The 44722-nt window shown below is 42.4% G+C and carries 36 protein-coding genes, 1 pseudogene, 1 riboswitch and 1 other annotated feature (1 of these 39 cut by a window edge); of the genes and pseudogenes, 11 read left to right on the forward strand and 26 right to left on the reverse strand.

Going from position 1 to position 44722, the window contains the following annotated elements; genetic code table 11:
- Together hmpA and H539_RS0127095 are read left to right on the forward strand one after the other, a co-directional pair.
- Positions 1–565, forward strand: a pseudogene (hmpA, locus tag H539_RS29900) (NO-inducible flavohemoprotein) (it extends 703 nt beyond the left edge of the window).
- 304 nt (positions 566–869) lie between these two features.
- Complete coding sequence (locus H539_RS0127095) at positions 870–1364, forward strand: CarD family transcriptional regulator (RefSeq protein ID WP_051348833.1); 495 nt, start codon at positions 870–872, stop codon at positions 1362–1364.
- A gap of 296 nt (positions 1365–1660) precedes the next feature.
- On the opposite strand, the gene H539_RS0127100 is transcribed toward H539_RS0127095, so the two are convergent.
- The 4 genes from H539_RS0127100 to H539_RS0127115 all read right to left on the reverse strand — a co-directional run bounded on the left by H539_RS0127100 (position 1661) and on the right by H539_RS0127115 (position 5410).
- Entirely contained in the window at positions 1661–1861 is a 201-nt protein-coding gene (locus H539_RS0127100) for a cold-shock protein (RefSeq protein ID WP_026694123.1), read from the reverse strand.
- A 302-nt stretch (positions 1862–2163) separates the two neighbouring features.
- Complete coding sequence (locus H539_RS0127105) at positions 2164–3789, reverse strand: M4 family metallopeptidase (RefSeq protein ID WP_026696133.1); 1626 nt, start codon at positions 3787–3789, stop codon at positions 2164–2166.
- Between the two features lie 562 nt (positions 3790–4351).
- Positions 4352–4885, reverse strand: a complete 534-nt coding sequence (lepB, locus tag H539_RS0127110) for a signal peptidase I (RefSeq protein ID WP_026696134.1) — start codon at positions 4883–4885, stop codon at positions 4352–4354.
- 99 nt (positions 4886–4984) lie between these two features.
- Positions 4985–5410 (reverse strand): MarR family winged helix-turn-helix transcriptional regulator, encoded by a 426-nt coding sequence (locus H539_RS0127115; RefSeq protein WP_026696135.1) that lies wholly within the window; start codon positions 5408–5410, stop codon positions 4985–4987.
- A gap of 136 nt (positions 5411–5546) precedes the next feature.
- On the opposite strand from H539_RS0127115, the gene H539_RS0127120 reads away from it, so the two are divergent.
- On the forward strand, positions 5547–5960 hold the full coding sequence (locus H539_RS0127120) for a DoxX family protein (protein WP_026696136.1): 414 nt from the start codon (positions 5547–5549) through the stop codon (positions 5958–5960).
- Positions 5961–6001: 41 nt separating this feature from the next.
- Here the strand turns inward: H539_RS0127120 and H539_RS0127125 are convergent, their stop codons facing one another.
- Positions 6002–6811 (reverse strand): putative protein N(5)-glutamine methyltransferase, encoded by an 810-nt coding sequence (locus H539_RS0127125; RefSeq protein WP_180321074.1) that lies wholly within the window; start codon positions 6809–6811, stop codon positions 6002–6004.
- Between the two features lie 213 nt (positions 6812–7024).
- Between H539_RS0127125 and H539_RS0127130 the strand changes: the two genes are divergently transcribed.
- Positions 7025–7651, forward strand: coding sequence for an FMN-dependent NADH-azoreductase (locus H539_RS0127130; RefSeq protein ID WP_026696138.1), 627 nt, complete (start codon positions 7025–7027; stop codon positions 7649–7651).
- Between the two features lie 177 nt (positions 7652–7828).
- Here the strand turns inward: H539_RS0127130 and H539_RS0127135 are convergent, their stop codons facing one another.
- The 3 genes from H539_RS0127135 to ileS all read right to left on the reverse strand — a co-directional run bounded on the left by H539_RS0127135 (position 7829) and on the right by ileS (position 12439).
- Positions 7829–8596 (reverse strand): SDR family oxidoreductase, encoded by a 768-nt coding sequence (locus H539_RS0127135; RefSeq protein WP_026696139.1) that lies wholly within the window; start codon positions 8594–8596, stop codon positions 7829–7831.
- 212 nt (positions 8597–8808) lie between these two features.
- Entirely contained in the window at positions 8809–9357 is a 549-nt protein-coding gene (locus tag H539_RS0127140; protein WP_026696140.1) for a GNAT family N-acetyltransferase, read from the reverse strand.
- 16 nt (positions 9358–9373) lie between these two features.
- Positions 9374–12439, reverse strand: coding sequence for an isoleucine--tRNA ligase (gene ileS / locus H539_RS0127145; RefSeq protein ID WP_425414775.1), 3066 nt, complete (start codon positions 12437–12439; stop codon positions 9374–9376).
- Positions 12440–12514: 75 nt separating this feature from the next.
- Positions 12515–12755, reverse strand: a binding site (T-box leader).
- A gap of 499 nt (positions 12756–13254) precedes the next feature.
- Between ileS and H539_RS0127155 the strand changes: the two genes are divergently transcribed.
- From H539_RS0127155 to H539_RS0127170, 3 genes are all read left to right on the forward strand, one after another.
- Positions 13255–13818 carry a GNAT family N-acetyltransferase gene (locus H539_RS0127155; protein WP_026696143.1) on the forward strand — a complete coding sequence of 188 codons (564 nt, stop codon included), beginning with the start codon at positions 13255–13257 and terminating at the stop codon, positions 13816–13818.
- Positions 13819–13869: 51 nt separating this feature from the next.
- Entirely contained in the window at positions 13870–15054 is a 1185-nt protein-coding gene (locus H539_RS0127160) for a cytochrome P450 family protein (RefSeq protein ID WP_026696144.1), read from the forward strand.
- Between the two features lie 665 nt (positions 15055–15719).
- Positions 15720–16304: a hypothetical protein gene (locus tag H539_RS0127170; protein WP_026696146.1), complete on the forward strand. Its 585-nt coding sequence runs from the start codon at positions 15720–15722 to the stop codon at positions 16302–16304.
- 66 nt (positions 16305–16370) lie between these two features.
- Here H539_RS0127170 and H539_RS29905 read toward each other — a convergent pair whose 3' ends face one another.
- The 11 genes from H539_RS29905 to H539_RS0127235 form a co-directional block, all read right to left on the reverse strand.
- Positions 16371–19766 (reverse strand): PA14 domain-containing protein, encoded by a 3396-nt coding sequence (locus tag H539_RS29905; RefSeq protein WP_162144792.1) that lies wholly within the window; start codon positions 19764–19766, stop codon positions 16371–16373.
- A 184-nt stretch (positions 19767–19950) separates the two neighbouring features.
- Positions 19951–20991 (reverse strand): galactofuranose ABC transporter, permease protein YjfF, encoded by a 1041-nt coding sequence (gene yjfF, locus H539_RS29910; RefSeq protein WP_051348836.1) that lies wholly within the window; start codon positions 20989–20991, stop codon positions 19951–19953.
- Positions 20988–21995, reverse strand: coding sequence for an ABC transporter permease (locus tag H539_RS0127185; protein ID WP_245602275.1), 1008 nt, complete (start codon positions 21993–21995; stop codon positions 20988–20990). Before H539_RS0127185 ends, yjfF begins: the two co-directional genes overlap by 4 nt.
- On the reverse strand, positions 21976–23505 hold the full coding sequence (locus H539_RS0127190) for a sugar ABC transporter ATP-binding protein (RefSeq protein ID WP_026696148.1): 1530 nt from the start codon (positions 23503–23505) through the stop codon (positions 21976–21978). The genes H539_RS0127185 and H539_RS0127190 overlap by 20 nt, the downstream gene beginning before the upstream one ends.
- A 157-nt stretch (positions 23506–23662) precedes the next feature.
- Positions 23663–25549, reverse strand: a complete 1887-nt coding sequence (locus tag H539_RS32375; RefSeq protein ID WP_026696149.1) for a substrate-binding domain-containing protein — start codon at positions 25547–25549, stop codon at positions 23663–23665.
- Positions 25546–26736 carry a response regulator transcription factor gene (locus H539_RS0127205; RefSeq protein ID WP_026696150.1) on the reverse strand — a complete coding sequence of 397 codons (1191 nt, stop codon included), beginning with the start codon at positions 26734–26736 and terminating at the stop codon, positions 25546–25548. Before H539_RS0127205 ends, H539_RS32375 begins: the two co-directional genes overlap by 4 nt.
- A gap of 37 nt (positions 26737–26773) precedes the next feature.
- Positions 26774–28534: a cache domain-containing sensor histidine kinase gene (locus H539_RS0127210; protein ID WP_026696151.1), complete on the reverse strand. Its 1761-nt coding sequence runs from the start codon at positions 28532–28534 to the stop codon at positions 26774–26776.
- A 144-nt stretch (positions 28535–28678) separates the two neighbouring features.
- Entirely contained in the window at positions 28679–29686 is a 1008-nt protein-coding gene (locus tag H539_RS0127215; RefSeq protein WP_026696152.1) for an ABC transporter substrate-binding protein, read from the reverse strand.
- A gap of 141 nt (positions 29687–29827) precedes the next feature.
- Entirely contained in the window at positions 29828–30211 is a 384-nt protein-coding gene (locus H539_RS0127220) for a Gp49 family protein (RefSeq protein WP_026696153.1), read from the reverse strand.
- Positions 30212–30345: 134 nt separating this feature from the next.
- A riboswitch (cyclic di-AMP (ydaO/yuaA leader) is annotated at positions 30346–30484 on the reverse strand.
- Between the two features lie 261 nt (positions 30485–30745).
- The gene (locus tag H539_RS31890) at positions 30746–30916 is read right to left on the reverse strand and encodes a hypothetical protein (protein ID WP_155890305.1); all 171 of its coding nucleotides are present in this window, start codon (positions 30914–30916) and stop codon (positions 30746–30748) included.
- 391 nt (positions 30917–31307) lie between these two features.
- The gene (locus H539_RS0127235; protein WP_026696154.1) at positions 31308–31730 is read right to left on the reverse strand and encodes a GNAT family N-acetyltransferase; all 423 of its coding nucleotides are present in this window, start codon (positions 31728–31730) and stop codon (positions 31308–31310) included.
- A gap of 187 nt (positions 31731–31917) precedes the next feature.
- On the opposite strand from H539_RS0127235, the gene H539_RS0127240 reads away from it, so the two are divergent.
- Together H539_RS0127240 and H539_RS0127245 are read left to right on the forward strand one after the other, a co-directional pair.
- Positions 31918–32253, forward strand: coding sequence for a hypothetical protein (locus tag H539_RS0127240; RefSeq protein WP_026696155.1), 336 nt, complete (start codon positions 31918–31920; stop codon positions 32251–32253).
- 333 nt (positions 32254–32586) lie between these two features.
- Positions 32587–32901: a hypothetical protein gene (locus tag H539_RS0127245; RefSeq protein WP_026696156.1), complete on the forward strand. Its 315-nt coding sequence runs from the start codon at positions 32587–32589 to the stop codon at positions 32899–32901.
- Between the two features lie 58 nt (positions 32902–32959).
- Here H539_RS0127245 and H539_RS0127250 read toward each other — a convergent pair whose 3' ends face one another.
- The 5 genes from H539_RS0127250 to H539_RS0127270 form a co-directional block, all read right to left on the reverse strand.
- On the reverse strand, positions 32960–34057 hold the full coding sequence (locus H539_RS0127250; RefSeq protein WP_155890307.1) for an SLAC1 family transporter: 1098 nt from the start codon (positions 34055–34057) through the stop codon (positions 32960–32962).
- Positions 34058–34236: 179 nt separating this feature from the next.
- Positions 34237–35379: a mannitol-1-phosphate 5-dehydrogenase gene (locus H539_RS0127255; protein WP_026696158.1), complete on the reverse strand. Its 1143-nt coding sequence runs from the start codon at positions 35377–35379 to the stop codon at positions 34237–34239.
- A 5-nt stretch (positions 35380–35384) separates the two neighbouring features.
- Positions 35385–37463, reverse strand: coding sequence for a BglG family transcription antiterminator (locus H539_RS0127260; RefSeq protein ID WP_026696159.1), 2079 nt, complete (start codon positions 37461–37463; stop codon positions 35385–35387).
- An 82-nt stretch (positions 37464–37545) separates the two neighbouring features.
- Positions 37546–39528 (reverse strand): PTS mannitol transporter subunit IICBA, encoded by a 1983-nt coding sequence (locus H539_RS0127265; protein ID WP_026696160.1) that lies wholly within the window; start codon positions 39526–39528, stop codon positions 37546–37548.
- Between the two features lie 316 nt (positions 39529–39844).
- On the reverse strand, positions 39845–41191 hold the full coding sequence (locus H539_RS0127270; protein ID WP_035324332.1) for an amino acid permease: 1347 nt from the start codon (positions 41189–41191) through the stop codon (positions 39845–39847).
- Between the two features lie 201 nt (positions 41192–41392).
- On the opposite strand from H539_RS0127270, the gene H539_RS31900 reads away from it, so the two are divergent.
- The gene (locus H539_RS31900) at positions 41393–41542 is read left to right on the forward strand and encodes a hypothetical protein (protein WP_155890309.1); all 150 of its coding nucleotides are present in this window, start codon (positions 41393–41395) and stop codon (positions 41540–41542) included.
- Positions 41543–41814: 272 nt separating this feature from the next.
- Positions 41815–43026: an MFS transporter gene (locus tag H539_RS0127285; protein ID WP_026696162.1), complete on the forward strand. Its 1212-nt coding sequence runs from the start codon at positions 41815–41817 to the stop codon at positions 43024–43026.
- A 24-nt stretch (positions 43027–43050) separates the two neighbouring features.
- Here H539_RS0127285 and H539_RS0127290 read toward each other — a convergent pair whose 3' ends face one another.
- Both H539_RS0127290 and H539_RS0127295 read right to left on the reverse strand, forming a co-directional pair.
- Positions 43051–43896, reverse strand: coding sequence for an aminoglycoside adenylyltransferase domain-containing protein (locus tag H539_RS0127290; RefSeq protein WP_026696163.1), 846 nt, complete (start codon positions 43894–43896; stop codon positions 43051–43053).
- Positions 43897–44382, reverse strand: a complete 486-nt coding sequence (locus H539_RS0127295; protein WP_026696164.1) for an NUDIX domain-containing protein — start codon at positions 44380–44382, stop codon at positions 43897–43899. It abuts the gene before it with no gap.
- Positions 44383–44722: the final 340 nt, after the last annotated feature.

The following is a 44722-nucleotide window of genomic DNA, read 5'->3' on the forward strand; positions in this document are numbered from 1 at the left end:
GGATCAGTGTAAAGCGGGAGGATCCCATTGAAGAAGGATACCCGCCGGGAGTGGTGTCCACGGATCTGCATACCCTGTTCAGTGAGGGAGATAAACTGCCATATCTGCTCCAGCAGGAGATTTTTATTTAGATGTGGAAAGCACTTCCCCAGTTGTATTAATCAGCGGAGGAGTCGGGCTCACCCCCATGATGTGCATGCTGAACAGCATAGTGCATGATCAGCCTGAAAGGAACGTTTATTTTATACATGCTGCCATGAATGGGAAAGTTCATGCCTTTAAAGATTATGTAAAGGACCTTACCTCAAAACATAAACAGGCGGAATCTTATGTAGTCTATCAGAGTCCGGATGAGGAAGACCGGAAGGCAGGAAATTATGATAAAGAAGGATATTTGGATCTAGAATTCCTTCAAAAAGTACTTCCCTCCAAGGATGCCAGCTTTTATTTTTGCGGTCCCCCGCCATTTATGAAGGCAGTTAATGCAGCGCTTAAAAAATGGGGCGTTCCTGAAGAATATATTCATTATGAATTCTTTGGCGCCTTTGGCGATTTAGAAGGATAATCCATATAGGAGGAAGGTTTTTTTATAGCCTTCCTCTTTCTTGTGACATAGATAGCTGCTTTTCTAAAGAGTGAAGAAAATTTCACTGGGGATCCCCTCAAATCCTGCATATGAGACAGGTTATATCTTCGAATGACAGCCGGACATAGTTTCGCGGAGTTATTCCTGTGATTCTCCCACGCAGTAGGATCAAATAACCCCTGAAATCTTCCATAAAAAAGTGTGTTGACAATCCTTTTATTTGCATGATAAGATATATAGTTTTTCATATTCTTGAATATGTGATATACTTAACATATTCTAGCTGGAGGTGAAGGCTTTGTTTGAAATTGGCGATAAGATTATTTACCCAATGCACGGCGCCGGAATTATTGAAGGAATTGAAGAAAAGGAGATTCTTGGTGAAAAAAGAACCTATTTTGTGGTCCATATCATCGTGAACCAGCTTCAAGTACTTATTCCAGTAGACCATATTAAAAGCTCCTGTATTCGTTCGGTTGGTGATGAACATTCCATAGACGAAGCATTCGGGATTCTGCAGGAGCAAAAGCCGGTCATCCCCTTGTCCTGGAAAGAGCGTTACAAAATTAATATGGACAAAATTAAGACAGGGAAACTCATTGACGGCGTAGAAGTCATCCGGGACCTCAGACACATTCAAACAGAAAAATCCCTAAGCTCCAATGAAAAGAAACTGCTTGATAACGCCACCAAGCTATTCATCGGTGAATTGGTACTGGCAAAAGGGATAACTGAAACTCAGGCAGCTCAATTAATCAGTGATCTGATTCCTGTCTAACCCCCGCCAGCTGATCAATCATGCCATGAGGCTGTCCACTGGAGTATTAACCTCCTGCAGGTGCTCCTTCTCCGGCAGTCTCAAATCAGTATGAACCTGCCTCTTCCAGCTTTCTTTTCATATAATCATGTTGATACTAAATTTTATAAGTTGATATAAATACGGTACTGAGAAGATGTTCCGCACTACAGCTGCTCCACTAGAGGAATAGAGGTATGTACCCCCCTTCTATTACTGCCGGACAGCATAAAAAAGACAGGCTCAGTAATAGAGCCTGTCTTTTTGGAGATCAGCTATTAAGCTTTTTGAACGTTAGCTGCTTGAGGTCCGCGTGCACCTTGCTCAACGTCAAAAGTTACTTTTTGGCCTTCGTCTAATGATTTGAATCCTTCAGATTGGATAGCTGAGAAGTGTACGAATACGTCTTCTCCACCTTCGCGCTCGATGAATCCGAAACCTTTTTCTGCGTTAAACCATTTTACTGTACCTTGTTCCATTTTGTTTCCTCCTAGTGTGTTCCAAAACACAAATGTTACTATCCTTGCTCAAGTGATTCATCAAGACGAAAGTCAAAAAAATTCATTCTCTCTTCAAACCGAACAAAAATAATTCTATTTCATTATAGCCGACTTTTGTTGAGTTTGCAAATTTCTATCATATATTAAGGGGAGTTTCGACATTCTGCCTCACTATTACGTTATATTCAAACATCATACCTGCTCTCCATACATTAGATGTCTAATCCTGCGCTTTCCCAAGAAATAATTAGGTTAGGGAAATACTTCAACAACACAATAATTTAATTCACACCCACGGCATTGAATGCATTTGTTACCGCAGTTTTTTCTGCACTTGATGAACCATACAAGTCGGCTGCAGATTGAATCAAAGCAGCCCGTGCCTGAGAGAAATTGGAGGATGAAGTCAGATAGACGGTATTGGCACGATAGAAAATCGCACCCAGCTTGTCTACCCCAATTCCCTGGACAGTCACTCCATAATGGGTGCCGCCGGCTGCAATCAGATACGCAGCTTTGTTGATGATGCCGCTGTTTGTGTGCACGCCGCCATTATCCTGTGTACCTGTATATCTCTTAGAATAGTGGTCTGGATCTCCATATGCTGCAGGATTGGCCATTGAGCGGAGCGCATCACCAGAAATGGAAGGAGTATAAATATCTTCCCCGATTAGATAGTCAGCTTTAGAAGGCTGGTACTTGAATTCTACGACTGTTCCAAAAATATCGGAGATCGCCTCATTAAGAGCTCCTGATTCATTTTGATACGTAAGGTTGGATTCAGAAGAAGTGACAGCATGAGATAATTCATGGGCCACTACATCAAGTCCTCCGGAAAGAGGGATAAAGGTCGATCCGTCGCCATCTCCGTATACCATCTGAGAGCCATTCCAGAAGGCGTTATTATAACCTGAGCTGTAGTGCACCGTTGATCTAAGGGCAGCACCGTAGCCATCATAGGAATTGCGGCCGAATGTTGTTTTGTAATAATCATAGGTTTTCCCTGCATAATAGTGGGCATCAACCGCTGGAGCATCGTAGGAAGCATTAAATAGATTATCAGAGTCGGACCATAATGTACCCGGAAGCCTGCTTGAATTATTGGCATTATAAGTGAAAATGCCATTTCCTCGGGTATTATCCTGAAGGTAGTATTTTCCGCTTGATAAAGTTGTGTTTAAGGAAACGGAATTTTTTGTGACACCTGTTCCTGATCCTACAGCATTAGTGCCGGATACGGAATCGATGGTATTGAACTTATCGAGGATTTCACCTGTTTTAACAGAAATTAAATAATTATAGTTGCCCGGCTCTGGACTTAAGAAGTTCAAATTTACTTTATATGCGTACTCTGCTGAAGAGTCTGTTGTGTAGATGACTAAATCGGACTGTGGTGTAGTTTCATAGTCCGGCTTAAATCCTAAATCGGATTCTGCTATTTTAATGGCTTTCGCACTTTTGATTCCTTTAGCGGACTTGCCTGCCAGCTTTTCATCGAGATTAGCTGCGACTGTTCCGGAAATGACATTCAACACACCTTTCTCATCCACCACAGCGGATTGAGTGGAGTTCCATACGGGAATGCCTCCATAGGCCTGCTGTAATTTTACTACTGTGTTTCCTAATTGATCTTTGCTTTTTTTCTGGATGAGGAAGGAGTCTTTTGCACTCTTTTTCCCTATTTTATAGTTTTGCTTATGCTGGTCTATGTAGCCCAGTACAACATCTTCTGCCGGCTTAGAGGAGGCTTCTGTCAGGCTGCCCGACAGAAACTCAAGGGAATCCTTCTGCTGGTTAAATTTTTCCACGCTCATGACATTTTTTGCTGCCATTGCAGCTGGCTGAGGGATTGCGGAAGCAATAAGACCAAGAGATAAAACAGTACCTGCTAAAAACCTTTTTTTCATACTAGTACATCTCCTTCTCCAATTAATTGTTTTTTATAAACCGCGTTTTTTACAACATTCCCCAGGGAATCTACCCATCTACTAAACTACCAGCAAAAATATTCCCCTATAGTTTTTTCCTCCTAGCCACTAATATAAAGGAATATTCTGTTATTTTGAAGAGAAATCCTCTCGATTAAGGTTGGGAAAAATAAAGAAAAGGGATCAGTTTGATTAGAATAGAAAAATGTATCACAATAATAATTATACTGAGATATTTTTCGGAGGATAGGGATTTAGTAGGAAGCTGGAACAGACAGAGATATCTAGAAAAATCAGGAAAATGCTCATTTTATTCCAGTTCGTTCACAAAAAGAGCTTTGAGATATGGGTCATTAGTCTTGGATGAGCTGGGTCCGCATTAGTCAGTTATCCTCTTGTAAATAGTTGGGAAAATAAGAGCCCATTATGGAAATAGAGGATTTTAATATATGAAATAACAGTACTAAACAGGAGTGCTTCTTTGTTTTTGATGAAATAAAAGAAGCCTTCAGCACACAAGTCTGAAGGCTTCTTACTCTCTTTATTTTGGCACGCCGATCTCATTAAATGGATAAAACCGGTACTTTGCTTCACCAATGACCGAGCTTTGTTTAATGAATCCGATAATCCGGCTGTCTTTGCTGATGGGACGATTGTCACCTAATACAAAATAGGTTCCTTTTGGGACTTTTGAGGTACCGAACAGCTCTTCCAGAGAAAAATCCCCAGTATATTGAGATTGATTGCCTCTCTTTAAATACGGCTCCTTATAGGCATGACCGTTTACATATAATACGTCATTTTTCATGCTTACCGTATCACCAGGCAGGCCGATAACCCGCTTTATATAGTCCTCATCTGCATCTGGTGCATGAAACACAATCACATCAAAGCGCTGAATCTTGCTCAATTTAGAAACGACCATTTTATTTTGGTCCTGCAAAGTCGGCAGCATGGAGCTTCCGGAAACCTTTATAGGTGCAAATACATATTGCCGGCAGATAAACACTATAATTACGGCAGCTGCGATGGTTTTCAACCAGGAATAAAATTCTTTTTTGGCATTCCCTTTCATTTTGCCCCTCCTAACATATCTATCTCATTTTACACACCTGATGGAGATATTGTCCAGCAATCGCCTGCTTCCATGGACAGTTTTTATGAGTAATATGGATTATTGAACATTACTCCTCATTTTTTGCAGGATGCGGCTCAGTTCGGCCAGTTCGTCGGATGAGATTCCGTTAATGACCAGTTCATTGAATTCCTCTGTGATTGGTATCACCTTTTCCCCAAGCTCCTTGCCTTTATCTGTCAGGTACACTTCAAACGAACGCCGGTCGTATGGACTTACGGTTCTGCGGATGATTCCCTTTCCTTCTAAATTCACGACCATCCGGGCAATATTAGTTTTATCTTTGTCAAGCTTCATAGAAATTTCGTTTTGAGACAGCCCGTCCTTTTCCCATAAAAGCATCAGGATCAAATTTTGTTCAGGCGCCAGATTAAATGGCGCAAGCCTATTCTTTATATAATTTGTCAGCGACAAATCGGTTTGATGAATGGTAATGCTAATATAATCTTCCCAGGATAACTTCAACAGGTCTACCTCCAGAATCATGCTGTAAAAATTATAGTTTCAAGAAAATCGATTGTCAATCAGCCGTCAAGGAGAGACTAAGGATAAAGGAAGGGTTCAATACTCTCTTTAAGAAATCTATTCAGGAGGTGATGTTTTGGAAGATATAGGTTTATTGATCATACGGATTGTTGCCGGTCTATTTTACGCAGCTCATGGTTCGCAAAAGGCCTTTGGCTGGTTCGGAGGCGCCGGGCCTAAAGGAACAGGAGAATTCTTCGAAAGCGTAGGGATCAGACCGGGAAGCGCCATGGCCCTTCTGGCAGGGCTCGGTGAATTTATAGGCGGCCTGCTGTTTACTTTCGGCTTATTCATCCCTCTCGCTGCCCTGCTGATCATCATCCCCATGATAGTCGCCATTATTACTGTACATGGAAAAAACGGCTGGTTCGTAGATAGAGGCGGCATTGAATACAACTTAGTTTTGATAGCCATCGCAATAGGTATTACCTTTACCGGACCTGGAGTATGGTCGTTGGATGAGGCATATGGCATTCAGATTTTCGGATAACGAAAGCGATTTATTCTTTCAAGACTGTGGACAAGCTTTTATTAGATTTGGCTTTTCTGCAGTCTTTTTAATCTGCCAATAATCACTGTTGCATCTAAGTCCTTGTCTTTGGCAATCCTGGCAGTCAGACCTGATTCCTCAAAGATTTCAGCGGCCTTTGATGCCTGCCTGCCGCTTGTTTCTATCATCAGATCCCCCCCTGGAGCAAGCCATTCCGGAGCTTCTGCTGCCACCTTCCTTAAAATCATAAAGCCGTCCTCTCCCCCATCAAGTGCCGATTTTGGTTCATGCAGACGGGCTTCCTGCGGAAGAAGATCTATGAATCCCGTAGGAACATACGGAATATTGGCAGCTATCATTTTTACGCTCCCCTTGAGTGACCGGGGAAGGACACTATACAGATCTCCTTGATAAACATGGGCGCCAAGCCCTGATAGATTTCTCTTGGCACATCGCACCGCTGCTTCATCAATATCGACTGCATGCAAATGAATATCTGCGCCAGATGCGATTGCTGCACCAATTGCACCTGAACCGCAGCATAAATCCACCACTCTATCTCCATCTTGGACGATGGCCTTTGCCTTCTCAGCCAGAAACTCGGTACGCCTGCGCGGTACAAACACATTCCTTTCCACATTTATGCGCAGCCCGCAAAAGCAGGTATATCCCAGAACATATTCGATTGGTGCACCAAGGGCCCTGCTTTCGGTCATTTTTAATAATTCGTCCGAAGTCTTTGCCTCTGCAATAAGAAGCTCTGCCTCCTCTTCTGCAAAAACACAACCAGCGTGCAGCAGTTTGTCAATGACCATTCTTTCCAGCTTTTCATTTATTCGAAGTGTACGCATCTTCTTTATTTGACTCACCTCTCAAAAAATTTACGATATTCACTAATTCGCTTATAGCCGATGATTTCCTTCCGTTTACCCAAACTGAAATTAAACAGTTGACAGTTCCATAGGCCATCTTTATACTTGGAATGTATTTAGTATGTATAGCAACTAATTTCAGCTGCTATATCGTTATTCCTATTACAAACTTCACTTCTTGGGGGTATATAAATGTCTAAAGTATTATTTGTCAAAGCTAATTCACGGCCAATCGATCAGTCGGTTTCTGTCAAGCTTTATCACGCGTTCCTTGATCGCTATAAAGAAACACATCCTGAGGATTCAATCATGGAACTGGATCTTTTCAGCGAAAATCTTTCATACTATGACAATGACAAAATCAATGGCATGTTCAAAGCTGCGAAAGCTCTTGAACTGACAGCTGCAGAGGCAGAAGCTGTGGAAACAGTCCATAAATATCTAAACCAGTTCCTGGAGGCAGATAAAGTCGTTTTGGCATTTCCGCTCTGGAACTTAACGATTCCTGCAGTCCTTCACACGTACCTGGACTATCTGAACCAGGCAGGCAAGACCTTCCGCTATACACCAGAAGGAGCAGTAGGTATGCTGACTGATAAAAAAGCGGCACTCTTAAATGCACGAGGCGGCGTATATTCTGAAGGACCTGCTCAAGCTGTAGAAATGTCCCTGAATTATGTAACAGCGATCCTAAGCTTCTGGGGAATGTCGGACATTACGACAGTCGTCACTGAAGGCCATAACCAGTTCCCTGACCGTGCTGAAGAAATCATTGCAGAGGGAATCAGACTGGCAGAAGAAACTGCTGAGAAATTTTAATCTCGTAAAATACCAACAAGAAAAAGCAGTCCATAAGGGCTGCTTTTCTTGTTGGTTTGCTTCGTCATAAGATTCAATAAAATTTAGAATGACGCAATTAATTGGCAGAGTGACGCAATTATGATAACAGATTAAAAGGAACTCCGAATGATCAGGAGTTCCCTCTTAGTCTGTATCTTAATCCCAAAACCCTCCATCAGAATGAATGATCTGACCGGTGATCCAGTCTGCGTCGTCACTGGCAAGAAATGCTGCAAGGCGTGCGGCGTCTTCCGGTGTTCCTATTCTCCCCATAGGGAATTTTGGTTTAAGATACTCCTTCAGCTGGCCATCCATCCAGCCTGTATCAGTTGGTCCAGGATCCATGGCATTGACAGTAATCTGATGCGGTGCCAGTTCTGCAGCCAAGGAAACCGTAAACGCAGAGATGGCTCCTTTTGTAGTCACATAGGCCAGGTTCCCAGGCATCGGTCCTTTGTCCTGACCGGAAATCAGATTGATGATTCTCCCCCCTGTTTTTCCCACCAGCCGTTTGGCAAACTCTACAGACAACATGCAGGTGCCACGTACATTCACCGCATAGTGATCATCGAGAATCTCATTTGTCAGCTTCTGAAAGTTCACCTCGGCACAGTGTGTGGCATTATTAATGAGAATGGAAGGTACACCCAGCTGATTTCCGGCTTGCTCCAATAGTCTAAAAGGCGCAAGCGGATCAGACAAATCAAGCTCCACCCCCTCAGCTCTAACACCCAGTTCGGATAATTCCTGTTTAAATTCATCCGGCCATGTGCAGCTGGCATCCTGATAGCCTGACAGATAGTCATATGGGGTGAAATAGGTGAAAAATATATCATTTCCTTTTTTGGCCAGCTCACGGCATATGGCGGCCCCAATACCTCCAGCTCTGCTGGCCCCTGTAACGATGGCTATTTTGTTCCTCATAAATTTTTCTCCCTGACTGGAACGCTTGAATCTCTACGCTGCCTGCGGCTTCGACTGTCTTTTTTCGTCCCTTGTATTGTTTTGTAAGATGGTTCCTTTTTGCCTAACATTACAATAAAATCCACATTTTCTGTATCCCCTCTCATCCATCATATATTCATTGTGACCCGCTTTGTGGAAAAACAAGGAAATAATCATGAGCTGATGAACAATTATGAGCGATGCTGTTTAAATTGTTCCCGAAGTAATCCATAGACGGAAAGATCATAATACCGGCCATCCTTCAAAATATGCTTCCTCAGCCGGCCTTCATATTTCATGCCGATTTTCTTCATGACTTTTTGGGAAGCATAATTATCTGACATGGCCATTCCCCAGATTCTTTGCAGGCCCTGCTCCCGAAATCCGAATTCTGCCACCTGTAAGGCAGCTTCGGTTGCATAACCCCTTCCCCAGAATTCTTTTCCAATCCAGTATGCCAGTTCACCCCTATTATGGCCGGGTTCGATCCGTAGTGTCATAGCACCCGCCAGGATTTTCTCCTTCTTCAATTCTACTGCGAATGGAAAAGCTTTTCTGGTCTGGATCCATTTCTCATGAGAACGGATCCAGTTTACAGCGGCCTCCAGGGGATAAGGATGCGGCATTCCTAAAGTGGTCTCGTATATTTCTCTTTCTCCTGCCATCCGCTGCACCTGTACTGCATCTTCCAGTAGAAACGGCCGAAGGAGAAGCCTTTCAGTCTCCAGCACAACTCCCATTTCCCTCTCTCCTCCTTTATTTTATGCCGATCCTTAGCTCCTCATCTGCCAGCCGCAAGACTTCCATTTCATCCATTTCTGCGAATTTAAGATGATTAAGCAGGACGTTCTGTTCCAGCAGACTTCGATGCTCGGTGATTAAACCTCTAAAAGGTTCTGAACAGGAAATATATAAATCCACTCTTTTTTCTACGGGCAGATTCAGTTTTTTTCTATACTCCTGGATGAATCGGATAAAGTCCCGGACTCTGCCTTCTCTAAGCAATTCTTCACTTGGATTTGTATCCATGATGACGGAATAATTCCTGCTGGATGCTTCTGAAAAACCCTTCAGCGCAGCCGTTTTATGCAGGATTAAATCTTCCTCCCTAATGAGAACTTGCTGTCCTTCTACCAGCAGCGAAAGTTTGCCATCAGTCAAAAATTGCAGGACTGTCCGTTCATCCGCAGCTTCTAGCTGCTGTTTTACAGGATTGACCCATTTACCCAGCCGCGGTCCTGCGGACTTAAAATTCAGCTTCAACTTATAGGTGATAAAGCCGGTTGAGGAATCCGCCCATTCGACTTCCTTTATAATGAGCTCATCTTTTATGATGTCTTCAAAGGAAGATAGCCCTTTATCCCCGTCATGGCTGGAAACGACAATCAGCTTTGCAAGCGGCTGTTTGGTCTTTAATTGACGGGAGTGCCGGATGCTTCTGCCAAGCTCCACGATTTCCAGTACCGCCCTCATCTGTTTTTCAAGCTCTTCATCCACGAAGTCCGAATTTCCCACTGGATAGGCAGATAAATGAACACTTTCTCCTGTCAATTCCACATAAATTTCCTCAGACACAAATGGAACAAAAGGAGCAAGCAGACGGCTCGTATCCACCAATAATTGATACAGTGTGGAATAAGCTGCGATTTTATCCGGTTGCATTCCTTCACTCCAGAAACGGTCCCTGTTTCTCCTGATATACCAATTGCTGATTTCTTCTACCAGTTCACCGCCGATTCTGGCCGCGTTGGTTACCTGGTATCCATCCATTTCTTTCTTCATCCGTTGAGCCGAAGTCATGAGCCTGGATAAGATCCAGCGGTCCATCAGGGTATATTCACCCTCTGAATGTTGATCAGGATCAAAGGAATCGATCCGGCTGTACAGGGTATAAAAATGGAGCAGACTCGTCAGCGTGTCGACCAGTTTGGATTTGGCTTCCTGGACATTCCGGCTGGAAAAGCGCTTCTGATTCCAGGGGGCGCTGTCATGAGTCAGGGACCATCTTAGTGCATCCGCTCCGTACGTCTGGATTAATTCCACCGGGTCCAGTGCATTTCCTTTACTTTTTGACATCTTTTGACCGTTTTCATCCAGTACATGACCAGTGGCCATCACATTTTTGTAAGGAGCCTTACCTGTATACAGGACCGAAACAGCAAGCAGCGAATAAAACCAGCCTCTCGTCTGGTCGATTCCCTCCACCACCAGATCTGCAGGAAACTGTTTTCTAAAGAGGGCTGCATTTTCAAAAGGTGTATGATACTGGGCAAAAGGCATCGAGCCGCTGTCAAACCAAACATCGATCACCTCTGGAGTCCTCTTCATCGTTCCTTGGCAGGAAGGACAAGAAAATGTTACTTCATCCACATATGGCTTATGAAGCTCAAGTTCAGAAGATTCTCTGTCTGCCAGTTTAAATAATTCTTCCCTGCTTTTTGGCGATTCCTCATGACTGCAGGACGTACAGATCCAGATGTTTAAAGGCGTGCCCCAGAAACGATTCCGGCTGATATTCCAATCCACCAGGTTTTCAAGGAAATTCCCGAAACGGCCATCCCTCAGATGATCAGGGTGCCAGCTTACTTTCTGATTCTCAGACAACAGCTGTTCTTTCATTGCCGTGGTCCTGATAAACCAGCTGTCAGATGCATAATAAAGAAGCGGTGTATCGCATCTCCAGCAATGAGGATACGAGTGTTCATATTTTTCCTTATGGAAGAGGAGCCCTTTCTCGTGGAGAAGCTTCACGATATCGACGTCACAGCTCTTTACAGGCCTTCCTGCCAGGGGTGTTACCTCATCCATGTATCTTCCCTTCTCATCAACCACATGAACAAAGCTCAGGCCATTCTCCTGGACCAGCTTGTAGTCATCTTCCCCATAAGCAGGAGCGATGTGGACAATGCCGGTTCCGCTGTCATCTGTCACAAACCCGCCGGAAACGATCACATGGCCTTTTGGTACATCCACAAAGTGGAACGGAGGTTCATAGTGTAAGCCCTCGAGATCTTTTCCTTTGACCGTTTCCAATACAGTAAATGGCTCCTTCATGATGCTTTCAAGCCTGGAGGCAGCCGCAATATAGATCTCATCCCCGCATTCGACTTTCACATAATCCATGCTTCGGTTCACAGCAAGAGCGACATTTGCCGGCAAAGTCCAGGGAGTGGTCGTCCAGCCGAGTACATACTCGTTGGCACTGTTTTTTAATTTGAATTTAACGGTAGCCGACAGGTCCTTCACGTCCTTATATCCCTGTGCCACTTCGTGGGAACTTAATGAAGTCTGGCAGGATGGGCAGTAAGGCGATACTCTGTGCCCTTTATAAAGCAGCCCCTTATCATGCAGAGTGCCAAGGATATGCCAAACAGATTCGATATACGTTTGATCCATGGTCATGTAAGGCTGATCCATATCGACCCAGTAGCCCAAGTCTTTTGTGAATTCCCTCCATTCTTTTTCGTAGGCAAATACACTCTCCTTGCATTTTTCTATAAACTTTTCCACCCCATATTCCTCGATCTCCTGTTTGCCAGATATCCCAAGAGCTTTTTCTACGCCTAGCTCTACCGGGAGACCATGGGTATCCCAGCCCGCTTTCCGGATCACCTGATTTCCTTGCATTGTCTGATACCGGGCCATGATATCCTTCATGGTCCGTCCGAGTGCATGACCGACATGCGGCATGCCATTCGCGGTAGGCGGTCCTTCATAAAAAACAAAGGTGTCTGCATTTTCCCTTTGTGAAACAGATTTTTGGAAAATATTTTCTTTCTCCCAGTAGCCCAGGATGTTTGCTTCTTTTTCCTTCCGATTCATCTGTTCCTGGCGTTGTTCCATGTCTTACTCCTCCTTTTTATTTTTCTGTAAAAAAATAAAAACACCCGCCCCTATAAAAGGGACGAGTGTGTTAACCCGCGATACCACCCAAATTCCATTGCCCAAAGACAACGGCGCTCTGCCAACGTACCATCATACGCGTTCCTGTAACGGCGGACCCCCGACACGGCTTACTGGTTTTCAGCCATGCATCTCAGAGATGATGTTTCAGGTAAAACTTCTCTGCTGGCTCCCACCATACCCAGCTCGCTGTTAGAGTTCATTAAACCTTACTTGTTCTCTTCATGGATTTTATTGGAATATTTTGGACTATAATAACATGTTTCATGAAGCTTAGCAAGGGGGCAGGAACCCATGTTTTCTAACAAGTTTTGTCCATTGCCCTGCCGATTACAATTCAGCATGCCCGGAAATAATAAGACGTTAATAGATGCTGTGATTGTCCAAATGCCAGCCGCAAATCAAGAACTATTCATTGTATCTAAACAAATAGAAGGAACAATTCAGCAAAAAAAAGTCCCGCATGCATGCCACCCTAATTCAGTATCTCCAAGTAAGTCAATGCGACCATACAAGCGAAGATGCAAACATAGAAAAAAATAGTCCTGTTAAAAAAGAAGGCAAGTACTTTAACATGTTTTTCATTTATCTTCCACCCCGCTATGTGATTTCTTTCCGTTTAGACGTTCCAATAGGAAAGGAAGTTTCATCCGCCCTATTAATAAAATAATGCATATTCTGCGAAAAAATGAGAAAATGATTAGTAATTATTCCCATTAAATAGGAGGCAGAACATGTTCAAGGAACACATAAGAAACGATCTGTATCTTTCTCTTTTGCAAATGAGGCATGCGGAGGAATTATTCCAGCTGATCGACAGCAGCCGCAGCACCATTTCTGAGTGGCTGTCTTTTCCCGGCAATACAAATTCAGCTGAAGACTCCAGGACATTCATAGAAAAATCTCTAAAGCGGTTTTCCTCTAACAACGGCTTCTGGGCCGGAATCTGGTATCAGGGTAAATTGGCTGGTTCCATCGGTTTTTTGTATCTCGATCATAAAAATAAAAAAACAGAAATCGGATATTGGCTTGGAAACAAATTTGAAGGCAGAGGTTTGGTCACTTCTTCCTGCCAGCTATTAATCCGTCATGCGTTTGAGGAGCTCCGATTAAGGAAAGTAGAGTTGAATATGGCCGTAAAAAATACCAAAAGCAGGGCGGTCCCTGAGCGCCTCGGCTTCACTCAGGAGGGCATTATCAGGAGCTATGAATATATAAATGGCGATTTTCATGACCGGGTTTTTTATGGTCTATTAAAAGAAGAGTGGAAGGGTCTCCAACAGCCTTTGAATGTTTGACTATGTTATAATTTGATTGATAATTCCGACAAAAAAGAAAGGCGGGCTACCGTGTTCTTGAAAAATCCCCTGTTTACAAAGTCATTTACACAAAATCCTTATCCAGCATATACAGAATTGAGAGAAACTGAGCCGGTTTATCACCTTACCTTTCCAGACGGTTATTCAGGATGGATGATCACAAAATATGAAGATGCTGTTGAAGTTTTAAAGGATTCCAGGTTCATCAAGGATTTCTCGAAATTAACCGGAGGTCATATGGATCATGAAAGCATCTTCACCCATAATATGCTTTTCGCTGATCCGCCAGATCATAAGAGGCTTCGGGGCCTGGCCCAGAAAGCCTTTACACCGGCCATGATATCAAAAATGCGGGAACGGATACAGGAAATTACCGACGAACTATTGGAAGATTTAACGGGCAGGGAAACTGTGAATTTAATCGATGATTTTGCCTTCCCTCTGCCTATCATCGTCATTTGTGAGATGCTCGGCGTCCCTTCCGAAGACAGAGATAAGTTCCGCATATGGTCCAATGCGCTGATAGAAGGCTCTGCCGGGGAATATGCCGAGAATATAAGTGAACATATGAACAATTTTACTCAGTATCTTGGAAACTGGTTTGCCCGTACCCGTGAAAACCCAGGACATGACTTGATCAACCAGCTGGTGGCTGCTGAGGACCAGGGCGAGCAGATGACAGAAAAAGAACTATATGGAGTCGTTTCCCTTCTGATCATTGCGGGCCATGAAACAACCGTAAACTTAATAGGAAATACAGTCCTTTCTCTCCTGGAACACCCTGATCAGTTCACCCTTCTGAAGGATCAGCCGGAGCTAATTCAAAAAGCCATTGAGGAATCGCTCCGTTTCAATGGCCCTGTTGAATTCAGTACCTCCAGGTGGGCAGGAGAAGATTTAGAGTTTCGAGGCAAAATGATGACAAAAGGTGAATTGGTGATTGTCGCCTTAAATTCGGCCAACCATGATCCTGAAAAATTTGACGACCCGGACCTTTTTGACATCACACGCGAGAAAAGCCCCCATCTTGCTTTCGGGAAAGGCATACATCTCTGCCTTGGAGCACCGCTTGCCCGGCTAGAGGGTGAAATAGCCATCTCGAGTCTCATAAGAAAGTTCCCTGATATGCAGCTTGCCATAGACAAAGACCAGCTCGAATGGAGACCTGGCATGATTGTAAGGGGCGTTAAAGAAATTCCGCTGAAGGTGAAATGACTCAGGGAAAAGGGAGCTAACGGTTCCGTTTAGGGAGAGAAAAATGCAATGCAAAATAGTATACCTAATTCGCAGCTAAAATACCACTCTGGATTTTGCATAAATGGCACAAAAAATAGCATTGAATATTCAATGCTATTTTTATTTCTCTTTCCCGTATTTGCTTTGGTTTATCGCCTTTCTATATTTACCATCCTGATCTTTAACAGCTATGGCTTCATCTGTACTAATACCTTTAATGGAAAAGTATTCAGTCCCTTTATCGTACTTGTTAGAGAAGTTTCCAGAGTATGTTCCCTCCATATCTGAATACTTTGTTACTTTACCGATTTCCTTACCTGCTAATTCAACATATTCATCACTTACCTTATATATATAACCGTTCCATACGACAAAACTATAAGCCCAGTCTGCTGAAGTTGGAATGTTAAGTGGAGGGGGTGAACATATGACAGAAAAAGATAACCGTAAGAATGAGTAAATACATATGGAGTTAGGCGGCTATGGGACTACTTCCAATACGGAAATTTCCTTCAGCAAGAAGATAAACATCGATTGCTCCTAACACACTACCTAATCTTGCTTACTTTTCATTAAAAAGCCATACTAAGGAAAACAAGAGATTTTTTAAACCCTTGCCAAATCAAAAGATAGGAGGGAAAACAATGAAAAAAATTCTATTGCTGCTGATATCGATCACCCTTTCTGCCTGCAGCTCCAATAACCACGAAGAATCAAAAAAGAATCCTAATACGGCCGGACAGCACGATATTAAGGAGACTTCCACTGCGAAGAAGGAACCTTCCCCATCCCTGCCTCCAGACAAAAACAGCGTCCCGGCTGTCCAGGAAAAAACCGGGCAGATTGAGGAATTTAATGCCCATATCAAAAGTATGGAAGGCGGCGCGTTCATCAAAGAACATCGAATCGAAAATAATCATAACGCGGTTATCTTATTCGTAAAGGATTACGAAGAATTCAAGCAGAAAAATCCTTCGTCATCCATAACCGAAGAAAAATACGATTCCTTTTGGTCCAAGGAGTCCGCCGTTCAAAAGCTGCTCATCGATCAGTCTTCACGGATGATCAAAAGGTTCTCATTTCTGAATACGGTTTATATGGAGGCGCCTGTTAAAGGAGTGGTGTACAGTGTCCAGCTGTCCAGGGAGAGGGCAGAAAAAATCCCGGATGATCTATCCTTTGCTGAGAGGAACAAGCTTGCTGAGGAGCTGATTACGATTCAAAAATAGACAGGGAGCAGAAAAAACACATGGGAAGGAAAGCATATGCTTTCCTTCCCATTGATCATTTTAGTATTATTTTAGGAGGCTCTGCATGGTGAAGTAATCAAAAGATGCTTTTACATTTTTACCGCTTCCTACACTGGTCCCATATAAACCAGCCTTTTTGACATTAATGCTGGATGTGATGGGGTCTGCTGCCTTCTCCCAATTTCCATTCGACCAGAAATAGGTTGAATAGAGGTTTCCGGTTTTTTTGATTTTTAAATAGACCGTTTCATCTCCCGGGTGCTGAGCCATATTAAGAGATTTACTGTACCTTCCTCCCTCTTCCTTCGCTGTTTCGAGTTTTAAACCGTTATCATACACATGGCCAAAGCGGATATAGTTATCCTCGTCCTGCCAGATAAATAATCCCGCCTGCTCATAGTTATTCTGAACGGAAGCAGTCAGTTTTGTCGTGATTTCAAAATCCCCTGATGGTGCATCCTGCAGGAAAACATTCTTAATGGAATTCGATGCCTCATGAGAATCACCGGCCTGGGTGGTGATCATAAGATGTCCCGGATTCTCGGATAAGCTCCATTTTGCAGCGTCCTCCCGGAAAATGGACCATTTATTCGATAAGGTTCCTGAATCAAATGGATCCATAATCGCCTCTTTTTCAATCGGAGGGTTCATTTTTTCCTTGAAATCTTTTAACTGTTGAGTTAAAAGACGAATTGCTGCAAACACCTTCTCATCGTCCGTATTTTTCTTTTGGTAGACTTTTTTGGCTTCATTGATGGAGTCCTGCAGATCGTCCATCGCTTCCTTAGAATATTGTCCTGGTTCGTCTCCTGTTTGGGAGTTTTTCAGGAGTTCCTTTGCCTCATCTATTTTTCCTTTCAGGATATTTCTTGGTGAAGAGAGATCAATTAAGGATTGATTGGCTTTCCGGACTCTGTCTGCATCCAGCTTGGTGATTTTTCTATCATACGTGAGAAGCCCATTCAGTTCTCCTTCTACATCCGTTGTTTGCGTATATACAGCTGCACTAAGACCGTTTTTGTACATGAATCTTTTTAGAGATTCAATGTATTCTACGTACGTTTTGGTAACTTCCTCTTTATCCTTCATCATGACATAGTTCCAGCCGGTCGTCCCCCACTCATGTCCAGGGGTGGCTAAACCTAGACCCCCATACTCGCCAATGACTGCAATTCGGTTTTCCTCTACCTGCGGCGAGTTTGGAGCAGTGTACGTATGCCAGTCTAAAACATCCCCTGCCCCTGAATCAGTCCAGCCGCTCGCATTCGAGACCAGCCGGGTAGGATCCAGGCTCTTTACCCAATTTGTCATCCTTGCTGTATCGTATTGTCCCCATCCTTCATTAAAGACGGTCCATAAGAAGATCGATGGATGATTGTATTTTTCTTGAATCATTTCGTTGAACTCTAGTTCAAACTGCTTTTGATCTTCCGCACTTGCTCTTCCCCCTGCCCCGGAGCCATCCATACTTGGCTTATCCTGCCATACGAGCATCCCCATTTTGTCCGCCCAATAATACCAGCGTTCCGGTTCTACCTTAATATGCTTTCGGATCATGTTAAATCCAAGTTCCTTTGTCTTTTGGATATCAAATTTTAATGCATCATCAGTCGGGGCTGTTAACCCGCTTTCTGGCCAGTATCCCTGGTCCAATGGCCCAATCTGGAAGATGAATTTCCCATTTAACAGCGGGCGGAGCTGGCCGTTCACCTTTCCGACCGATACTTCCCTCATGCCGAAATAGGTTTTGACTGAATCCACAACGGTCTTATTTTCAATTACATTCAGCTGCAGGTCATATAGAAATGGATCGGTTGTGGTCCATAAATGCGGGCTTGGCACCGGAACGGAAATGGTCTGATCTGGGGTGCCGATCGTTCTGGTCAACCTCTTCCCATCGATATACACCACTGCTTCAATGATTTTGTTTTTAAGATTCGTTCCCTTCACTGTCACATTTACTTTATTTTTTTGAATGTCTGCTTCCGTTTTTATAGACTCTATACTTGATTTTGACACAGGCTCTAACCATACAGACTGCCAGATTCCTGATGTAGAAGTGTACCAGATCCCCTCTGGATTGGTTGTTTGTTTTCCTCTTGACTGGCCCCCTTTGGTTTCATCATATACCTCTACGATTAATTCATTATCTTTTTTAACGAGATAATCGGTAATATCAAAGCTGAAGGCATCGTACCCTCCTATGTGCTCTCCTGCCTTCTGCCCATTGACATAAACCACAGTTTTATAATCCACTGCATCAAAATTCAATTTGACCCGATCACCTTTCCAATTAGATGGAATGGTGAAATTCCTTTTATACCACATATGGGATTCTTTTCTCTCAATTCCTGACAGAGCGGATTCCACCGCAAAAGGGACGAGAATAGATTCATTAAGCTTTTTCCCTGAAGGAGCGGCTTCATTGTTCAATGCACGCTGAAATTCCCACTTTCCGTTAAGGCTCATCCATTTGTCCCTAACCAATTGCGGTCTTGGATATTCTGATAAGACATTATTTTCATTGACTTTGTCAGCCCAGGGTGAGGCTATATTATATTGTGAATGGTTTTCAGCCCTGGTAACAAATGAGGTAATTTCTTTTCCTTCTGATGTCGCCATGTTTCCTTTTCCATCGTATTTCACCAATACCTGATCTCCCGTACGCTCGTATATGGGTTCGTTCAACTCCATCAAGAGTACAGCTGGTTCATTCTTTTTTATAGAGAGCTGGCGAATAGGCCATTCCCGGCCAAAAACATTGATTTGATAATGATCTTTAAGGTCAGCGGGCAAAGCTTCTAAGGAATGATTGAACGAAAGTTCAACATGCTTCCCATCTTCCAAAACCGTGGAAGATTGAATTTCATTGTTTAAAATGTAATCGTCCGGAAGGAAGAAGGCGCTTTTCGGGATGATTTGTTTCTCGGTTCCAGGACTTGACCAATATAGTTTTAAATTGGCTCCGCCAAAATGTTCGAAGTAATCAATTCTAATATCATATTTCTTCCCGGCTTCCAGTGAAATAGGAGCGCTTTTCTGTTCTATATCCCATTTATCCTGCCAGAAATCAATGGCTAATTTCCCGTTGATCCAGAGTCTGAATCCGTTATCCCCTATCATGTAAAACGTGTAATCTTCAGTGCGTTCAGGAACAATTTTACCGGTCCATCTTGCGGCAACATTATCATTCTGCCCTGTAAACATATCGAAGACTGGATTTAAGTCAGGGAAATTAATGTTGTTATCGACGATGGTGGTTTTCAATTGATTAAAATCGAATTTAGCTTCTCCTGAGGAAGTGTAGTATTCACCTTTCAGACCATGAGCCGCCTGATTGTCCTCGGCCTTCGCGATAGCAGGTGATACAGTATTCAGCCAGAAGGCTTGTGCCAGGACAGCCGTAAAGGCTGTAATATAAACAAAAAGCTTCTTTTTCATATTTTTTCCCGCCTCCCTTACTTGCTTTACATTTTTAAACGCTTTCATTTTCAGTGATATAGCTATTTCAGTCCATCCTCCTTTCCCTCTCTCATTCACTTATAACTTTAGCAAGAATGATAGAGAAAAGATTTACAATAAGGCGTACATTTTTGTAATTTTTCAATCAAACGTATTCCATTCACTAAGATATGGAGGCATGCTGCTTTGTCGAGGCCGAATCAGTATGAAGATCAGCTATTGAATGCATCCTCTTTTTCCCTCTTCTAATCACGATCAGGCGCTGAAGCAGGATAAAAAGAAAAAGCAGGAAACCCACCACAATTTTTGTCCACCAGGAACTTAACGTCCCCTGAAACATAATGATCGTCTGGATCATTCCCATGCTCAGCACTCCCAGGACAGGACCAATCAGATACCCGGCTCCTCCGGTCAATAGGATTCCTCCTATCACACATGCTGCTATCGCATCCATTTCCATTCCCATTAAATGAAGCGCATAGCCGGACTGCATATAAACAGTAAATACAAAGCCTCCAAGTGCAGAGCTGAATCCTGATAATGTATAGACCATTATCGTCGTTTTTCCTACAGGAAGGCCCATCAGTCTTGCAGAACTGACATTGCCTCCTACGGCATACACATATCTTCCAAAGCTTGTGTATTTTGATAGATAAATAGCAGCAGCTACAAAGATGATCGATAGAACGACGCCGATTGAAATATAATTTTCACCCATTACATACAATTTATAATCTGATAGGAACATGAACGTATTATCCGTGATTTCAACGCTTTCTGTACTGATTAAATAACATAAGCCTCTTGCCAGGAACATCCCGGCCAATGTGACGATCCACGGATGAAGCTGAAACCTGAAAATCAGATATCCCTGCCCTGCTCCAAAAATAATTCCTAAGAGCAAGGTCAATAGAATAACCAAGTATGCATGTAGTCCATGCTCCAGCAGGGACGCCGTGATTATACTTACAAAGGCTACAAAGGAGGCCACCGAAAGGTCAATGCCGCCCGTAATGATGACAAATGCCATACCTGTGGCTATGATGATTAAATAAGCATTATCGATGAACAGATTGAGAAACACCTGCATACTCAAAAATCCAGTAAAGGAGAGTGAACCATAGCCATACAGCAATACAATCAAAAACAAGGTCGCTATAATGATGATATTATTCTCGTTAATTCGATGAGAAATCTTTTTCATGCTTCATTCACCTTCTTCTTGAAGCTTGATTGTCTGATGAGTTTTCTGAATTCACCTGACTGCATGAGACAGACGGCTATTACCACAATTGCTTTTACAACCATCGTCATTTCCGGCCGGATTCCGATGGAATAAATGGTTGTTGAGAGCGTCTGAATGAATAGGGCACCAATCAGCGTCCCTCCCAGATAGAATCTTCCCCCGCGCATGGATGTCCCTCCGATCACCACGGCTAAAATAGCATCTAATTCGATCCATAATCCAGCATTGTTTGCATCGGCACTGCTGACATTGGAACTAACCAGGATCCCGGCAATCGCCGAGCAGATACCTGAAATGATATAAACGATGAGTATCATTTTTTCTGGTCTTATTCCTGCAAAATGACTAGAGGTTTTATTGGAGCCTATAGACTCTAAAAAGAGACCAAGTGCCGTTTTTTTCTTTACTATCAGGACGATGCAGAACACTGCAAGGCCAATGTATATCGCAAAAGGGAAGCCCAGCAGAAATCCCTTTCCAATATATTCATAGGCTTTATTATTGATGGTCAGGATTTGCCCACCGGTGATCAATTGTGCGATTCCCCTTCCGACTGTCATCAAAATCAGGGTGGCAATCATAGGCTGGATTTTTAAATAAGCGATTAAGATTCCGTTCCAAAGTCCGCAGATCAAACCTATCACAAGGGCAAAAAGGATGGCGTAAGGAAGCGGTGCAACTTCCAGCAGAGAAGCAGCGGCTGCAGCTGTTATGGCAAGGATTGAACCAACGGATATATCGATTCCTTCTTTGGCAATAACCAGCGTCATTCCTATGGCAATGACAAGCAGAGGGATAACCCTGTTCATGATGTCTATTAAGCTTCCGAACAGATGTCCATTTTTGATGGTAATGTGAAAAAATCCGGGAATTGTGAAGAAATTGATCAAAAGCAGAAGTACTAGTGCAGCAAACGGCCAAAATAGCTTTGACTGTGTGTACCTAATCATGAACTGACTCAACGACACCAGCTCCTTCTGAAATCAATTCCAAAATATTTTTAACACTGATCTTTTCTCCTTCTAATTGCCCGATTTGATACCGGTCTCTTAATACAATCACTCGATCACAGCATGCCGCAACTTCTTCTAATTCTGCAGAAATGAATAATATGCTTACCCCTTCTGCTGCTAAATCTAATATTAATTTTCTAATTTCCAGCTTAGAACCAATATCGACTCCACGGGTCGGTTCATCCATGATTAGGAGACTGGGGTTTGTGGCTAGCCAGCGGGATAGAATGACCTTTTGCTGGTTTCCCCCGCTCAAGTTTTCAATTTTCTCTTCCATGTCTGGGGTCTTTATGTTTAGAAGCTTAATATACTTTTCTGCTATCTTTTTTTGTTCTTTGAGTGGAATATAGTTAAAAATCCCCCTCTTGGACTGAAGTGCCAGCATCATATTTTCCCGAATGGTTAACTCTCCGACAATTCCTTCTGTCTTACGGTCTTCCGGGCAAAATCCCAGGCCCTTTTCAATCGCCAGCTTCGGATTCATCGAATGGATCTTCTCATTTTCAATAACAAGTGTCCCATTATCAGACGCGTCGATCCCGAATAGAAGTTTTGCTGTTTCCGTTCTTCCTGAGCCTAAAAGACCGGCCAATCCAAGGACTTCTCCTTTTTTTATGGATAAATGTACAGGATTCATCGAGCCCTTTTTCTCGAGGCCCTTCACCATGAGAAAATTCTTTTTACTTATATTGGCAGCATGCTTTTTTTGTGACAGCAGAGGTTCAATCCATTCCTTCCCTATCATTTTTGATACTAGCTCATTTCTGGTTAAAAGACTCGTCTGGTATTCTCCAATCAGCTGGCCATTGCGAAGGACCGTGATTCGATCAGATATCTCGAAAACCTGATCAAGAAAGTGGGAAACAAAGATGATCCCCATCCCTCTGCTTTTTAAATTCTTCATAACTTCAAACAGTTTTTGCACTTCACTTTTATCGAGGCTTGACGTAGGCTCATCTAATATTAAGACACCACTTGAGGTATCGACGGCCTTGGCTATCGCAGTCATCTGCTGTATCGCCGTGGAATAGGAAGAAAGAGTTCGTTTTACATCAATCTCAATATTTAATTTCTCTTTAAGCAAAACCTCCGCTTTACGGTACATCTCCTTCCAATCAATTCTTCCATTTTTTTTAGGTTCCCTTCCTATATAAATATTTTCAGCAACTGACAAGTTCTCACAAAGGTTTACCTCCTGGTATACCGTACTGATGCCAAGCCTTTTAGCCTCTTCAGCAGAAGCAGGGCTTATCAGGCTATTCTCGAGGTAGATCTGTCCTTGATCCTTTTTAAGTATTCCAGTCAAAACTTTAATCAATGTCGATTTTCCCGCACCATTCTCACCCATCAGGGAATGGATTTCCCCCTTACGCAGACTAAAGTCTACATTTGAGAGTGCTTTTACTCCTGGAAAGCCCTTTGAAATCCCCTTTGCCACAAGCAAGCTGTCTGAATTCATACCTAACACCTTCCAACTCATATTTCGTACTAAAGTTATGTATCAGTATAAAAAAATTCTGTCTGTAAGTATTTAAAAAAAAGAAGCTTTTTTTGTAATTTTTCACTTTTTTTCATAAAAAAGACCCCTCTGAAATTTCAAGGGGTTGGGTGTAATTCTAATAAGCTCTTTGGTAAAGCATTTTTTTTGCCTGTTTTTGATCAAACGTTTCTTCCGAAGTAATGATCCTTTGGGGAATTTCAATTCCATTTTCCAGGTCCTTCACTGCCTTCATTAATTGTGGTCCCAGTAGGGGGCTGCATTCAACGGTAAAATTCATCTTCCCCACACTTAAAGAGTTAAATGCCTTTTTAGTAGCATCAATCGAAATAATTACTATATCCTGTCCGGGTTTTAAGCCATATTCCTCTATGGCTTCTATGGCACCTAAGGCCATATCGTCATTATGGGCATAAACCACATTGATTTCTTTGCCATATTCTGCGAGTGCCTTTTCCATTAATTTCTTCCCTTTATTCATAGTGAAATCTCCGGCATAGGAGTGTAAAAGAGAAAAATTAGGATTTTGTTTTATAATTTCGTTAAATCCCTGTTTTCGGTCCACTGCGGGTGCAGAGTTAACGGTTCCTTCCAGTTCGATAATATGGACAGGCTTTGCAGAGTGAAAATGTGATGAAAGCCACTTGCCGGCTCTCCTTCCTTCTTCAACAAAATCAGAACCTAGGAAGGAAGTCCACAGAGTTTGATCTTCTACATCTACTTCCCGGTCTGAAAGAATGACAGGTATGCCTGCTTCCTTTGCTTCCTTCAGAATCCCTTCCCAGCCCTCTTCGGTTTTAGGTGAAAAGGCGATGACATCCACATGCTGTTTAATAAACTTCCGTATAATATCAATTTGTTTCTTCTGGCTGTAATCCGCGTTCCTTAAGAGGAGATCAATGCCTGATTTCTTCGCTGCGGAAACGATGGAATCTGTATTTGCGAGTCTCCACTCACTCTCTGAACCTACCTGAGCGAACCCGAGTTTGATACGTTTATGTTTGTTTTTACTGCTTGAGGTCACATCATTGTTAAAGGAACGTAAATAGGTGTCCACATTATTTTTTGTAACCTTATGGTCTCTTAAAATAATCTTTTTAGGCAGGCCGGGAACCTTATGGAGGATATCCATTGCATACTGCACAGCTTTTATTCCTCCCGTAGGGGTAATATAAGTGGCATCGATCGTTCCTTTTTTGACCAGCCTGAGTCCGCCGTTTTCTTCATTCAGCCCATCACTGCCAATAATTCTCACTCCTTTAATCTTAAAATCTTGTAAAGCCCTATAGGCTCCAAGCGCCATCGCATCATTTTGAGCATAAATTAAGTCAGGCGCCATTCCAGATTTCAACAGAAGTTTAAGCTCATCCTCCGCCTTGTCCCGCATCCAATTCCCATTAATTGTACGAATGATCGTATGGGAGGATTCTCGTTTGATCGTTTCTTCAAAACCCTTCGTCCGCTCTTCTGCCTGGAGCGAATCCTTATTTCCTTCCACCTGAATAATTTTTCCCCGCTTATTCCCTAATAAGCTAATAGCCTCTTTCGCTGCCATCTTCCCATTCAGCTGATTATCGAAGCCGATATAAAGTGTATAATCGTAACCCTTGACTCCCCTGCCTAAAACGATTACCGGGATTTTTTTATATACCTCAGAAATTACCGGTGTCAACGTATTAGCATTGTCTACAGAAACGATCAGGAGGTCAATTCCGTAATTCATAAGGGAATGGATGTCCCTCACCTGCTGGGCATCATTTTGCACAGCATCGGTGAAAATCACTCTTGTATCCTTATAATGGGAAATCTCCTTTTTAATTTCCTTATTCATTTGAATCTGCCAGGGTCCGTTTAAGTTGGGATGGGAAACCCCGATTAAGTATTTTACATTTCCTTGGGAATGAACAGTCTGTTCTTCCCTGCCCCCATATAAATCGCCAAACATGATAAGGCCTATCGCTGTTCCTGCCGCTATTAACGTAATTATAACATTCCTGAGACTCACCTTCTGCTCCCGCTCCTATAGGAGCTGGGAGATATCCCTACCACTTTTTTAAAGGCATTGCAGAAATAATGCTGGGTGCTGTAGCCCACTTTTTCCGAAATCTCGTAAACCTTCAAAAAAGGATCATTCATTAATAATAGGGATCGATCAATTCGCACCTTCGTTACATATTGGATAAAGGATGTTCCCAATTCGTTCTTAAATTGCTTGCTTAAATAGGAGGGGCTTACTTTAACTTTTTCGGCGACTTCCGTTAAGGTCATTAAAGGATCAAAATAATGCTGATCAATATAGTTTTTTGCCAAAACCACAATTGGAGAAAGATGAGAATAAGAACTTAATTCTTCCAATAATTGCTGATAGATGGACGGTATATTTTCAGCTGATTGGGCTGTTTTTTCAGAATATACAACAGTCTTTTCAAGGAAACCTTCTGCTTTTTCTTTTATATTTTTATTAATGAAAGATAATTCCTCAGCTCTTTGCAAAGGCAGCAGGATTATTACGTTTCCTTCTGTGTCTTCACAAACTTCTGCCTCAGGAAAGTCAGATAAAAGTTCCCTCGTGATATTAACAAGTGAAAACGCTGACAATTTATCGCTCCAGACTTTATCTGCTGTATGTAAATCAATATTCAGCAGTTTTATTACAGACACCCCCACGGGTCCTTCAAGGTTAATCCTGAATAAATTCAACTCTTCCTTAAAATTTGACTGTGAAGCAGATCCACATATCCACCGCTGCAAAAAATCCATCTTTAGCAATTCGAGATTTCCTTCAAACTTTTCATCTTTTCTGTGAAGATCCATTTTATTTTTTAATTCTCTGGCCGCTCTTTCAATCACATTTTCTAGTTCTTTTACATCGACTGGTTTCAAAAGATAGTCAAATACCCTCAGCCGGACAGCCTGCTGGGCATAAGAGAATTCATCATGCCCTGTGATTAAGATAAACAATGCTTCGGGTAAAGCAGACTCTAATTTTCTAATAAGGTCCAGTCCATTAAGAAATGGCATACAGATGTCAAGCAAAAGGATATCTGGCTTAAGCTCCTTGGCCATCTCCAGGGCAATCTCTCCATCCTCTGCTTCGCCTGCAATCTGAATAGAAAATTTTCCCCAGTCTACTGCGGCTTTTAGTCCTCTTCTAATTATGATCTCGTCATCCGCTATTAAGAGTTTAAACATAGCTATGCCTCCTAACGAATTTATCCAAGAATCCCATTTAGCTTTGGATCGGGAGATGGATGTGAACCATTGTCCATTCGGTGTCTGCACTCTCAATGGTCACCCTGTATTCTGTTCCATACATAAGTTTAATCCGGTCGTTTACATTAAATAGGCCGTATCCCTGCTGTCTTGGTTCCATATGATTCGGCTGTTGTAAAATTTCATTTAATTCCCTGGTCTTTCCGGGGGGGATTCCTATTCCGGTATCCTTCACCGTCAAAACAAGATCAGTTTCTACTTGTTTTACTGTAATGAATATTTGTCCCATTCCCCTTTTATTACGGATTCCATGGTATATGGCATTTTCCACTAACGGCTGCAGAAGAACTTTTATTATTTTGTATTTTTTGACCTGTTCTTCTACATGTATTTCGTATTCCAGCTTTGATTCGTATCTGGTCATTTGAATGATCAGATAACTTTCAACATGTTTTATTTCCTCTTCGATCGTTATAAATTCATTTCCCTTGTTTAATCCGATTCTAAATAATGTGGTAAGGGCATTAATCAGCTCTACAATCCGATGTGCCTTATATTCATAGGCCATCCATTGAATGGTATCCAGCGTATTATAAAGGAAATGCGGTTTGATCTGCGCCTGCAGGGTTTTCAATTCAGCTTCTCTTTTATTTTTTTGTTCTGTATACACGAGCTGAATAAGTCTGCTGATTTCCTGAATCATCCTGTTGTAGCTTTTACCCAGCTGGCCGATTTCATCATTGTACTTTGAGTGGAAAGGCTTATCAAAACGGCCTTCCTCTACATTTCGCATCAAAGCTCTCAATTTATTGACAGGGTTAATGATAGAACTGGCAAAAAACCAGGCAGCGATGGACGAAACAAGCAGGGTGATCACACCGATGATATACGTGTAAAATTGTACCCTTGAGACAACTTCAGTAGTTTCATCCAGCGAAAACACTCCAACGACCTTCCATTTAATAGAAGGATATGTATTGTAAATAATTTGATATATATTCCGGTTGATCACCTTCTCCAGCGTATGACTTCGGTCTTTGGAAAGCCAGTCAGGATGGATCCGGTACACAATGGGATTAACAGGCGAATAGACAACACTCCCATCACGATTCAGAATGAAGATAAATCCGCTGTTTCCTAATTTAATGGATTCGAGAACCTTTTTGATAAAATCAAGCTTTATATCCATTAAAATGACACCGCTTACATGATTGGTTACTGGATCTTTAACTGCCTTTACAGCGGATAATAAATTATTCACTTGATAATCCGATGATTCTTTGATATTTCTTCCAATTGGATTACTGATTAATTGAAGCCGATCCGGTGCTGCTTCTGCCTGCTTATACCAGTATTCCTGAGTCAAATTATCTCTAGATATAGCAAAGGTCTCATTGCTGGTATACAAACCGCTTTTATTAACCGCAATCACGCCTGCAATTTCAGCATGGCTTTCTTTATAAATTTTTAATTTTTCATTTACTTTTTGTTCAAGATCAGATATCGGCTCTTCTTCCTCCATAAATTTCTGTATACTCTCATCCATCGATAAATATTGGATAATATCATCGTATCCATTTAGGTTGCTTTCAATTTGGTTCCAGACTTGTTTCATCATTTGAACGGTATAGGAAGTAGCTTCTTCCTGCAGGGACTTTTTATAGATGCTGCTGCCAAGCAGGGTGAGGGTTAATACTGAAAGAATGATAATAACAAAAAAGTAGAATAGCAGCTTAAAACGGATGCTTTTATTATTGAAATGCCAAACAAGCTTCATATCCATATTTCTCCCGCATAATCTTATCTCTATTATTATTCTAAATATTCAGAAAGACAAGGGCGTAATAGAAGATTTTGACATAGTAAAATCGGAATGCTGTTTCAGCAATTCCGATCAGAATTCCATTCTAAAACTGTTCAATCAATATTTTCTTGAAGGCAATGCCTGTTCAGCGGCATCTTTTCCAACAAATAAAGATTCGTCTGTCTTAATCCATCTAGGAATTTCTTTTCCTGCTTTCAAATCCTTTACGGCTTGTGCAAGCTGTGGTCCAAGTAAAGGGTTGCATTCCACAATTATATTTGTCTTCCCTTGTGCGGCAGCTTCAAATGCATCTTTTACTCCATCGATGGAAGCGATTTTAATGTCTTCTCCTGGTTTTAGCCCATATTCCTCAATGGCCTGAATAGCTCCCAGTGCCATATCATCGTTATGAGCATATACAGCATCGATGTTTTTGCCATCGGATTTTAAAAATGCCTCCATTACTTCTTTTCCTTTTGCTCTTGTAAAATCACCTGATTGGGATTTAATGATCTTGAAATCAGGATTATCCTTTAATACATTAGCAAATCCTGTCTTCCGATCTGTTGCTGCACTTGCCCCTACAGTGCCCTGCAGCTCTACAATGTTTGCTTTTTTGCCGGAGCCCACAAGCTTGATTAATTCTTTAGCTGCATTTTCCCCCTCAAGTATGAAGTCTGAACCAATAAAGCTTGTATATAAGGAATCGTCCTTCACTTTTATCCCGCGATCAAGAAGGATCACTGGGATTTTAGCATCTTTGGCCTTTTTCAGTACACTTTCCCAGCCTGTCTCTACTACCGGAGCTAAAGCAATGACATCTACTTTCTGTGCAATAAAGTTTCTGATGGCCTTAATTTGGTTTTCCTGTTTTTGCTGTGCATCGGAAAATTTCAATTCAAAGTCCGGGCTGTTTCCAAGGGTTTCTTTTATAGACTTAGTTTCTGCAGTTCTCCATCCGCTTTCCGCACCAATTTGCGAAAATCCTACTACGATTTTCTTTCCTTTATTGGTATTGCTGCTTCCTTCCGCTTTTCCATCCGTACTATTGTTACATCCAGCAAGCAAAGAAAAAGACATAACAAGCACCAACAGACCAGCTAAAGATTTCATCTGCTTAAGCATAGCTTTATTCCCCCTTCTTTAAACTATCTTTAACGTACAAAAAAGGAGCTTAAAAGTATTTACAAAAAAAACAACTATTTTATAATTTTTGGCTGCTGCAAAATAAAAAGCCTGCAGGAGTTCTGCAGGCTCACCAATCTTCTAATTTCCCTTTGATTCCAGCACAGGCGATAATGCCTCCATGGCTTTTCTCAATGCCTGTTCATAGGCTTTGTCTTTCCCAATCACTGTACGGAAATCTTCTGCATTTCTCACAGTGGACCTGCCCTCGATCTCATAGCCATTGTTGAAGATCAGGAGGCAGATCGTTGATTTATCACTCATTCTGTAAAACTTTTTCTCTACAATCATTTCTTCCAGTAAACTTCTTTTCTCATCTTTTATTTCATATTCCCTTGAATGGGGAATAACGATATGTTCGTAAACGTGATGGTTATTGCAGGTTACAAGGAGGATCTTTTCACCTTTATGTTCTACATGGCTTATTTCTCCGCATTTCGGGCATATGCTGTCTAAGTGTATCATTCTTGCACCCTTCTTTCGTGTTTATCACCGTTTTTAAAATAGCTATTTATTGTCGTGTACAGCATGTTTTCTTTTCAGCAAAAAAGACCTATTTCCGTAGTATGCTTTTATGCAAAGCACAGGATGGCCTTTTGACCTCCTTCCGCTTTTAGCCGACGAAGTTAGCTGACGGGCAGGATGGCGAAAGAAGCGTTCATCCCTTCTACTTTCGTAGAATTAGCCCCAAAAAACTGGGTCCTCCGTTCTTATAAAAAGATTAGGCCATACATATGATCTTTCTATGTGCTTCATATTACGCCCGTTCAATTCTGGAGTAAAGGGTGAAAATCAGCCAGAAATGGTGATATTAAACCAAAAAACCAGAATTAAGCGTTTACATCTGTTTTTTTCTTTTCCCTGTTTATTTTTTTACGGTTATTCGTGTGAATACACATGCTAATAAAGATGAAATGGAGTTATGGCGCGGAAGAGTATAACGGGATGTGGAGGAGGATTCCCCAGCCAGTATGTTAAGGCGCTGGCTGGGCATCGCCTTCAATCTCCCCGATCTTTGGAACGAGTTTTTTCTTCTTTCCAAAAGTAAGGAAGGCTGGCAATAAGGATGGATGCAATCATAAGGATTCTTAAATTTTCAACAAAAATCATGCAGAATAAAAGAATGATAGAAATCACCCAGCAAAAAAGGGTAAACAAATTTCGATCCATGTCTCTCACCTCTCTTGGGTTTCCGGTTTAAGTTTAAATAAACAATGGCTGACATCCATCCAGATTCTTACGGCTGTTAATGATCATGAAATTCTCTTTGTCAGGTTTCTTGCTGCTGTTAACCTAGTGACTGAAGGACCGGAATCCTTGAATCTGGCTTTTCAACCTTGGACGTGTCTGGAGTCTTCTCTGATTCTCGTTCGCTTCATTCAGATAACATTCTATATATTTATATGGTCAATGATGACAGCCCTTTCCCTTTTGGCGATTTCCCTTGCAAGAGTTGATTTTCCTGAGCCAGGACTCCCGCCATCTGCTGGACAAACATTGGATATACCCTCCATAAATGTACTCTCGGATAAAAGGATACTAGTTAGCTAAAACCTCCCTTTTATTTTACAGTTCTTTTTTCTAAGAAATACTGACAGAAGCCCTTCGGATGGTCTTCCACTTTCCCTGTAATGGAATATCCGTATTTCTGATAAAATCCTGGTGCCTGGAAGCTGAAGGTGTCCAGTAGAATAAGTCTGCAGCCGCTTTCTTCAGCCGCAGCTTCTAATCGTCTAAGCAGCTCTTTTCCAAAGCCCTGATGCCGAATGCTTTGGTCTACCCAGAGGAAGTCAATATGCAGATGATACCAAAACATGGTCCCGGTTATTCCTCCCTTAATGCTCCCCTCTGAATCCTTGAGGATAAAACCGAATTTTTTTAAGGGGTGCTTCACTTCAGGAGGCAGAAAATTCATGTTGTGCGCAATCACTTTTTCTCTTATGTAGTCGCTTTCTTCCTGGTTCCATTCTTCAGAAATTTTCATCGTAATCCCCCTTTCCAAAACAAAATTCATTATATCATTAAAACAATATAACAAGGCAAATATTTCCTTCTTGTTTTAAAAATGGATTTTTTGTTGATAAAGGGGATACACGAAGTCATTTTGAAATGGTATAATTTTCTATATGTTGTTCATGATTGTTTACGTAACTTTTCAAGGAGTGAATGGAATGTTTAAAACAAGCTCTCATGAAAAAACATCATATCTGGTATTGTTTTTTGATATTACCTCGCTTCTGTTTCTTCTCATCGGCTTTCTTCAGATTTTCCTTGATTGGCCCTCCCTGCTGTACAGTGATGCCAAAAGATTTTTGACACTGCCAATCATCGGGGCTGTCTTTTGGATCTCATTTACTCTGGTTGAAAGCAGCCTTCTCTTAGTCGTATTCAACAATAAAGAAAAATATATGAAGTTCAATAAAATAATGGTAAATTTAGTGAAAAACGGGATTGTTATTTGCTTCATCATTTTTAATCTCCATAACATTGCAGGGATCTTAAGCTAGCTTTCTATAAATCCGGGAAGAACTCGAAGGAATCCTGAAATAAGACTGAATATCTTTATCTTTTCTCCCCAAGCGGTTTTGGAGGACGATCAGCGAAACATGGTAACGGGTGTTTCCCTGTTTGATTCCCTATCTTTATTAATGTTCATATCTGCCCGCCTTCTAATAAAATCCAATCCTCCCATATGTTTATTTTGAGTATCTCTTATTTTTGCTTGAATGTAAAAAAATTACTGTGTTAAGAAGTAATCATAATGTAAATGGATTGTTAACAGGAGGCTGTTGATGTAAACATTCAATAGGTTTACACTTTTATTCAGGGAGTGATAAAAGTTGAAGACATATACTAAAAATACACTGGCATTCAAAAGTAAATTATCCACCATCGAACAGAACTCTGTAACAGATTTTATAAACAAGTGGGCAGGAAGCCCGGCTTCAGAGATTGAGGGAACCTTCCTTCTTACGTACGTAGAAGATGAAACAGCAAGGCTTGAAACCGCAGAAGGCGCTTTCCATCTGCCGGGCGGTGAAGAGCTGAAATATATAACCCTGACCGAGGAAAACCAAATTGTAATTGGTGTTTTAAATTCCGATAGAGAATTGGTACACCGGATTTTATATCTGGATGAACGTCTTTACCAGTAAACAATCAACAGGCTGCATCTCCTTAACAGGAGAGCAGCTTTTTTTCTTTTCAAGACATTTAACCAACTTCAACCATCTTCCTCCCGCCTAAAAGCATCAAATGCTTAAGGCCAAGGAATAATTCTATTACAAATAAAATAAGAACGACATATTTCCCTATCCCAATAATTTGATGTTGAACAACCGAAACGGTTGAGCCAGAAAGGAAGCTGCTGGTAAGCGGGGCCTTGATGGTAAAGGCGATATACATGCCTAAAGTGAAATTTCTCGACCATTGGGAGGGATGATAGGAAAAAAGCCCTTTGCTCCATCCTTTCGCATGGACCCTTACACCTGCCCTTGCCAATTCTATTCCTTCTACAATAAGGATTAAGACTGTTGCCAGCAGCCAGAAAGTAGCTGCAAGATCAGGGTCTTTTATAGGAGCTGAAACAGCTGCCAGTCCTGTAATGGAAACAGCTCCATGCACGATCACATTGGTATTGGTCCACCCATTCTGCAGATCGATTTTCTTCTGTTTAATCAGTGATGATAAAATGGAGGCAAATCCCAGCAAGTAGAGCAGGCCTCCCAGGATGATCATCCATATAAATACCCCATGCAAAGCAGGCTCCTTCAATAAGGCTGCTGCTGAAATGACGACCGATTGCACCGCCACACAACCCAGCAGCAAGGTTCCGTTTAAATTCTTGCGGCGTTCCGGCTCTTTGAATAAACAGACATAATTCCGGATAACAAGAAGAATGAATGGAATCAATAAAACAACGGATAAGCTTAGCAATAACTCAGCTGCAGGCTTTAATCCCGGCCATGTGCTCTTAAGGGAGACAGCCGTTACCGATAAAGCGGCAATCCAAGTGCCGGTTCCAAAGCTTGAAACAGGATTCGAGAGATGCCGCTGAACAAACGAACCATCCCGTGCATCCCTGCCGTATTCTATGGCAAGCCACCCTATCACGGGAAGGAGTGCAAGAGCCAGACAGTGAGAAAGAAGATGAGCGAGTACCGGCATCTTTTTCATCGCTCCATTGATTAATATTCCTCCGGCCATGATGATAGCTCCATTGCTTGTGGACGCTTTGGGTCTTTCTCCTATATATCGGCGTGCCCATACGATAAGCAGGATGAATAAAATTAGAAATAAAAAAATCATCATGTTTCTCCTCTCGGAAAAGGGATCTATTCTTAGTTTTAAATACCCTGAAAAAATAGAATAACTCTTCCCTAAAAGGATTAGAGGGGAAATAGAAAAGGCTGCCTCAGCAGGAGGACAATCTCTGCATCATTTGCATGCAGATCCTGATCCTTGAACTGAGACAGCCCATAGGGTGTTTTTTATTTTGTTAATTCATTGTAATGGCGTTCTACTTCTTTGGTAATAGCACTGTCTTCTGAAAGTCCGCTGACTTCCTTTAGTGTGCCTGCAATTCCTTTTTCCGCTAACAGAGCCTGAAGCTTCACTGCCTCTTCATCCTGCTTGTAATCAAACAGCAAGGCAGATGCAATGGCTCTTGCCAGGTTTGTAAAAGAGAGGCCGGCCTTTTCTGCTTCAACAGCTGGTTTTACAAGGCGGTCATTTGGGCCGAGCTTTCTTAGCGGAGAGCGTCCCACCCTTGTTACATCATCATTTAAGAATCGGTTTTGGAATCTTGAAATGATTTTTTCGATATAATGCTGATGTTCGTTTGCATCCAGCTTATATTCATGGATCAGATAGTTACCTGTCTCTTCAAGGGTCGCACGGACCTGAGCCACAATCTCGCCGTCAGCCAGGGTCTGGTCGATTGTCTGCTTTTTGTTCAAATAGCCAAGATAGGCTATGACAGCATGACCGGTATTAACGGTAAACAGCTTCCGTTCAATGAATGGCCCAAGATCCGGAACGATCTTCATACCCTCAACATGAGGAATTTCTTCTGTTGCTTCAACCACCCACTCAAAGTACGGTTCAACAAGCACGTCAAGTGAACCCTGGTTGTTCTGAATCGGCACAATCCGGTCAACGGCTGAATTAAAGAAGTATACTTTTCCTTCAAGCGCTGCTTTTGTTTCGTCATCAAGACTTTCAAAAATATATCCTTTTAAAAGGTCTGTAGCTGAAATTTGATTTTCACAGGCAATGACGTAGAGCTTTTCATTTGTTTCCTTAACGCGGGCAGCGATCCCTTTTGCCATAAGCCCTGCAATCCTTGGAAGGATATTCGGTCCAATGGCAGTAGTTAAATACGTCGCAGATTTAATCGCATCTACTACCTTCTGCTCCTCTGTCATATTGTTAAGGCCGGATACATTTTTTATCGTTACAGATTCCTGTTCTTCAGTCGCAAGCTTCACATCATACTGCTGTTCTTCATTCAGCTTGTTGATCACTTGTTCTGCAATATCAACGAATGTTACATGATAGCCGGACTGCGAGAATAGTGCTCCAATAAATCCTCTTCCGATATTTCCTGCTCCAAAATGTACAGCTGTTTTCATTTCCATCATTCCTTTATCAAATTATGGTGTAAATAATCCAAGAATAATTCTTCAAGTCTTATTCGTATACTTTCCTCATTAGAGGAAGAATAAATCATCATGGCTTCCCTGCTTTCAATCAGGGAGGTGCTGATCAGGGAAATCAATTCCTGTTCTCTTTCATTTAAATCTTCTGGTGCAAGCATGAGAAGCAGGTTCTTCATTTTTATCATGCTCCCATCCATGCCTCTTATGTCAATGGGTTCCTGAAGATGGGCAATTTGAAAAATAAGACTCTTAATTTCCGGATGTCTGCAATGATACAGTCCCATGGCTGATTCCGGTATCCCAAGGCCGCCTTTTTCTTCCCGGTCCATCAAGGCTTCCAGGATGCCTGTAATATCACTTAGAAGTGCTTTGTCCTGATCTTCCTCAAGCATCCTTTTCATGATTTCCCTGCGTCCTGAAGGCTCATTGATCCGGAATAAACGAAAATTCCCGATTATCTGGTTTATGCTTCTTTGAACATCCGTTATATCCTGCATAATCTCTGATAACTCTTTTTTGGGCTTTTTCTCTGCAGGCTGTATAGGATGGATGTTTTTATTCCTCGTAAGCTTTTCTACATTCCTGCCAAGATAGCTCCTGATAGCTGAGATATCCTCATCATTCAGCAGAGTGCTGACAAGGATATAATCGATTCCCAAGATCGGGAGCCTCACAGTGGATATAATGAGATCATAAGAAGCAAGGCTCTCTTTCTTTCCGATTTCCCGTATCGATTTTATATCGACAGCCGTAATTTCCTGGACTTCTTTCTTTACCCGGCTGGCCAGCATTTTAGACGTGCCTATTCCGGTAGGACAGACAAGCAGCGCCCTGATGGAGACCGTTTCCTCGTTCATGACAAGAGAAGAGCCAAAGTGAAGCACGATAAAGGCAATTTCATCATCGGGAAAATCAAATTCTGAAAAATGCATGCCCAGACTATTTTTCACGGCCATAAATAAAACACTGTAATTATGCTTAATTTCCTCGGCCAATGGATTGTAAAGCTCCATCTTTTGCTTCAGCCTGAATAAAGAGGGCTCCATATGGGCAAGCAGGCCCTGATACAGGGAAAAATCCCTGGTCAGATCCTCATGCAGCTGCGCTGAAACGTCCTCGATCAGACTTTTGATTTTCCTTCCGAGAACCACAGAACCATAAGGTATCATGTTAGGATCTTGCAGTTTCGAGCCTTTTAAAATCACAGCCAGATAGAATTTATCCTCTTCTGTGAACGGTATACGGAATTTCGCTTCAATTTCTTCGCTGATTTTTTGTATAAGCCTCATTTCATCCACAAGACTTTCATTAGACTGCCCTTCCTGAGCCAAAAGAAAACCTGATTCGGTGCGCTGCATGGTAATGGCCAGCTGTACAATCAAGCCGACATAGTCGCTGTCTGCAAGCCTGGAAGGACCTGTATTGACAATGGTGCTGACCAGCCGGTCGATTTCCAGAAGATATTCCGGTTTGAAAAATTGCAGGATTTTTTCTTCACTGCATGTATCTTCCGTCATGATAAAAAGAGCTTCGATCAGCTCATAATTAAAATGAATCAGATAATAAGAAGCCAGTGCCTTCCGTTTGTCTGCTTCACTGCCCTTTACCTCAATGCCGACTCCCCTCTTCCGGGTGAGCTCTATATGGTATCCCTTGAGGAAATAAGTCATCTCATCCAAGGCTGCTGTTAAAGTGGCAATGCTGATTCCCAGTTCAACTGCGAGTCCCTGAAGCTTGTAGGTTTCAGACTCCTGAAGCAGTGCAAGCAGTAATTTCAGACTGCGCTCCTCTGGTGTCTGGTCTACGGTATGGATGCCGAGAAGAAATTGAATAAGCCGGAATATTTTTTCGTCCTGTCCATCAATGGCGAGTCCCTCCTCCGTTTTCCGGCGAAGGGAAAGTCCGAATTCTTCAAGAATCTTTTCCACTGATTTCAAGTCACGCTGTATGGTCCTGACACTCACCCCCAGGAATGAAGCTAGTGAAGCCGGGCTGTGTTTTCCTGATGTTTTGATAATCAAATCGATAATAGATTTTTCCCTTGACGTGATTAACATATATAACAGCTCGTTTCAGATGATTTATCTTTTAAAACAGTGAATAGAAAAGCAGATATTCCGCTTTTCTATTCATAGGTGTTTATTTATTTTGGGTGATGATTTCCATCAATTCCCTGGCACTCTTAGCCTGTACCATCTTTTCGATATTTTCCATATCGGAGCATGTTACGGCGATGCCTGACAGAATTTCAAGATGTGTGCCGTCCTTACCGGCGATTCCGAAGATCAATCGTGCTTTCTGTCCGTCAAAATCTACGCCTTCCGGAACTTGAAGAACTGTGAAGCCGGATTTTAGCACATCCTTTTTCGCCTCTTCAGTACCATGAGGAATCGCTACATCATTGCCCATATAGGTTGAAGTCAATTGATCGCGCGCAATCATGGCCTCTACATAGCTTTCCTTAACATAGCCAGCTTTGACAAGCGCCTGTCCGGCAAAGCGGATTGCCTCTTCCTTCGTTGCGAAGGATTGATTTAAAAAGACATTTTCTTCTTTCAATAGATCATTGTCATGTTCCTGGATATCTGTATCGGCAGTGAGCTGTTCCTGGTCAGACACTTTGCTGCTGTCAAGGCTCGGTTCAACAATATCTCCGTGAACACCTTGTACATTCGCTTCCGCATCTTCCACCACCTCATCCAATCCGTCCCGGCCGCCATTTTTCAAACGGTCGACAAGCTTGTCGTATTCTGGGCTGGATAGGAAGTTATCCACTGAAATGTGGTACGCGTTCGGAACTTTATTCTGTGCTCTTGGTGTGAGCTCTTCCTGTGTGATAACGATTTCCGCATCATTTGGAAGATTATTGATCGCTGTATTGGTTACAGAGATGCTCAGTCCTGCTTCCTTGACTTTCTTGCGTAGCAGAGATGCTCCCATTGCACTTGAACCCATACCTGCATCACAGGCGAAGATGATCTTGTTCACCTTTTCAGGCACATTGCCTGGCTGGGATGCAAATACATCTGCAACTGAGCTTTTCTTCCCTTTCATTTCCTGCATTTTTTTGGCAGCATCTTCAAGATTTTCATCTGACTGCTTCCCTGTTTTCAAAATGACGGAGGAAATCAGGAATGAAACAATACCAGCAACGATTACACCTGCGAAGTTGGCGATATAAGCGCTCGCATGGTGCGGAGTAACCGCAGTGATCGCCAGGATACTTCCTGGTGAAGATGGAGCGAATAATCCACCGCCTAAAAGAACAAGGGTGAACACACCGCTCATGCCTCCAAGGATAACAGCGATAAACAGCATTGGCTTCATCAGGATATATGGGAAGTAAATCTCATGGATCCCCCCGAAGAAGTGAATAATCGCTGCACCTGGTGCAGATCTTTTTGCTGTACCTTTTCCAAAGATACAGTATGCCAAGAGAACACCGATACCAGGTCCTGGGTTGGCTTCAAGCAGGAACAGAACAGATTTCCCTGATTCCTTTACCTGCTGTATTCCGATTGGAGAAAGAACCCCATGGTTGATGGCATTATTCAGGAACAATACCTTCGCAGGTTCGATGATGATGCTTGTCAATGGAAGAAGTCCAGTTCCGACAAGCCAGTCGACACCGCTTACAAGCCAGCCCGTAAAGGTTGTAACTGCCGGGCCGACTGCCCAGTAGGATAGGATGGCAAGAAGTCCGCCCAGGATTCCTGCAGAGAAGTTATTGACGAGCATTTCAAATCCGGCTTTTACTTTGCCTTCAATCATCTTGTCAAACTTCTTGATTACATAGCCTCCAAGTGGACCCATAATCATAGCGCCCAGGAACATCGGGATGCCGGATCCTACGATGACACCCATTGTGGCGATCGCACCAACGACCCCTCCCCTGTGATCATGGACAATTTTACCTCCAGTGTAAGCGATTAACAATGGAAGCAAATAAGTAATCATTGGGCCGACCATTTCACCAAAATGCTTATTTGGTGTAAACCCTGTAGGTATAAACAAAGCGGTGATTAAACCCCATGCAATAAAAGCTGCGATATTCGGCATAACCATAGAGCTCAGGAAGTTCCCGAATTTCTGGACAGCTACTTTTATGTTTGTTTGAGCCATAGCTCTCTCTTCCTTTCTTAGAGAATTGATTCCACCTTCAATGATATAGGTACGGACATCTGCTTACAACAAACATAAATACCAACTTTGTCGCGCCATCAGAGACAAATACCAAGTTACTCCTTATCGTTTAGACATATTTCTATAGATCTAAACTTGAATCACTAAATTTACGGGAAGAGTCCTCCATTTCCCGGGATGCGGCTTAGTGTTTTCTCTTTTTTAAAGTTGTGTATGCCCGGAAAAGGATTCAAGTCGCTGGCCATGAGTATCGTTGGGAAATGAGGCCGTGGAATGGGAACAGCCCCCATAAATCCTAATTTTGATGCTTCCAGACTTTTTTCTGCATGATAAAGGCTGCTGCCCCGATGATGGCGACAAAGAGAAGGGCCGCGAAGAAGCCGTAGCGGATGTTTTTTTCCAGCAGGGTTCCTGAGGCTGCTGCTGCGATAAGGAGCAATCCGAGATAGGCGAGCATCTTCCCTTTTGCCTTGAGTTCAAGGAATTTTAGGGCAGATGCGAGTATGGTGGCCCAATTCAGCAAAATGAGAAGACCAGCTGCTGTAGTGATATATTCGTAAATCTTTCCCGGCAGCAGCAAAGCTGTCACGATGGAGAGCAGCATCCCAATGGCGGCAAGTGTCAGCGAAGGAAGAGGAAGCTTCTTCCACTTTATCTTCTTAGAAAACAGTTTTGGCGCATCGCCGTCCTTTGAGAGTGTAACAAGGAGGGTAGTCACGCCGAATAAAGCTGCAGTCATGGTTGAAAAACCTGCTACTATGATGGCTGCATTGAATACATGCGGAAAAAAGGATAAATGGTAATGATCCATTGCAGTCACAAAGGGGCTTTCTTTTTCTTGGAAAGCACCGTGAGCTGCCATCATGACAGCGAATCCGAGCGAGACCGCATATAAGATCACTAGAAGAATCAGCATAATGACACCGGCCTTCGGTGCATCCTTCTTCTCCTTCAGCCTTGTGGCCATGAGACCGATCACTTCGATGCCTCCATAGGCATAATACGCATAGATAAGGGAAGACCAAAATCCGATAAATCCTTCAGGAAACAATTCATGGGCACTCCCCGGAAGACCGGGATGCTCCGTTCCGCCATGAAGCAGGCCAAACAGCCCCGCACCTGCCAGGACGATGAACATCAGAATGGCCGCTGTTTTTACAATAGCCAGGAAATCCTCTACCTTATCAAATCCTTTATTACCCGTAAGGACTACAATAATCGAGAGGATGGCATATCCTGCCGCAAAAACCCAAAGGGGCACCTGAGGAAACCAAAATCTCGACAAAATGGAGAGTGCGGTTAATTGGCTGCCCATGATCAGAATGTTCGAGCTCCAATAATTCCAGCCGCATGTAAATCCCGCCCACTTACCGAATGCTTTTGCAGCATAATAACAGAAAGAGCCTTCCTGTGGATCCTTTGCCGTCATTTTTGCCAGCAGATTATAAACTGTATATGTACCTAGTGCTGCTAAAAGAAAGGAAAAAACAATGGAGGGACCGGTCGTCTTTATTCCAATGGCTGAACCAAGAAAAAAACCTGTCCCAATCGTACAGCCTACCCCAATCAGTGAAAGCTGCCACCATTTCAGCGTCCCCTGTCCCTCCGATTTACCTGAGTGCTCGTTTCCTTCAGGACACATAATGTACCTCCTATATTAAGTCGGGCAATACTCCCGCGAATTCCTTATTGATTCACCTCTTTATTTTCTTCTGATTTTCCCGCTTCATACCTAAACGGAATCGAACATCGAAAAAACCCCTGATCCAAGGGGTTCTCTTTTGACTTTTATTTCAAGAATATTACATAATAATGATACGGATTAAGCGAGGTGGAGACTTTAATGATACTCATCACAGGGGAACTCTCCAGACTTGTGGGGGAATATTACTCCTGCACTGATGAAGCCATGAAGTCGGAGCTTGAAGAAGATATTAACCTTTTAAGTGCTGCCATCTACCTTTGGGATCATAATCCTAAAGCATCTTATTAAATAGAATAAACTTACGGCCGGCTTGCCCGCAGTGTTATGGGAAACGGCGAGTCTCCTTTTTGGATGTCCAGCGGAATCCTGCTTGATTTGCTGGATACATTTAATTTATTTTCTCCTTCGAAAACCGCCATTTTTTAAAAAAATTCCATCAAGCTGTTTTTTGATAAGCAGTATTCCGATTTACAAGATGGACTTGTTAGTGTTCTATACAGGAATGGTGTATCATGGGGAATGTAAATAATTCGTTCGGATGAAAGAAGGATTTTCGATTCATGGCACATATACAACGAGGGACACGCACATTCAAAAAAGCGAATCTGGCCTTATTTGCCGGAGGATTCAGCACGTTCGCCATACTTTGGGGCACCCAGCCGCTGCTCCCGGAGCTTGCTCGGGAGTTTCATATTTCTCCTGCACTCTCGAGCCTAAGCCTTTCTTCCACCACTATTGCTTTAGCTGTCAGTATTTTAATAGCCGGTTCTTTATCAGAAGTGTTTGGGCGGAAATCGATCATGACTCTTTCCATTGTCGTGTCCTCCCTTCTATCAGTCCTTACAGCGTTTTCGCCCAATTTCCATCTGTTGATTCTTTTCAGGATCCTTCAGGGAATTACGCTGGCGGGTCTGCCGGCTGTCGCAATGGCTTATTTGGGTGAAGAAATTGAACCCAGGAGCCTTGGAATGGCCATGGGGCTGTATATAAGCGGAAATTCAATCGGAGGAATGGCAGGAAGAATCATCTGCGGCTTTTTAACGGATTATTTCGGCTGGCATGCGGCACTGGCCGGTGTCGGACTGGTCAGCCTGCTTGCCGGAGTGGTCTTTTGGAGGATCCTTCCTCCTTCTGTGAATTTCCATCCGCGAAAGTTTGAAATAGGATCATTAGCAAAAACTTTATTTTCGCAATTCAAGGAACCAGGGCTGGTTTATCTATTTCTCATTGCTTTTTTACTGATGGGCGGCTTTGTTTCATTATATAACTATATCGGCTTCCAGCTGATCCGTCCGCCTTATTCTTTAAGCCAGACATTGGTTGGCTTCATTTTCATCGTCTATATGGTCGGCACATTCAGTTCAACCTGGATGGGGATGCTGGCTGACAAATATGGAAGAAGGGTCATTTTAGGGCTCTCCCTATTCATCCTTTTCATAGGGGCATTCATTACGCTTGATGCTTCTCTTTGGGTAAAAATCGTTGGTGTGGCTGTCTTCACCTTTGGCTTTTTTGCCGGACATTCCCTTGCCAGCGGCTGGGTAGGCAAGTTTGCTTCCCATGATAAAGCTCAGGCATCCTCCCTGTACCTATTTTTTTATTATGCCGGTTCAAGCATCGGAGGAACAGCAAGCGGTGCGGTATACAGCGGATTCGGCTGGCATGGAGTAGTGGCTTGGATCATGATCCTTGCTGTTGTTTCCATCCTTCTTTCCATCCGCCTTGGAATCATCGCTAAACGGAAATTCAAGACACATACAGCGGAAGTATAATAAGGAGAGCCCCCGGGCTCTCCTTTAATTATTTTCAAACCGTTCATTACATTCTTTTATCATGAAATCCATGTAAGCAAGAGCCTCATTCCGTCTTCGGATTAACGAGTTGTAACTGGACTTTGGCGGTTTCTTGTTTCTCAGCCTCAGTGCCTCCTCGATTATTTTATGCCACTTTTCCGGTACGTTCATAAGCGCATATTCACCCGCTTCAGCCTTTGAGGTGATATCACGTTCCCTGAATGTATAATAAAGACGGGTAACTCCCAGAACTCCCCATTCGATGCTGTTTAAGCTCAAATAGCCCTGAAAGAAATAAAGGGAAGGAAATGTCCTGCTTCGCTTTGCCCAGCCCGCCCAATAGGTGTTTAAGTTTTCTCTCATCCCGCTAAGAAGCTGCTCCCAGTCTACATGCAGCGGAACTTCTTCGATTTTTCTTCCTCGGACTGTAATCCCATACTTTTTTAATTGAAAGGTATCTATGGAATTTCTATAAAACGTCAAGGTCCCGATATAACTGCCAGAATTAAAGCGCAAAACTGGAACAGGATTTTTTGCCAAAGTTTCCAAACCATCTTCAAAAAAATAAAACCCGTCAAGGTCTGTATCCGGAAATTCTTTTTTGATAACTGTATGAATTTCCTTTAAAATCAGTAAAGTATTTTCCTTTATCTCATTTGTATGTAATACACCTATAAAATCTATATCGCTGAATCCCTCTTTAAACGCTCCTAAAGAGATAGAGCCATATAAATAGAAAGAACCCAGCAATTGAGGAAGCCTGCTGTCCATCAATTCTAAATATCGCTCAAGCTGAGCCTTAACTTTGTCTTGCACCTCTCCACTGTTTGTCCCCGGAAAATGAATCATTTAATTGATATCCCCTAAATAGATGGATGGCTTCCTGCCTTCAACATATTTTTTTAACGATGTTACAATTCCTTTGGGGTACATCCTTACATTCTCCAGTTCCATGACCCTTACCCACTCAATTCCAATCTGGTCACTATCAGGGCTGCTAGGAATGTCATCTCCCTTGAGCTCTCCTTTCAAGGAACATGAAAAATAAAACTCCACCGCATGAACGCCGGAATCAAAAGAAGCAAACTCATGGTTTTTCCCGATATATTCACGGAGAAAACAGAATTCACCAGGCTCCACCTCCATGCCGATCTCCTCGATGCACTCTCTTTTTACGGCATCCAGCAGCGTTTCCCCGTGTTCTTGCCCTCCGCCTGGAAAGAGATAAAAGACTCCCTGTTCGTCCTGGTTTTTGGTGAGGAGAAGCTGATCTTCCTTTAAAATGACTGCCTTTGCCGAATTCCGGATTTTTACTCTAGACTCTTTTATGATTATTCCCCCTTTTTAGTAATTTCTAAATTATACCATCAGCATAATAATCCAAAAACCCTTTTGTCCCGTTTTGCTTTTAAAATAACACCCTTTTAAATAAAGACGATTTATCCATCATCAGAGTCACCGGCAAGATCAAAATAAGGGGAGAATTTCCCCTTAAACTCAGAAAAGAGCTTGTTTGGGTTGAAATAAGGGGAGGTTTTCCCGTTATCGGAAAAAAAATCCCTCATTTTCACATTTTTTTCGTCAATAGAGGGAATTTCTCCCTTTATTAAAGCTCTTTTTACTTCACTTTACGAATTAAGGGGAATTTCTCCCTCTAATTATTTGACAATCACGC

Source organism: Peribacillus kribbensis DSM 17871 (assembly GCF_000430765.1).
In the GTDB taxonomy this organism is placed as follows: Bacteria; Bacillota; Bacilli; order Bacillales; family DSM-1321; genus Paraperibacillus; species Paraperibacillus kribbensis.

Bases quoted from the DNA above. Each gene is read 5' to 3' on its own strand.
- H539_RS0127265 (WP_026696160.1), bottom strand. From the start codon at position 39,528: ATGGCTCAAACAAACATAAAAGTAGCTGTCCAGAAATTCGGGAACTTC.
- H539_RS0127215 (WP_026696152.1), bottom strand. From the start codon at position 29,686: ATGCTTAAGCAGATGAAATCTTTAGCTGGTCTGTTGGTGCTTGTTATG.
- H539_RS0127100 (WP_026694123.1), bottom strand. From the start codon at position 1,861: ATGGAACAAGGTACAGTAAAATGGTTTAACGCAGAAAAAGGTTTCGGA.
- H539_RS0127155 (WP_026696143.1), top strand. From the start codon at position 13,255: ATGTTCAAGGAACACATAAGAAACGATCTGTATCTTTCTCTTTTGCAA.
- H539_RS0127235 (WP_026696154.1), bottom strand. From the start codon at position 31,730: ATGAAAATTTCTGAAGAATGGAACCAGGAAGAAAGCGACTACATAAGA.
- H539_RS0127210 (WP_026696151.1), bottom strand. From the start codon at position 28,534: ATGAAGCTTGTTTGGCATTTCAATAATAAAAGCATCCGTTTTAAGCTG.
- H539_RS31900 (WP_155890309.1), top strand. From the start codon at position 41,393: ATGATACTCATCACAGGGGAACTCTCCAGACTTGTGGGGGAATATTAC.
- H539_RS0127130 (WP_026696138.1), top strand. From the start codon at position 7,025: ATGTCTAAAGTATTATTTGTCAAAGCTAATTCACGGCCAATCGATCAG.
- H539_RS31890 (WP_155890305.1), bottom strand. From the start codon at position 30,916: ATGGATCGAAATTTGTTTACCCTTTTTTGCTGGGTGATTTCTATCATT.
- H539_RS0127285 (WP_026696162.1), top strand. From the start codon at position 41,815: ATGGCACATATACAACGAGGGACACGCACATTCAAAAAAGCGAATCTG.
- H539_RS0127170 (WP_026696146.1), top strand. From the start codon at position 15,720: ATGAAAAAAATTCTATTGCTGCTGATATCGATCACCCTTTCTGCCTGC.
- H539_RS0127105 (WP_026696133.1), bottom strand. From the start codon at position 3,789: ATGAAAAAAAGGTTTTTAGCAGGTACTGTTTTATCTCTTGGTCTTATT.
- H539_RS0127135 (WP_026696139.1), bottom strand. From the start codon at position 8,596: ATGAGGAACAAAATAGCCATCGTTACAGGGGCCAGCAGAGCTGGAGGT.
- lepB (WP_026696134.1), bottom strand. From the start codon at position 4,885: ATGAAAGGGAATGCCAAAAAAGAATTTTATTCCTGGTTGAAAACCATC.
- ileS (WP_425414775.1), bottom strand. From the start codon at position 12,439: ATGAATCGGAAGGAAAAAGAAGCAAACATCCTGGGCTACTGGGAGAAA.
- H539_RS0127140 (WP_026696140.1), bottom strand. From the start codon at position 9,357: ATGGGAGTTGTGCTGGAGACTGAAAGGCTTCTCCTTCGGCCGTTTCTA.
- H539_RS29905 (WP_162144792.1), bottom strand. From the start codon at position 19,766: ATGAAAAAGAAGCTTTTTGTTTATATTACAGCCTTTACGGCTGTCCTG.
- H539_RS0127270 (WP_035324332.1), bottom strand. From the start codon at position 41,191: ATGTGTCCTGAAGGAAACGAGCACTCAGGTAAATCGGAGGGACAGGGG.
- H539_RS0127240 (WP_026696155.1), top strand. From the start codon at position 31,918: ATGTTTAAAACAAGCTCTCATGAAAAAACATCATATCTGGTATTGTTT.
- H539_RS0127260 (WP_026696159.1), bottom strand. From the start codon at position 37,463: ATGTTAATCACGTCAAGGGAAAAATCTATTATCGATTTGATTATCAAA.
- H539_RS0127220 (WP_026696153.1), bottom strand. From the start codon at position 30,211: ATGATACACTTAGACAGCATATGCCCGAAATGCGGAGAAATAAGCCAT.
- H539_RS0127250 (WP_155890307.1), bottom strand. From the start codon at position 34,057: ATGATGATTTTTTTATTTCTAATTTTATTCATCCTGCTTATCGTATGG.
- yjfF (WP_051348836.1), bottom strand. From the start codon at position 20,991: ATGAAAAAGATTTCTCATCGAATTAACGAGAATAATATCATCATTATA.
- H539_RS0127190 (WP_026696148.1), bottom strand. From the start codon at position 23,505: ATGAATTCAGACAGCTTGCTTGTGGCAAAGGGGATTTCAAAGGGCTTT.
- H539_RS0127205 (WP_026696150.1), bottom strand. From the start codon at position 26,736: ATGTTTAAACTCTTAATAGCGGATGACGAGATCATAATTAGAAGAGGA.
- H539_RS0127255 (WP_026696158.1), bottom strand. From the start codon at position 35,379: ATGAAAACAGCTGTACATTTTGGAGCAGGAAATATCGGAAGAGGATTT.
- H539_RS0127290 (WP_026696163.1), bottom strand. From the start codon at position 43,896: ATGATTCATTTTCCGGGGACAAACAGTGGAGAGGTGCAAGACAAAGTT.
- H539_RS0127125 (WP_180321074.1), bottom strand. From the start codon at position 6,811: ATGCGTACACTTCGAATAAATGAAAAGCTGGAAAGAATGGTCATTGAC.